Source organism: Algoriphagus oliviformis, from assembly GCF_017254915.1.
GTDB lineage: Bacteria > Bacteroidota > Bacteroidia > Cytophagales > Cyclobacteriaceae > Algoriphagus > Algoriphagus oliviformis.
Map to the genome: position 1 here is coordinate 230,686 of NZ_JAFKCT010000002.1, position 57,671 is coordinate 288,356.

General features: G+C 54.0%; 39 protein-coding genes (2 of these 39 only partly in view). 20 read left to right on the forward strand and 19 right to left on the reverse strand.

The genetic code is table 11. The features are described from left to right. From J0A68_RS06630 to J0A68_RS06655, 6 genes are all read right to left on the reverse strand, one after another. On the reverse strand, positions 1-431 hold the 5' end (the start) of the coding sequence (locus J0A68_RS06630; protein ID WP_206577402.1) for a ChbG/HpnK family deacetylase. 766 nt of this gene lie to the left of the window's left edge; the window shows 431 of its 1,197 coding nt (coding positions 1-431); its start codon is at positions 429-431; the stop codon falls past the left edge of the window. Then, positions 431-1,591, reverse strand: coding sequence for a hypothetical protein (locus J0A68_RS06635; protein WP_206577403.1), 1,161 nt, complete (start codon positions 1,589-1,591; stop codon positions 431-433). Before J0A68_RS06635 ends, J0A68_RS06630 begins: the two co-directional genes overlap by 1 nt. A gap of 209 nt (positions 1,592-1,800) precedes the next feature. Further along, a complete protein-coding gene (locus J0A68_RS06640; protein WP_206577404.1) occupies positions 1,801-3,969 on the reverse strand; it encodes a hypothetical protein in 2,169 nt (722 codons plus the stop codon). Between the two features lie 10 nt (positions 3,970-3,979). After that, positions 3,980-5,374, reverse strand: a complete 1,395-nt coding sequence (locus tag J0A68_RS06645; RefSeq protein WP_206577405.1) for an MBL fold metallo-hydrolase RNA specificity domain-containing protein — start codon at positions 5,372-5,374, stop codon at positions 3,980-3,982. After that, complete coding sequence (locus J0A68_RS06650; RefSeq protein WP_206577406.1) at positions 5,371-6,207, reverse strand: LOG family protein; 837 nt, start codon at positions 6,205-6,207, stop codon at positions 5,371-5,373. The genes J0A68_RS06645 and J0A68_RS06650 overlap by 4 nt, the downstream gene beginning before the upstream one ends. Positions 6,208-6,408: 201 nt before the next feature. Continuing rightward, a complete protein-coding gene (locus J0A68_RS06655) occupies positions 6,409-6,600 on the reverse strand; it encodes a hypothetical protein (protein ID WP_206577407.1) in 192 nt (63 codons plus the stop codon). A 219-nt stretch (positions 6,601-6,819) separates the two neighbouring features. On the opposite strand from J0A68_RS06655, the gene J0A68_RS06660 reads away from it, so the two are divergent. Beyond that, positions 6,820-9,597, forward strand: coding sequence for a carboxypeptidase-like regulatory domain-containing protein (locus J0A68_RS06660; RefSeq protein WP_206577408.1), 2,778 nt, complete (start codon positions 6,820-6,822; stop codon positions 9,595-9,597). Between the two features lie 484 nt (positions 9,598-10,081). Here the strand turns inward: J0A68_RS06660 and J0A68_RS06665 are convergent, their stop codons facing one another. From J0A68_RS06665 to J0A68_RS06680, 4 genes are all read right to left on the reverse strand, one after another. Next, positions 10,082-12,181, reverse strand: a complete 2,100-nt coding sequence (locus J0A68_RS06665; protein WP_206577409.1) for a M28 family peptidase — start codon at positions 12,179-12,181, stop codon at positions 10,082-10,084. A gap of 139 nt (positions 12,182-12,320) precedes the next feature. Then, positions 12,321-13,622 carry an amidohydrolase family protein gene (locus J0A68_RS06670; protein ID WP_206577410.1) on the reverse strand — a complete coding sequence of 434 codons (1,302 nt, stop codon included), beginning with the start codon at positions 13,620-13,622 and terminating at the stop codon, positions 12,321-12,323. 24 nt (positions 13,623-13,646) lie between these two features. Continuing rightward, positions 13,647-15,038, reverse strand: coding sequence for an amidohydrolase family protein (locus tag J0A68_RS06675; RefSeq protein WP_206577411.1), 1,392 nt, complete (start codon positions 15,036-15,038; stop codon positions 13,647-13,649). A 4-nt stretch (positions 15,039-15,042) separates the two neighbouring features. Next, positions 15,043-16,737: an amidohydrolase family protein gene (locus tag J0A68_RS06680; protein WP_236021380.1), complete on the reverse strand. Its 1,695-nt coding sequence runs from the start codon at positions 16,735-16,737 to the stop codon at positions 15,043-15,045. Positions 16,738-16,968: 231 nt separating this feature from the next. Here J0A68_RS06680 and J0A68_RS06685 point away from each other — a divergent pair, with 231 nt between their 5' ends. From J0A68_RS06685 to galE, 6 genes are all read left to right on the forward strand, one after another. Beyond that, positions 16,969-17,328: a response regulator transcription factor gene (locus J0A68_RS06685; RefSeq protein ID WP_206577412.1), complete on the forward strand. Its 360-nt coding sequence runs from the start codon at positions 16,969-16,971 to the stop codon at positions 17,326-17,328. A 5-nt stretch (positions 17,329-17,333) separates the two neighbouring features. Further along, on the forward strand, positions 17,334-18,911 hold the full coding sequence (locus J0A68_RS06690; protein WP_206577413.1) for a hypothetical protein: 1,578 nt from the start codon (positions 17,334-17,336) through the stop codon (positions 18,909-18,911). Next, on the forward strand, positions 18,904-20,364 hold the full coding sequence (locus J0A68_RS06695) for a glycosyltransferase family 2 protein (protein WP_206577414.1): 1,461 nt from the start codon (positions 18,904-18,906) through the stop codon (positions 20,362-20,364). The genes J0A68_RS06690 and J0A68_RS06695 overlap by 8 nt, the downstream gene beginning before the upstream one ends. Further along, positions 20,361-21,590 carry a YaiO family outer membrane beta-barrel protein gene (locus J0A68_RS06700; protein WP_206577415.1) on the forward strand — a complete coding sequence of 410 codons (1,230 nt, stop codon included), beginning with the start codon at positions 20,361-20,363 and terminating at the stop codon, positions 21,588-21,590. Before J0A68_RS06695 ends, J0A68_RS06700 begins: the two co-directional genes overlap by 4 nt. An 11-nt stretch (positions 21,591-21,601) precedes the next feature. After that, a complete protein-coding gene (locus J0A68_RS06705) occupies positions 21,602-22,777 on the forward strand; it encodes a hypothetical protein (RefSeq protein ID WP_206577416.1) in 1,176 nt (391 codons plus the stop codon). A gap of 136 nt (positions 22,778-22,913) precedes the next feature. Beyond that, the gene (gene galE / locus J0A68_RS06710; protein WP_206577417.1) at positions 22,914-23,924 is read left to right on the forward strand and encodes a UDP-glucose 4-epimerase GalE; all 1,011 of its coding nucleotides are present in this window, start codon (positions 22,914-22,916) and stop codon (positions 23,922-23,924) included. Between the two features lie 288 nt (positions 23,925-24,212). Here galE and J0A68_RS06715 read toward each other — a convergent pair whose 3' ends face one another. The 3 genes from J0A68_RS06715 to J0A68_RS06725 all read right to left on the reverse strand — a co-directional run bounded on the left by J0A68_RS06715 (position 24,213) and on the right by J0A68_RS06725 (position 25,588). Continuing rightward, positions 24,213-24,611, reverse strand: coding sequence for a type II toxin-antitoxin system VapC family toxin (locus J0A68_RS06715; protein ID WP_206577708.1), 399 nt, complete (start codon positions 24,609-24,611; stop codon positions 24,213-24,215). Next, on the reverse strand, positions 24,608-24,850 hold the full coding sequence (locus tag J0A68_RS06720; protein WP_206577418.1) for a hypothetical protein: 243 nt from the start codon (positions 24,848-24,850) through the stop codon (positions 24,608-24,610). Before J0A68_RS06720 ends, J0A68_RS06715 begins: the two co-directional genes overlap by 4 nt. 78 nt (positions 24,851-24,928) lie before the next feature. Then, the gene (locus tag J0A68_RS06725) at positions 24,929-25,588 is read right to left on the reverse strand and encodes a metal-dependent transcriptional regulator (RefSeq protein ID WP_206577419.1); all 660 of its coding nucleotides are present in this window, start codon (positions 25,586-25,588) and stop codon (positions 24,929-24,931) included. A 195-nt stretch (positions 25,589-25,783) separates the two neighbouring features. Here J0A68_RS06725 and J0A68_RS06730 point away from each other — a divergent pair, with 195 nt between their 5' ends. Both J0A68_RS06730 and J0A68_RS06735 read left to right on the forward strand, forming a co-directional pair. Next, entirely contained in the window at positions 25,784-28,063 is a 2,280-nt protein-coding gene (locus J0A68_RS06730; RefSeq protein ID WP_206577420.1) for a TonB-dependent receptor, read from the forward strand. 94 nt (positions 28,064-28,157) lie between these two features. Next, positions 28,158-29,552 (forward strand): purple acid phosphatase family protein, encoded by a 1,395-nt coding sequence (locus J0A68_RS06735; RefSeq protein WP_206577421.1) that lies wholly within the window; start codon positions 28,158-28,160, stop codon positions 29,550-29,552. Positions 29,553-29,763: 211 nt separating this feature from the next. Here J0A68_RS06735 and J0A68_RS06740 read toward each other — a convergent pair whose 3' ends face one another. The 3 genes from J0A68_RS06740 to sdaAB are packed head-to-tail and all read right to left on the reverse strand — an operon-like array spanning position 29,764 to position 33,139. Continuing rightward, positions 29,764-31,083: an efflux RND transporter periplasmic adaptor subunit gene (locus J0A68_RS06740; RefSeq protein ID WP_206577422.1), complete on the reverse strand. Its 1,320-nt coding sequence runs from the start codon at positions 31,081-31,083 to the stop codon at positions 29,764-29,766. Positions 31,084-31,086: 3 nt separating this feature from the next. Next, positions 31,087-32,430: a TolC family protein gene (locus tag J0A68_RS06745; RefSeq protein ID WP_206577423.1), complete on the reverse strand. Its 1,344-nt coding sequence runs from the start codon at positions 32,428-32,430 to the stop codon at positions 31,087-31,089. A gap of 31 nt (positions 32,431-32,461) precedes the next feature. After that, positions 32,462-33,139: an L-serine ammonia-lyase, iron-sulfur-dependent subunit beta gene (gene sdaAB / locus J0A68_RS06750; RefSeq protein ID WP_206577424.1), complete on the reverse strand. Its 678-nt coding sequence runs from the start codon at positions 33,137-33,139 to the stop codon at positions 32,462-32,464. A gap of 165 nt (positions 33,140-33,304) precedes the next feature. On the opposite strand from sdaAB, the gene J0A68_RS06755 reads away from it, so the two are divergent. The 4 genes from J0A68_RS06755 (at position 33,305) to xylA (ending at position 38,787) form a co-directional block, all read left to right on the forward strand. Next, complete coding sequence (locus J0A68_RS06755; RefSeq protein WP_206577425.1) at positions 33,305-34,108, forward strand: aminotransferase class IV; 804 nt, start codon at positions 33,305-33,307, stop codon at positions 34,106-34,108. A gap of 125 nt (positions 34,109-34,233) precedes the next feature. Then, positions 34,234-35,877, forward strand: a complete 1,644-nt coding sequence (locus J0A68_RS06760) for a sodium/sugar symporter (protein WP_206577426.1) — start codon at positions 34,234-34,236, stop codon at positions 35,875-35,877. Between the two features lie 9 nt (positions 35,878-35,886). Then, on the forward strand, positions 35,887-37,395 hold the full coding sequence (locus J0A68_RS06765; protein WP_206577427.1) for a xylulokinase: 1,509 nt from the start codon (positions 35,887-35,889) through the stop codon (positions 37,393-37,395). A 78-nt stretch (positions 37,396-37,473) separates the two neighbouring features. Then, complete coding sequence (gene xylA / locus J0A68_RS06770) at positions 37,474-38,787, forward strand: xylose isomerase (RefSeq protein ID WP_206577428.1); 1,314 nt, start codon at positions 37,474-37,476, stop codon at positions 38,785-38,787. Positions 38,788-38,991: 204 nt separating this feature from the next. Here the strand turns inward: xylA and J0A68_RS06775 are convergent, their stop codons facing one another. From J0A68_RS06775 to J0A68_RS06785, 3 genes are all read right to left on the reverse strand, one after another. Further along, positions 38,992-41,676: an ABC transporter permease gene (locus J0A68_RS06775; protein WP_262897996.1), complete on the reverse strand. Its 2,685-nt coding sequence runs from the start codon at positions 41,674-41,676 to the stop codon at positions 38,992-38,994. 4 nt (positions 41,677-41,680) lie between these two features. After that, a complete protein-coding gene (locus J0A68_RS06780) occupies positions 41,681-42,022 on the reverse strand; it encodes a PadR family transcriptional regulator (protein WP_206577430.1) in 342 nt (113 codons plus the stop codon). 203 nt (positions 42,023-42,225) lie between these two features. Then, positions 42,226-43,266 (reverse strand): zinc-binding metallopeptidase family protein, encoded by a 1,041-nt coding sequence (locus J0A68_RS06785; RefSeq protein ID WP_206577431.1) that lies wholly within the window; start codon positions 43,264-43,266, stop codon positions 42,226-42,228. A 310-nt stretch (positions 43,267-43,576) separates the two neighbouring features. On the opposite strand from J0A68_RS06785, the gene J0A68_RS06790 reads away from it, so the two are divergent. From J0A68_RS06790 to J0A68_RS06820, 7 genes are all read left to right on the forward strand, one after another. Continuing rightward, a complete protein-coding gene (locus J0A68_RS06790; protein ID WP_206577432.1) occupies positions 43,577-47,674 on the forward strand; it encodes a hybrid sensor histidine kinase/response regulator transcription factor in 4,098 nt (1,365 codons plus the stop codon). Positions 47,675-47,829: 155 nt separating this feature from the next. Continuing rightward, positions 47,830-48,813 carry a glycoside hydrolase family 5 protein gene (locus J0A68_RS06795; RefSeq protein ID WP_236021381.1) on the forward strand — a complete coding sequence of 328 codons (984 nt, stop codon included), beginning with the start codon at positions 47,830-47,832 and terminating at the stop codon, positions 48,811-48,813. A gap of 492 nt (positions 48,814-49,305) precedes the next feature. Beyond that, positions 49,306-52,461, forward strand: coding sequence for a SusC/RagA family TonB-linked outer membrane protein (locus tag J0A68_RS06800; RefSeq protein ID WP_206577433.1), 3,156 nt, complete (start codon positions 49,306-49,308; stop codon positions 52,459-52,461). A 14-nt stretch (positions 52,462-52,475) separates the two neighbouring features. Further along, positions 52,476-54,140: a RagB/SusD family nutrient uptake outer membrane protein gene (locus tag J0A68_RS06805; RefSeq protein WP_206577434.1), complete on the forward strand. Its 1,665-nt coding sequence runs from the start codon at positions 52,476-52,478 to the stop codon at positions 54,138-54,140. Positions 54,141-54,170: 30 nt separating this feature from the next. After that, positions 54,171-55,448, forward strand: a complete 1,278-nt coding sequence (locus tag J0A68_RS06810; RefSeq protein ID WP_236021382.1) for a glycan-binding surface protein — start codon at positions 54,171-54,173, stop codon at positions 55,446-55,448. Positions 55,449-55,681: 233 nt separating this feature from the next. After that, positions 55,682-56,299 carry a hypothetical protein gene (locus J0A68_RS06815; RefSeq protein ID WP_206568504.1) on the forward strand — a complete coding sequence of 206 codons (618 nt, stop codon included), beginning with the start codon at positions 55,682-55,684 and terminating at the stop codon, positions 56,297-56,299. A 99-nt stretch (positions 56,300-56,398) separates the two neighbouring features. Further along, a protein-coding gene (locus J0A68_RS06820; protein WP_206577435.1) for a VCBS repeat-containing protein crosses the window boundary here: on the forward strand, positions 56,399-57,671 show its 5' portion. The gene runs 1,934 nt beyond the window's last position; 1,273 of the gene's 3,207 nt are visible here — the first part of the coding sequence; its start codon is at positions 56,399-56,401; its stop codon lies off the right edge, out of view.

Consider the following 57,671-nt stretch of genomic DNA (forward strand, 5'->3'; position numbering starts at 1 on the left):
GTGTCGTAGAGGCTTTGGCTGGGATTGACGGAGTAGTCTTTGAGTTTTTGGCAAAAAGACTTAAGGTATCCTGACTCCGGGTCATCGGGTCGGTTGACCAAGACGGCGATGGAATTGATCCATCCTTCCCGCAGGGCAATGAGTGCCCCGATGTCTATCTCATCCACGATGCCGATGTCATCGGCGGTGACCAGCACCTTTTTCTCTATCAGCGGGACCTCAGAACTGGTAAAAACTGCCTTGCTCCAGACAAAAGTTTGGTTGCTCAGGACGTACCAGATATTGCTGTCCAAGTAGGACTCACCGACGATCGCATGGGAGATTTCCACCTGGGAGTTGGGTGGGAGGGTTCTAAAGACGGGGGAGTTGACCTCGGGTCGATCTCTCCGCAGGTTGACGTACAGAGTCGTGATGCCTGGATAGGTAGCCATTAGCCTACTGCTTTGATGGTGAGATTTTCGGGGGAGTCGCCATCCCCGGCGTTTGCGCCTTTGGCCGGAATTTTCACCGAATTGCGTACCTGCATGAGCTTGTTTAGCAGGTCAAACCAAAACGGAGCTCCGAGGGAGATTGCATAGGCTGTGATCAGCCATCCCAAGACAGTCCAGGGGGTGTAAGGTTTTTTTTTGTCAGCCCCTAGCACGTAGTTGTATTTGGCCATTCGAGCGCTTAGCGTGTCCAGATAGATCTGCTGCTCCTGTAGTGTGGTGGAGTTTGGGATCTCCGGATGCTCTGCGAGATAGGCCGATGCACTCTCGACCAGCATCGTGCGCATCTCGTCGTTGGAAACCAACTCTGTGGTGAGGCTGATGGTGTCCACATTGAAGAACCCGGCGATCACAAAACCAACGATGAACGTAAGAAGGGTCACTTTGCGCTTGTACCAGCCGGCGATGCGGTCCATCTGTTCCTCGTACCAGTTTTCGATCAGTGCCTTGAATTTCTCCTTGTCGTTTGCGGCTTGCTGCCATAGGTTTTTGAGCTGGTATTTGGTCTCCGAGCCTATGGATAGCCCCTCGATCTCCCAGGGGTTGGTTTTGCCCTTTCTCTGAAAATGCTCCCGGCGGAGATGGTCCAGCTGTTCCTGGGCGGCTTCGATTTCGGCTTTATCCTCGGTGTCGGCTTCGGAGACTTCCTTGAGGCGGATTTCCGCATCGCGGATTTTGGAAGCCAAAAGGCTGGGGTCGTACTCGGGGATGATATCGAGTGTGGCGGAGATATTGGATACGTCGTCGAGGTAGGCACCTTTTCTCAAAAGGTCGATCAGCGTACTTCCAAACCTGTCCTTGCCGATGTAGGAGGGCTTGGAGTTGAGCCCCTTGTGTCCCAAGTATTTGATGGCTGGATGGGCGTAGAAGGCCTTGGTGAGTGGGTTGGTGGTTTTGACCCAAAAAAGGTTGGCAACAGTATGGTTAAACCAATTGGAAAGCTGGTCGTCAGCCAGCAAGCGGTCGATGCCTGTAATGAGGTTTTTGGATCGGGAACTGAAGGCGCTCGTGATCGACTCGATCACGGTCATCGCCAGCAGGCTATAGAGCAGGTAGATGAATACTAGGCTGATAAAAACGTCGAGTACAGCTAGGCCGGTCATAGGAGCTTGGTTTAAAAATCAGGGAAAACCACAAAAACAATCGAATATCAAATTAATCAATTTTCAGGGCAAACCAAAGGAAGGAGGTTCTGGATGGCCTTGTAAGCGTTTGGACATGAGTTGGATATACTGCAAGAGGCGTTCAAATAGAAAATCCCGGAACAGGCTCCCGGGATTTTCTTGACCAAAAGTCAGCAACAAGGAAATGGCTACCTCCTCCTTCCCCCACCCATACGGGCACCGCCGCCCCGGTAGGAGCCGCCGAGGTTGCCCGCCCTGTTGGACTGCTGGAAGCCCCGGTTTTGGGTGGTGCTGCGCTGTCGATTTTGGTAGTGCTGGTCCATCTGCGAAGGCTGGTTGGTGCGCTGCCAAGAGTTGCCTTGGCGCTGGCTCCAGTTTCCGTTGGCGTCGCGGTTGTACACGTTTCCATTTCGATCCGAATACACGTCCCTGGTACCGGCACCGGCCATAGCTCCGCGATTGGCCGGTTGCTGTCCGGTGGATGGGCGAGCGCTTGAAGTGCGGTTTCGGTCGTTGGTCGAGATACCCGGCTGGGTGCTGGGTCTTTGGCCTGCGCTGGCTCTTTGACCGCGGTCGCCCCGCTGGACGTCTCGGGTGGAGACGTCGTTGCGCTTGTTGTAGATGTTGTTGGACCGGTCGATGTTGATGTCCCCGTTGTTGATAAAGACGCGGTTTCCTCCTCCATAGTAGGGCGGTCTGTAGGCTCCCGGTCCCCAGTATCCCCCGCCTCCGTAGAAGCCGAAGTTGAAGAAGCCATAGCTCATGTGGAAGCCCATGCTCCATCCGGTCCAGGGATTGTAGTGCATGCTAAAGCCAAAGGTCACGGGACGGGGATAGTAGTAAGGGCCGTACCAGGGATTGTAGTAGTAGCCGGTGCCATACACTACTGTGGGGCCGTAGACGTAGCTACCCATGTAGCCGGGGGTGTATCCCACATAGACGACTTCGGGCGTGCTTTCGTAGATATAGACATATTTCACATTGTATGCCGGAGAGCTTGCCGGGATGTCTTCGACGTCTTTGGGCCGCTCGTCGCTCACCTTCCATGGTCCGGTGGCCTCGTCGGCGACAAACCAAACCCCATTGTCCACGGCGTAGTATTTTTTGCCAGATCGGAGGACGGTAGTTTTGGTGTTCATCGCCAGATCCAGCTTTGTCCCCTCTATAGCTTCAAACTTCGGCTCGCCGTCGTAGGTGACTTCGAGTGTCGCCTTCGTCCGATCTACTTTGGCTGTCTGCGGCACTTGGGCGTCGTGGATGGCGTCCATGCTCGCCTGCGTGCCAGGGACGCTTGCCAAAACCCCTCCTTTGGGAGAGGTCTCGGGGATTTTGGCAAATTCCGCCGGGAGGTTTTCAGCCGGAAGGTACTCCCAGGGCCCTTCCAGCTTGGCGGAGTTGTACCATCTGCCCGAGAGGAGGAGGTAGTACTTTTGGTCGTCTAGGTATCGGAAGATGTTGTCGTCCGAATTGGACATGTACAGCAGACCTGTGCCTTCGATGTTGGCAAAATCGGCCTTGCCCTCAGACTGGATGATCTCGGCGGGAGTGGTGCTGGAAATGACTTTTTTAGGGGCTTTGGCCTTGGAGTTTGGCTTCTCGATTTGCTGCTCCTTGATCTGCTTGTCCACCTCGCTGATGGCTTTCGGCAATTTTGAAGTCAGGACATACCCCTCTTTTACTTGGGGAGACACGTACCAGCCTTGTCCGGCAAAGAGGTAGTATTTGTTGTCATCAGCCTGCACGATGAGGTAGGGGGTGTTGATCACCCGGTTCATCTTGAGATCCTTGTCCTGCTCCAGCTTGGGTTCCCCGTCAAAAAGCAGCAGCAGGGTGGGTTCTTCGGAGTAGAATATCTCGGGCGCTTCGTTTTTCAGCCCCTCGCTTACGTTGATTTGCTCGGTCTCGATGGTGGCCGTGACTTCGTCGATGGTGGATTCCAAACCCCAGAGCGGAATCTCACTTTCCAGTAGCGATTTTAGTTTGGATATTTTCTCCGCTTCATCGATCCCGGGCAGTTTCACGTCGGTGATTTTCACGCTTTCCAGGGTCATGAGCCGGGTGTCGCGGTCAGTATTCATGATGGCCGAGTACCAAAACACGCCAAATACCAGCTCGCTACCGGGTGTCTCTTCTACCGAAAAAGCCGAACGCCCCGAGATCTCGTTGCCCGTCAGCGACTCCGGCTGGGGTTGGTACACCGTGATTTTCGCGCCATTTTTGGCAAACATGTCCTTTGGCCAGCTGTTTTGTCCAAAGACTGGGAATAGGACTGCCAGCAAGGCGAAGGAAAAAAAGCCCGTACGAAGCAGCAGGTTGAGGCTGGCAAAGCGATGGGCGATGGTGGGGGAATGGTCCATTTTTTGGAAGTTAGATTTCAATTTCGTCTCCTATTTCGGGCAGCTCGGGCCGTATGCCAAATTTCTCCTCGATCAGTCCGGCAAGGGCACTTCTGGCCCGGTCTTCCCCGTGCACCAGCGCGAGCCGGGGCTTGCTGGGTGCCAGGTAGGAAAACCACTGCAGCAGCTCCGATTGCCCGGCGTGGGCGCTGAAGCCGTTGAGCGTATGTACTTTGGCCCTCACGGGGATCTCTTCTCCGAATATCCGCACGACAGGGTGCTTTTCCACCAGCTTTCGACCCAAAGAGCCATGTGCCTGGAATCCGACGATGACCACATGGGTGTTGGGATCGCGGAGATTGTGCCGGAGGTGGTGGAGGATGCGCCCGCCGTTGCACATGCCGGCACCGGCCAAGATCATGCAGGGGCCAGGCACCTCGTTGAGGCTTTTGGACTGCTCGGAGCTGGGGCTGGGGATGAAATACCGCTCGTCCACGGGGAAAGCGCCTTTCTTTTTCAAAAGCTGAAACTCCTCATCCAAGAGGTCCTGGTGGTTTCGATAGATCTCCGTAGCCCGGATCGCCATGGGACTGTCCAGGTAGACGGGGAAAGGGGCTATCGTCTTGGTATTGTACAGCTCGGCCATGTGGTAGAGCAGCTGCTGGGCGCGGCCGATGGCAAACGTGGGAATGAGGATCTTGCCGCCGACTTTGCTCACTTCCTTCACGATGGTGAAAAAGTCCTCGACCGTCTCCTCATAGGACTTGTGGTCGCGATCCCCGTAGGTAGACTCCATGAAGACCATATCGGCCGACTGGAAATGCTCAAAAGGCCGCAGCAGGGGGAGCGAGAGCGGCCCCAAGTCCCCGGAGAATGCGACAACTTTCTTTTTCCCATCCTCCGTCACGGTCAGCTCGATGCAGCCAGAGCCCAGCATGTGTCCTGCGATGACCCAGCGTGCCGTGATGTCTTCGGTGATCGCCACCGGCTGGTCAAAGTCAATGGGCCGGTTGAGCGCCTTCATGGCCTCTACGTGCTCTGGCTCGTACAGGGGTTCTGCCAGGGGCTCTCCGGGCTTCCAGTATTTTCGGTTTTGGCGCTCGGCATCGGCATCCTGCAGGCGGGCGGAATCCTCCAAGATGATCTGGCTCAGCTCCAGGGTTGGTCCGGTGCTGTAGATGGGCCCGGCGAAGCCATGCTTGATGAGGAGGGGGATGCGCCCGCTGTGGTCTAGGTGACCATGGGTCAAAAGCACCGCCTGTACCTCCCCAGGCCTGGCTCCCGGAGGCAAAAGGTTTTTGGACTCGGAATCCCTGCCTCCCTGAAACATGCCGCAGTCTACCAGAATTGCGGATTTTTGGGTTTTGACCAGGTAGCAGGAGCCGGTGACTTCTCCACTGGCTGCGCCAAAAAGTTTGATTTTCATTGCGTCGAGGGTCTAGGTTTCAAAAGGGATTTTTCGTGGTCAAGGATCAGCCGCATGTCTTTGGGGAGACTTTTGACCACCAGCTCCACGGCTTCTTCGGGCGTGTCGACGATCTTGGAAAAGCCGATCTCCTCTGGGGTAAATACCCCCTTGTCCGCCAAGTAGCTGATGTAGTCCCGCAGGCCTTTCCAAAACTCCCTCCCGACCAGGATCAGGGGGAAGGGGCCGATCTTTTTGCACTGGATGAGCGTGGCGGCCTCAAAGAGCTCGTCGAGCGTGCCCAGTCCGCCTGGCATGACGATGTAGGCGCAGCTATACTTCACCAGCATGGTTTTTCTCACAAAAAAGTAGTCGAAATTGATCGTGTCGTCCACGTAGGGATTGGGGGCTTGCTCATGGGGCAGGATGATGTTGAGTCCGTAGGATTTGCCGCCTGCCTCGAAAGCGCCCCGGTTGGCAGCTTCCATGGCGCCCGGCCCGCCGCCCGTGAGCACCGAGAATCCGGCCTTGGCAAAAGCGCCTCCCGTTTCCCGGGACAACTCATAGAAGGGCTCGCCGGGCTTAAACCTCGCCGAGCCGAAGATGGTGACGGCAGGGCCGATGTGCTGCATCTTTTTGATCGCGGAGGCAAACTCCACCTGGACCTTTTCCAGCCTTTCCATTTCCTTTTCGTATGATCGGGAGTGCTGTAGAAAGTCTCGCTCTTCGGGCACTACCGCTTCGACTTCGGTAGGCAATTCATAGTTCATTTGGGCTTTTTCCCAGTGCGCCTGCCAGGCATTTTCCCAGTCTTCGGGACTGATGGCGCCAGTGTCTTTGGGTGTGGATGTCATGGTGTACCGTTGAAAAATCAAAATTGGTTCACCGCAATCTATCCAAACTAGCGAGGAGATTTCATGACTTTTATCAGCCAAGGATTCCTCAGCGCAGGGCCAAAAAGGGTCTGGGATGGCCCTTCCTGGAGGTTTTGGGACTGGCGGACAGTCTTTTTATTCGCGGGGAAAGCTGACTCCGCTCGTCAGTCCAAGGCGCGCTTATCTCGCTCCCAAAATCCGGAAGGGCAGCATGAAGATGTTCCTGACCAGGTCAAAGCTTAGCTCTACGGCAAAGCCCAAGAGCCGGAAAGGCAGCAGAAGCAGCCATACGATGGGATAGAGGAAAAGGGCGATGATGGCAATGGGCCAGCAAAGGACGAAAAGGATGCACCAGAGGATGAAGGTCAGCATGTCGTAGTGGTTTTCCCTGCAAAACTCAAAAGCCGTTCCAAGCGGGTAAATCCGGCCTGGCGACTCCAAAGGGCCGGGTCTGCTATCGTACCTGTATCGATAGCGTACACCAAGGCAGGCAGAGTGAACGGCAAAAGGACCCAAGCCGCCTTGCCGTGAGAAGTTGAAAAAAATCGTTAGTTTCCTGCTGATTAGCATGTCAAACCCAATCCAAGCCCTATGCGCAAGCTCCTCTTTGCGTTTACTTTTCTGATTGCCCAGCTGGCATATAGCCAAACAATCACCGGGGTGGTGAAGGAAAAGGGCTCCGGACTGCCCCTGCCTTTTGCCAACGTTTTTGTCAACAACTCTACCCTGGGCGCGGCTACCGATGCGGAGGGAAACTTTGTGATCCGGGGCCAGATTCCGGAGGAGTTTGAGCTGGTGGCTTCCTTCGTAGGCTACAAGACCGTCTCCCAGACCATCGTGCGCAAGGGACGCCAGGCGGTTTTTCAGCACTTCGAGTTGGAGCTTTTGGAAGGCAACCTTTCCGAGGTAGAGCTGAAATCCCGCAGGGACAAAAACTGGGAACGAAACTACAAGCGCTTTAGGGAGGTGTTTTTGGCCGTGCCGGATGATCCCTACGGCAGGGACATCACGATAGAGAACCCCTGGGTGCTGGACTTCGAAAACGTCAAAAGCGAGAAGGGGTTTAACTATACCAAGGCCAGCGCGGATCTTCCCCTTAGGGTGGTCAACCAGGCACTGGGCTACGAAATCGACTATTACCTGCAGGACTTTCGAATGCTCAGAAATGCCTCGCGATTTTACGGGCAGGCATTTTATAGGGAGCTGCAAGCGGAAGACTCATTGAATCAAAAAGATTGGAAGGACAACCGGGAGTTGAACTACAGGAATTCAATCAGGCACCTGGCCTTGTCCCTGCTGCTGAGGAATTCGGGCGTACAGGGATTTGATCTGTACCACAACCAGCCGGAATCGGCTCTGAGAAACCGGACCAACGACCTGACGGAGGAGATGAACAAATCCATCGTCCCCCTTTCTATCAATGCCCTCTACAACAAGCCACTCGGCAACGGGACTTATAGGATTTTCCTGCCCGGCAGGATAGAGATACACCACCGCACCAAGCCTTGGCCCAACGACTACTACACCAACTATTACCATGCGATCTCTTGGATGGATGCGCCTTCCGGCTATTTCGACGTGGACCGCAACGGTACGCTGATCAACCCGACCCAGCTCGTGCTGTCCGGCTATATCGGACGCCAGCGACTGGCCCGTTCCCTGCCCTTGGACTTTGTGCCCAATGAGAACTTTTCGGGCCTGGCCGAGGAGCTGGAGGTTTTCCAATCCCGCTACATCGAGCTCAATGCCCTGCGGGAAAAGGCATGGCTGACCACCAACAAACCGTATTTCTACCCGGGCGAGACGCTGTGGCTGGGAGGAAGGATGCTCTATCAAAATCCCATCAAAGCTGACAGCCTGAGCCGCGTACTGTACGTGGACTTGGTCAACTCCAAATTTGAAAAAGTGCGGGAGGAGACCTTTCCCATCGAGGGTGGGAGGGTCTCGGGAGGTATGGTCTTGGACGGGGACATTCCTCCGGGAGACTATCTTTTGCGCGCTTACACGCGCTGGAACATGAATTTCCCCGACCGGGATATTTTCCAGCTGCCCATTCCGGTTTTGGAGGTGGGTACTTTTCCCGTACAGAGGGAAAGTGAGACGGATACGTATTTTGGGGAAGTCGACGTCCGCCACGAGGCGAGGTGGGCCGATTCGGTCTACTACCGCGTGGTGGAGTTGGAGCTTTCCTTTTGGGATGCATACCAAAATCCCCTGGACGCAGAGTTTGTCCTGACCGCCGTGGAGGGAAAGGTGCCGCTGGAGCTTTCGGATTCTTTTGGCTTGGAAAAGGAATTCGCTTGGGTGGACTACAGCCTCCCGGAGACCTTTGACAGCGAAATGTCCCATCCTATCGAGTATGGGATCTCTGTCGAGGGGCGGTTTGTGCCGGACAGGAAGCGTGCCTCCGCCGCCAATCGGATCACCCTGGTCAAGGGCGATATGGAGGACTATGGGACGGTCTTTTCGGATTCCTCGGGGCTATTTTGGGCGACAGGCCTGCAGTATCGGGATACAGCCCAGATCGCTGTGGCGGCGCTGGACGAGAAACTGAGGCCCTTTGGAAGCGTGGAGCTGCACAGGTTTCAGCGGCCGGGGTTTCGGGGTTCCTTTCCCAAGCTCGACTACCAGATCAGCCACTTTTCTGCTGAAGATGAATTCGCTATGGACGTCGCCGACGACTACGTCCTTTTGGAGGAGTTTGTCAAGGAGGATCTTACCGTGGCGGAAAGTACTGCGGAGCGAAACTATGGCTATGGAGAGCCCAATCAGGAAGTCGGGCCAAACGAGCTGGAGAAAATGACGATGGCGGAGATCTTGGGCTTGCTGCGGTTCAATATCAACACGCTGAAATTCAGGAACTATACCTATGGGGAGGAGACGGGGTCGCCACAGCTCATCATCGACGGGGTGGCCAGGCCCTATCTCGAAAAGGACGAATTTCGCGAAATCCTTTTGGGTTTCGAGCCCTCCCAGCTGAAGTCCATCAAGGTGTACAACGACAACATCAGCAATGTGGTCTTTGGGATGGCGGGCTTTGCCGGGGTGATGATGATCGAGACGAAAAACGGATCAAGGACCGGTGCAGCCGAAGCCAGAAAATTCAATTCCGACGGCTTTCAGATCTTCCCTATCCGGGGATTTACCCCATTCCCTGATTTTCCCAACCACCCTCCGGCAGATGAATTTTTAAGGAAAAAGTCCACGCTCTATTGGGACCCTCTGGCAAGGACACAGGAGGGAGTATTCAAGGCGCGGATTAAAGTGCCTTTCGGAGTCAATGAGGTGGAGCTTCGGATTGAGGGATTGAGCATCGACGGAGAAGCGATCTACAAGGTGATTCGGATCGAATCGGGCACTGGGAATTAAGGTTGGTTCTATTTTTTTTTCATGAGAGATCAACCAGCGGGAAATATGACCCAGAATGGGTCAAAGATTTATTGCACGTGGAGAAAGGCGAATGATACGAGCCGGTTGGGTCGCGGCTTGTTGGCTTTTTGTGTTTCTTTAGGCATGTGATCCCTTTGGGATCCGCAGGGTAGCGAAGTTCCAAACTTTGATTTCCTAAGCGGGAATCCGGCCCAGCCAAAGTCCGAAGTTTTATGCGGAGGAGGGCAATTCATTCGTCGGAAAGGGGAAAAAAATAGCCCACGATGTGAAACGTGGGCTATAGAAATGCATGCTATGATCAGAACAGGGTTATCCGCATCTTGCCAGTAAGCAGCAGTGACAGTCCGAAAGAACGCTTAAATTGGGGCTTTGCCCTACTTCGGTCTTCGGTCATCGGTCTTCCAGCCCGATTGAAGAAGCAAATTCGCTCACTGGCAACATTCCGGATAATCAGAAATCAGAATTACCCCTTCAAAATCTTGGTCAGCTTCTCGATCTTTTTGCTAAGATCCTGGATAGCTTTTGCGTAGCGAGTGTCCCATTCCTCCAGGCGGGAGGTGTTGCGGATGGCGACTTCATACTGTATGCCCGGAAGAATCCAGGAAGCATAGCCAGAGAAAGGATCATTGCAGACATAGAGGGACTTGTACCATTCTCCGTAGTACATGCCCTTGGGATCTATCCAGCTTTTCTCCAGCCCGATCAGCCCGGCGTTGATTTTCTCCAAGGTTTTGGTGTCAAGCGTCTCTTCCGCCAATGCTTCTTCCAAAGCCGTCTTGTAGCGGTCGGAGATGATTTCCAGTTCCAGGAGCGCTTCATGGGCCTGATCAAAGCCCTGGAAGTTGGGGTCTATGGTTTTCACATTTTTCACCGCCTGCTCAAAATGCCCGGTAAGGTCGTAGGCATAGCGGGAGACGTCGTAGGGAATCACGGCCGCGTTGGCCTGGCGGATGGCCACCAAGCCAAACAACTGCGCCACAGCCCCGCCCATCTTGAAGCTCGGGTCGGAAAACTTGGAGTAGAAATGGAAGTTGTCGTAGTTGGAGTGGTAGGCGCTGGTGCCGCCGGAGCCGCCGCTCAGTGAGGGAATGCCCACGTGCATGTAGAAGGCGATATGGTCTGATCCTCCACCCAGGTTTCCGATTCTTGGCTCTGGGTTTTGCCCTGCCCAAACGTCAAATACCGTCTTGGCAGAGTCTGGATAGGTCACTTCCTTGGATGCGTCGATGATGAGTTTCTTCAGGGTAGGGGCGGCGGATGCGCCAAAATTCCTGCCTGATACGCCTCCGTCAAAGTTCATGTAAGAGATGGCTTTGGCACCCAGTTCTTTCTTCAGATGCTCCACCCACTCGGTAGAGCCGATCACGCCTTGCTCCTCGGCATCCCAGTGGCCGATGAGGATGGATCGGGCAGGCTTTTGGCCGTTTTTGTAGAGCTCGCCGAGTGCCTCAGCAAAGGTCAGCAGCATGGCTGTCCCCGAGTTGGGGTCGGTCGCGCCAAAGCTCCAGGCGTCGTAGTGGCTGCCCATGATGATCCATTCGTCGGGCGATTCGCTGCCCTCGAAGGTTCCCACCACGTTGTTTGCCCGGATGAAGTCAGGCTTCTGATCCACCATCACGCGCACTTTCAACTCCGCTCCGCCGGTAATCCGGTAGGTGAAAGGCAGACCGCCCTGCCAAGCCTCCGGTACCTCCGAGCCGTTCATGCGGCTGAGGATTTCCTTGGCCGCACCATAGCCAATCGGGGTGACGGGAATGGTGTGGAAAGGCACCTCGGCCGGGTCTAGGCGCTTCACCTTCTTGCTGCCGTCCAATGGAAGTGCCGGTACGTTAGGCGTCAATGGGTCGCCGGTGTAGTCCAGCGTGAGCATGGATCCGCGCTGGATGGTGGTTTCGTTGAAGAAAGGGCCTTTGGGATATACCTCTCCGCGGGTGAAGCCGGAGTCCTTGGGATCGGTATAGACCACGAGGCCGACCATGCCGTATTGCTCGGCGTATTTGGCCTTGTAGCCCCGGAAGTTGCCGCCATACCGTGCGACGGCGATTTTGCCTTTAAGCTCCACGCCCATTTCGGCGAGCTTTTCGAAGTCCTCCCGGGTGCCGTAGTTCACATAGACCACGTCGGCGGTCACGTCACCGCTGCCGGAGAAAGCATTGAAGCCGAGGTGGAGTCGGGGATCGTTGGAAAAGGGATCTTCGGCGATTTCGCCTTCCTTCTGCGAAAGGGTCATCGCCACCGGGGAGATGAGCTGCAGCTCGGATTTGCCGGGGTTGTTTGGCAGATAGACGTCGTAGGGCCAGACTTTCACGTTCATTCCCGCGTCGGACATGATCTTGACCATGTAGTCTTTGACCAGCTCGTTTTCCGGTGTGCCGGCGATGTGGGGATCTTTGGTGAGCTCCTGCAGGTGGACTTTGAAGCGGCTGTAGTCCACGGCTTTGAGAAAATCCGCCTCGAACTTTTTTTGCCCAGGCAACTGGGAAGGCAAAAAGCCGTCCTGCTGTGCCAAAGCCCCCAGGGAAAGGAGGGAAGCGGTGGTAAGGGTGAGTAGGTGTTTTTTCATGGAATGTTGTAAAGTGGGAAGGTTAGAAAGTGGAAAAGTGCGCCGCATTTCCAGGTGAACATCGAATATCGAATTTCAAATTTCAAATTTCGAATACCAAATAAAACGGCCACAGAATCGCTTCCATGGCCGTTTTGGCTTAGTTGACTTTCAAGCCAGGGGATCTCTCGAGAAATTCCTGGTAGAGTCGGATATGTCTGTTGGACATGGGGATGCGATAGCCGTCGATGAAGACGTGCATGATCTGCGACTTGGTCTCCAGGGGATCTCCGGTGGAGATGACCAGGTTGGCGCGCTTGCCGGCTTCCACGGAGCCATATTGATCGGCGATGCCAAAGATCTCGGCAGGGTGGATGGTGATGGCTTTGAGCGCTTCCTCCTTGCCCAGTCCGTAGGCCGCTGCGAAAGCGGCATGGAAAGGCAGGTTGCGGACGTTTTCCTCCTCGTCGGTGCGGAGGGCCACTTTCACGCCGGCTTTGGCCATTTTGCCAGCGTTGGCATAGGCGGCGTCGTAGCGGTCTGACTGGCGGGTAGGCAGCTCCTGCACCGGGCCGGTGATGACCGGAATGCCCGCTTTGGCGATTTCGTCAGCCACTCTCCAGCCTTCGGCGACTCCCGAGAAGATGACCTTGGCATCTTTGCCTTCGACCCACTTGATGGCACTCTGGATGTCGGACGCGGCATCCACCACGATGAGCAGGGGAAGTTCGCCGGAAACAGCCTTGGACAGCTGGTCCATCTCTGGATAGTACTGGAGCTCGGCTCCTGCGTTTTTCAGCTTCAGGTAGTTCTTGGCGTTGTCCCAGATGTCGTTGGCCTCTTTGAGGGCTTTTTCGGAGTCTTTCTTGATATCCTCGTCAGACCTGCGGTCAAATCTGCCTCTACGTCCAGAGCTCGGGAAGTTCATCACGATCGCCTTGAATCCTCCATACATCTGGTCTGGCGTGTAGCCGTTGAGGTTGATGAGGGCGGCGGTGCCTGGGAAAAGCCCTCCCGTAGGCACGGTGAGCACCGTAGTCACGCCCGATACGCGGGTGACTCCGATTGCTTCGGCGTTGGGGTTGACCGTGGTGAGGGCCTGCATGTTTGGGGTCACGTTGCCGATCTCGGCATAGTCCACCGTCTCTGCCACGGAGCTCACCTCCACCAAACCCAAACGGGTACCGCCATCGATCATGCCGGGATAGATATAGAGGCCGGAGCAGTCTATGACTTCGGCATCGCCGGCGCTGATGCCGGTGCCCACTTGGGCGATCTTGCCATTTTCCACCAACACGGAGGTATTGCTAAGCGTGCCTTTGGTGACGGTCACCACGGTGGCATTTTGCAGGAGAAACTTGCCTGTGCGAGGTTTTACAAACTCCCCGTCGATCTGTGCCATGGCAGCCAAGGGAAGCAGGGCTAGCAGGGAGGCGCAAAAGGTTTTTAAAATTCTGTTCATGATAAGCTTGAATTTTCGGGGTGATTAGTGTGTATGATCCTGCATGAATGTACCCATGAACGCGTGGAAGTACTCTTCCACGCCTTGGAGACACTGATGGTCTTCCTCAGCGTGCAGGTAGACGGGCTCGACCATCTCAGTGGCACTTACGAGCTGGCGCTGGTCATCGGAGTCGCTTTTGATGTCGAAATACTTCACTCCGTCCACGAAGGTCATTTGCGGCACGGCGTAGGAGGAGAGCGGATGGCCTTCGAAAATGACCAAATCTGCCTGCTTGCCGACCTCGATCGATCCCACTTTGTCCGCGATGCCCAATTGCTTGGCTGGGTTGATGGTGATCATGGCCAGGGCCTCGTCGTCGCTCAGTCCGCCGTAGCGCTGGGTCTTCGCCGCCTCATGATACAGGTGACGGATCAGCTCCGCAGAGTCGGAGTTGATAGACGTGATCACGCCGTTTCGCTGGAGGATAGCCGCGTTGAAAGCCGTGGAGTAGTACACTTCCATTTTGTATGCCCACCAGTCCGCAAAGACGGAAGCACCCATGGTGTATTCGGCGATCTCGGGAGCTACTTTGAAGCCCTCGTTGGTATGCTGAAAGACCAGTTTGGTGATGCCAAAATCCTTGGCGACGTTGATCAGCATGTAGATCTCGTCGGCACGGTAGGAGTGGCAGTGGATGATGATCTTGCCATCCAGGATATCGGCCAAAGTCTGGAGACGGTCATTGAATACCGGTGGCGCCAAGGTGTTGCCTTTTTGGCCTTTGGCGGCGTTGTAGGTTTCCCAGCCTTTCTTATACTGCAGGGCTTCGTTGAATCCGTTTCGCAGGATAGCTTCCACGCCCATACGGGTGCGGGGCTGGATGTTGTTGCCGCGGCCGTGTACACGGGTGGGGTTTTCTCCCAAAGCAAACTTGATCGTGCGGGGAGCGTCCTGCATGATGATGTCCGCCGGGTCGTCAGATCCCCAGCGATGCTTGAGGGTGGCATTTTGGCCGCCCACCACGTTGGCGGAGCCGTGCATGGCGTGGGAGATGGTCACCCCGCCGGCAAGGGCGCGATAGAGGCCGATCTCGTAGGGATTGACCATGTCTTTCATCCGTACCTCGGCCACGATGGGGGCAGAGGCCTCGTTGACCACGTCAAGGGCGACGTGGGAGTGGGCATCGATGATGCCCGGCATGAGGTATTTGCCGCTGGCATCGACGGTCTCTACACCGGATGGAGCCGAGAGGTTTTTTCCCACCTGCTTGATCAGGCCGTCCTGCACGAGGACATCGGTGTTTTCCAGGTTGCCTTTGGTCACCGTCAATACGGTGGCGTTTTTTATCAGAAGGTTGCCCTTGGGCGTTTGTGCTTGGGAATAATTCAATCCCATTCCCAACAAAGCAGCAAGTATAAAATTGAGCTTTTTCATGTTTTTAGTGGGTTTGGCTAGGAGTGACGAGAGTGGCCTTCACTGGGAAAGAGCCGAACTGGGCGACGGACATCGTGCCTTCCATGCTGTTGCCGGAGATCTCTCCGGAGATGCTGACGACGAGCGTGTTGCCTCCCGCATTGACGTCAAATTCGAAGGTGACGGTTTTCCCATCGAGCGACACATTGCGGATCGGGGTGTTGATCTTGCCACTGCCGGATGGATCGTCGAGGGTGATGGTGCCGGAGTAGTCGGCCCCTTCCTTGGTGAAGGTGATTTCACCGCCATTGCTTCCTGCGGGAGTCTCGGCGGTGTATTCCCAGACGCCTTCTATTTTGACGGCTCCGTTTTCGGATTTGCCGTTTTCCTTGGCCGCCTTTTTCTTCACTTCATAGTCAAAGACGTAGCCGTCAGCCACCACATGCTTGATCTGCGCGGACTCTTTGAAGATGGAGTCGTTGCTGATGACCAGGTTGGCCATTTTGCCTTTTTCGATGGTCCCTGCCACCCGGCTGATCCCGAGGATTTGTGCGGGGTTGGTAGTCAGGGCTGCCAATGCGGCTTTCTCACTGAGGCCATTTTTGACCATGGATTGTACCGCCTTCAGTGCGTCGGATGGCTTGGTGTCCATGGTGGAGAAGGCAAAGGGGATTCCTGCCTTTTCCAACTGTGCGGCCTGCTTGAGCGCCTTGTCATAGGCTTCTTTTACCCGCTCGTATTGGGCCTTGGTAGCCTCTGTGGCATTTTCCGCCTTGTTGGCTTTGATGGCTTTGTCGTCTGGGATCTCCAGCTTGACGAGTACTGGGGTGCCGGAGCTTTTGATGAGGTCGATCACCGGCTCGTAGTATTCCAGTCCGGTGAGGATCAGCTTGAAGCCCAGTTCCTTTTGTAGGGAAATGGCTCTGCGGATCTCCAGATCTGAGGCAGCCGTGAAGATGACGGGAATTTGCTTTTGTACCACGGCAGCCATGGCCGCTTGGGTAGGGGTGACCTCAGGTCTGCTCACGCCCCCGTTGGAAGCATAGAGTTTGGAATGGTTCAGGGCCAGCGTGGTATTTTGGTACACGTCGCGAAACTTGGCCATGACGCCTACGGCGGTCGCAGGATACATGCCTCTGGAACCGCGGAAATTGGCGGCCAGGGCGCTGTTTTCCACCAGCACATTGACTGCGCCGGAGCTTCCCAAGACCATGATGGACGCCTTGCCGGGGATCATGCCCCCGTCGGGAAGAACCTGCGCCATGGTAAAGCCGGCCTTTCTCAGGTCTTCCACTTGGCTGGCAGAAAGGGAAAACTGGTCGGAAACGGATCTCCAAGGGGTGATCCCGGCGATCTCGTCCGGGGGAGCTGAGGAAACAAAGTCCTTGGGCCTTTCCGGATCTTTGGGTTTGGTGACTCCGGCCATTCCGGCGCCGTCGATGAAGCCTGGGTAGATAAAGAGCGAATCGCCTGGAATCACCTGCGCTTCCTTGGGAAGGGAAAGGTTGGCACCTATGCCCAGGATCACGCCATCCCTAAAGAGCACGCTGCCTTTGGTAGCCTGCTGGCCGGGAGACGCAAAAATGGTGGCATTGGTGATTGCGAAGGTCTCCGTCACCCTCCGCTTGCCGGTCGGGTCACTCTGTGCCCATCCCGCATGCGAGAGAATTCCAGTCAACAGCAAACCGGCCACTCCTGCTTTCAGAATTTGTTTTTTCATTCTATTGGTGGTTGTTCTTCATGAAGCAAGCTACTAAAACGCCGTCCATCGAGGCGAGGGATTTATTTTTCCGAAACTATTTTTTTGACCAGTGGTAGGTGGCGGATATCCAAATGCTTTTTAGTGCATTTGATTTACAAGTGTAGGCGAAAGGGGCTATTATGAACGGTGGCGTGCGTTTACATTTTGCACTTTGATGCTATCTTTAAGTCCGCATCACCCGCGCCGATTATGAAAAAAATTCTGATTATCGAAGACGATAAGCTAATTTCCAGTTTGGTACAGTTCAGATTGAAGAAGGATGGGTATGAAACACACTTGGTCGCGGACGGCAACGAGGGCATACTGGCCATCGATGCGCTAATACCAGATTTGATCATTACCGACGTGATGATGCCCTTTCGCAGCGGCATCGAAATCATACACCACGCCAAACAATCCCAACCCGACACGCCGATCATCGTGCTGAGTTCGCTCGGCGAGGAGGAGCAGGTCGTGCTGGAGGCGTTCAATCTGGGCGTGGCCGACTTTGTGCCCAAGCCATTCAATCCCAACGAACTGGCGATCAGAGTGAAAAGGATCCTCAAATAACGCGTATGGCGAAATCTCTATGCCGGATAGTCATCAGTTTGCTGTTTTTCCTGCCGGGCTTTGCATCGGCGCTACAGGACACCATCCCTGAGGATTCGGCGGGATTTAGGGATTTCCTTGTTCTTCAAAAAGAAGTGCCCGGCCTTGGTGCCAGGTTTTTCGTGGCAGGCACCCGTACCCTTGACCTGAACACGCCGGACTCTGCCTATGGATTTGCGCAGGTGGATTCGGGCTATCTTTCTCCTATATATATCGACTTTCTACAGGCAGCGGAGCTGGAAGGCTTGCTCCTGTCGGATAGTGTCCCCTACCGACTGGACTACATGGTGCTGTCCGAGCCTGCCTCGGCGGCGGCGGCCAGGGAGTTTGTGGCGGGCCGGATCCGAAGCGGGGACTACCTGGTCAAGACCGGCCCGGAGGACGAGGTAGAGGACCTGGTGGCTTTGGCTTCCAACACGCGCTACGCTCCGGTGGAGAAGTTCAGGCTGAAATTCGTCTCCGACTATCGCTTGTTTGGCGTGACGCTGACGATTGTGTTCTTCTTTTTGGTGGCGATCATCATGATCACGAGCATGCTCATCATGAAGGCCGGGAAAAACAAACGGGAGAATCTCCAAAAGGAATACAGCAGGCTGATCGTCGATCCGCTGACTACTTTGCTTTTTGAAAAGGATCTCGGGGAAATCCAGGCCATGGACCAGTCTGAGCTGGATTCCTTTTTCCCAAAAAACCTGATGGCCAAGCCGCTGTACCAGCACGAGCTGATCGACAGCATCATCGGGCTAAACAAAAAGATGAAGGGGGACTTCAAGGAAAAGCTCAAGGCGCTGTACAAGAAGCTCGGCCTTGACAAGCTTTCCGTCAAAATGCTCCACCACAAAAACTGGGATATGGCGACGATGGCTCTGGTGCAGATCAACGAAATGGATCTGGTGGAAGCGCTTCCTGAGGTGAAGAAGTTTACCAATTCCAAGAATTTCCATGTCCGCTCGATGGCGGTTTCCACTTTGCTCAACCTGTCGGAAAAGGTGGATTTGGTCTTCCTCAGAGACCAGACCTATCCGCTGTCGCATTGGCAGCAGATGAACTACCTGAGGATTATCCGCTTTGTGAGCCCGCAAAAAGACCTTAAGCTGGGGATTCTGTTTGACTCAAAAAACAGGAGCATTCGTCTGTTTGGCATCAAGCTCGTCCGGATTCTCGGCAGGGTGGATATGATCGAGAAGCTGTCGGCACTGGCCGGCGGGGTGTCTGATGAGGAGAAAATCGAAATCCTTGAGACCTATGCCGCGCTGGGGGCCTACATGGAGTCGGCCTTTGTCAATGAGTGCCTGCGCTCCGAAAATCCCAGCCTGTCCCTGGCAGCGGCGAAGGCCGCTGCCGTGGTCGGTGACGCAGAATCTGCCGAGATCCTGCTCGAGCTGGTACAGTCAGAGACTGTTTTCCGGAACAAGCTTGCCTACCTCAAAGGCCTCTACGGGCTGGATGCGGCGAGATTTGCCGAGTTTACTTCCAGCGACAGCCATCCTGAGCTACAGGATATCCGCGACCACATTCTAGACCCGATGCTGCAAAATGTATAGTTTCCTTTTTTTCTTGATTTTGGAGATTTTCGGGTTGCTCTTTTTGGTGCTGAGCTTTTCGGTGATCGTTTTTTACTTCATCTTGATGGCACTGAGTGGCTTGGAGATGAGGGATTTTCTGCGCAAAAACCGCTTCGCCGACTATGGGGACATCATCACGTCGCCGATCGCGCCGGGCGTCTCGATCTTGGCTCCCGCATTCAACGAGGGCCAAAGCATCGTCCAAAACGCCCAAAGTTTGCTCTCCCTTCACTACGGCAAGTTTGAGGTGATCCTGATCAACGACGGATCCAAAGACGACACGCTGGAAAAGCTGATCCGCTCCTTTGAGCTCGAAAAGACCAACTACGTCTACCATCCGGAGATCGAGACCAAGCCTGTGCGGGGTATCTATCGGTCCAAAAACATGTCCTACCGACGCCTGACGGTGATCGACAAGGAAAACGGGGGCAAAGCCGACGCGCTCAATACCGGTATCAACATCGCCAGTCTGGAGCTTTTGGCCTGCATAGACGTGGACTGCATCCTGTCCAGCGAGTCGATCTCTCGCATGGTGCGCCCCTTCATGGAGGAGACCAACAAAAAGGTCATTGCCGTGGGTGGGGTGATCGGCATCGCAAACAACTGCGACGTGCAGGACGGCACCGTGACCAAGTACAGGATTCCCGAGACCACCTTGGGGAGATTCCAGGTCATCGAGTATTTCCGCGCTTTCCTGATGGGAAGGATGGCTTGGGCGAGGATCAACGGCCTGATGCTGATTTCGGGGGCCTTTGGATTTTTCAGAAAAGACCTCGTCAGAGCCGTGGGCGGGTATTTCCCAAAGACGGTTGGGGAGGACATGGAGCTGGTCGTCCGCATGCGACGCTACATGGACGAGCAGAAGATCCCCCACAAGGTTGGTTTTGTGCCGGATCCGCTCTGCTGGACGGAAGTGCCTGAAAGCGAAAAGGTACTCTCCCGCCAACGCAACCGATGGATGAGGGGTACAATCGAGACTTTGCAGCTCCATCAGGTGCTACGTCTCAATCCCAAATTCGGGATTTTGGGAATGGTGTCGTATCCGTTTTGGTCGATTTTCGAAAAGGCCGCGCCCATCATCGAGACCGCTGGGATACTGTACACCACCATCCTGCTGATAGTGGGTGATTTCAGTACGATCTACTTTGTAGCCCTGCTGCTGATGATGTATCTCCTGTCCCTGCTGGTTTCATCCTTCAGCGTGCTGTACGAGCAGATCGCCTTTAACCATTACAAAGACAAGAAGGATTTGCGAAAGCTGATCTGGATGATCATCACGGAGCCCTTCATCGTCCATCCCAAAGTGGTCTATTGGGGACTGCTGGGCCATATCGACTTTGTCAAAGGGAAAGGCGGATGGGGATCCATGATACGAACCGGTTTCAAAAAAGCCGAAGACAAGAAAAACCTCCAAGAACAAACCACCACATGATCAGAAAGATAGTACTAAGCGGAATCCTCCTCGCGCTTGCGTCGTTTGCCGCAAGGGCTCAGGAGTCATTTGATCCGGATGAGCTGTTGGTGCAGGCCAGGACACTCATCTTTGACGACAAGTATCAGGAGGGCAGAAAAATTGCTTTCCGAGCGCTGGAGCGCTATCCCAACTATGCCGATATCCTGATCTTGGTGGGGCGCAGCTACGCTTGGGAGGGGAAAAACGACTCCGCCAGCATCTACCTGGAGCGTGCTATCGTCGCATCGCCTGACTATACCGATGGCTACGTAGCCTATGTGGACAATCTGTTTTGGGCGGACGACTTCGTGAAGGCAGGAGAAATATTGGATCGGGCCAAGTCCAACTTGGGTTCGCCCACACCGGATGAGATCGTCTATCGCCAGTCCCGGCTGCTCTACTATCGTGAGGAGTACAACGAGGCCTATGCCATGGTGCAGCCGCTTTTTGACAAAGGCTTCAAGCAGGAAGGCATGCTCAGCTACATGAGGAACCTGGAGCGGCTCAAGATGGTCAATGCCGTGGGAGCCACCTATGACTATGATACCTTTGAGGGTCAGATCGCCCCTTGGCATACTTGGTCACTGTATGGCCGCACCCGCACCAAGCTGACCGGGGCCTTGATCGCCCGCGTGACCCAGTCCGTGCGCTATGAGGATTTTGGCACACTGGTCGAGCTGGATGCCTACCCGTCTATCGGCAAAAATGGCTACGCCTACATCAACCTCGGCGGCTCCGGAGCGGGGTTCTTTCCAAAATTCCGCTTTGGCGCGTCCTACTACCACAACCTCGAGAATGCCTGGGAAGTGGAAGGGGGCTACCGCTACCTCGGTTTTTCCACAGCTACCCATATCATCACCGGGTCTGTTGGCAAATACGTGGGCAACTGGTGGCTTAACCTCCGGCTCAACGTGATTCCCGACGATGCGGGAACTAGCACATCCACCCAGTTTACCGCCAGATATTATTTCAAGACCGCCGAGGACTTCTTCAGCCTCCAGCTGGGTACGGGGGTTTCTCCGGATGAGGAAACCCGCGACCAGTCCCAGCTCCTCAATTCCTACCGGGCAAGACTGGGCTACCAGCAGTTGATTTCACCAAAATTCATGATATACGGCTTCACCGGCTACAGCCGGGATGAGCTGAGCACAGACAACATCAGAAACAACATCAACCTGTCGCTGGGCGTCGAGTACCGATTCTAGCGGATCATCCCATGAAAGAGGAATTAAAAATATATCTCTACCGGCTCTGGCCAGTTCTGTTGCTCGTGGTGGGAGTTCCGTTACTGAGTTTCTTGATCTGGCTCCTGATTCCCTCCAAGCAGTTGGAAGTGTTGGTCGTGGACAAGACCGTGCGGGACGAGAGCTATCGAGAGCATGCTGGCCTGTTTTGGACGCTGCAACATCAGAAGTACAAGAAAAAAACGGGAGAGACCTATGTCACCGGTCGCGACTATTTTGGTTTTTTTCCCAATGGAAAAGCCGACTATGGGGTGACCAAAGACCTGAATGGTCGATCTCAGGATGAGCTCAGAAAGCTCGTGTCGGACAGTGATTTGGTCTACTTTGCAGATACCTATGGCGTCTATGAGGCGGACTTTGACGACTCCACCCGCGATGAGCGAAGCAAAAAAATCTATGGCGGCATGGACAAGGCTGACTTGGAGCTCGTTCGTCTGGCCGAGGAGGAGGGAAAGGTGCTGGTAGCGGAGTTCAATTCCATCGCGTCCCCGACGCCTACGGCGATTCGCAACGAGTTTGAAAACCTGATGGGGCTGAAGTGGACTGGATGGATAGGACGATACTTTGACGAGCTGGACACCTTGGTCAATACCGACATACCCTCTTGGATGATCCGCCAGTATCAGCGACAGCATGAGCGCTGGAACCTGCGCGGGCCCGGGCTGATCTTTATCCGGGACTCCGGCCAGATCGAGGCTTTTCTCTATCAGGAAGACTACGGCAACCAAGTGCCGCTGATTCGTACCCAGAAGGTTAACAAGCACGGATTCAAGCTTCCGGAGGTGGTTCCGTATCCGGACTGGTTTGATGTGGTGATGATAGAGCGGGACTATGAGGTGATCTCCTACTACGACATCAATCCTACCAACAAGGGACTGCAGCGGCTTCGGGCTATGGGTTTGCCCAGGTTTTTCCCGGCGGCGGTCGTTCGGCACTTGGACGGGGGCAGCCAATACTACTTTTCAGGGGACTTTTCGGATCTGCAAGGCCCCTTTGGTGCGACGCATTTCTTTGGTCTGCCAGTGCTCTGGAAGGGACTCTATGTGGCGACGGACTATACCGACCGTCAGAGTTTTTATTGGAATTACTACTATCCTCTCATCCGGCAGGTGCTGAAGAAGACCGCCCAGGAAAAGAAGGCGGGATGATCTGCCATCAGCTTCCGGCGAATTCAATACAGTCTTTCCGCGAGGAGGGGCCTTTTCAGGCAAAAACCGAAGACAGAAACTACGTCTAAATTGGCAGAATTGAATAGTTTTACCCCTCAATGATTTTTGACTCTCTATGAAAAAGATTTTGATTACCGGCGGGGCCGGATACATCGGTTCGCATACGGCCGTAGAACTGTTGAAAGCTGGAATGGAGCCGATCATCTTGGATGACCTTTCCAATTCGGACGAGAAGGTCCTCGACCGCCTGGAGGAAATCACCGGGAAGCGTCTCATTTTTTACAAAGGCGACTGCAATGACAAATCCATGCTGGAGTCTATTGCAAAAGAGCACAAGCTGGAAGGGGTGATCCACTTCGCTGCCTTCAAGGCCGTGGGTGAAAGCACCGAGCAGCCACTGAAATATTACAGAAACAACGTGGGATCGCTGATCGTCTTGCTGGACTTCATGCGGGAGCAAGGGATCAAAGACTTGGTTTTCTCCTCCTCCTGTACTGTGTATGGCCAGCCGGAAGTACTGCCCGTGACTGAGTCCACGCCGCGACAGGATGCGGAAAGCCCCTACGGCAACACCAAAAAAATCTGCGAAGATATCCTCGTGGATTTCGTGAAAAGCAAGCCCGGCATCCGTGTGGTGGCCCTGCGCTATTTCAACCCGGTCGGCGCACATCCAAGCGCGAAGATCGGAGAGCTCCCGCTGGGCGTTCCAGCCAATCTGGTGCCTTTTATCACCCAAACAGCCGCTGGAATCCGTGAAAAACTCACCGTGTTTGGTGACGACTACGACACGGCCGACGGCAGCTGTGTGCGTGACTACATCCATGTCGTCGACCTGGCCGACGCACACGTGAAGACGCTAAGCTTCCTTCAAGGGCAGGAAATGGATTTTTACGACGTGTTCAACGTGGGAACGGGCAACGGAAACACCGTCCTCGAAGTCATCCATGCCTTCGAAAAAGTAAATGGCGTGAAGCTCAACTATGTGATCGGACCGAGAAGGGCTGGGGACGTGGTGAAGACTTGGGCGGACACCACCAAAATCAATGAAGTGCTGGGATGGAAACCCAATTATTCTCTGGAGGACTCCATGCGTGACAGCTGGAATTGGCAGAAAGGACTCGCCTAAAACACCGAAACCGGGACATCGTTCCCGGTTTTTTTATGTGACTCTACGAAATCCTCCAAGTGCCCAAAAGGAGCCCGGCAAATATACCGATTTCACAGGCCGTGGACTGTCGTCTGTCGACGGTGGACGAGTATCCGCGAAAGATGCCGGCTTGGAAAGCACCCTGTGCAGAGTTGCGGATACCCATGTTTTTTTATTCCAAAACCCTTACCAGCAATCGCTCCGAGACTTTTTCGCTCAGACGTCGTTTTTGAATGCGCCTCCTGAAGCAAAGAGCCTTGGTTTGGTTTAGCGGATCACCCAATTTTTGATCTGGATATCGCTGATTCTTTCAAACTCGCCAAGATTTTCAGTAATCATGGTGAGATTCTTTTCTACCGCTGTACAGGCTATCAGGAGATCGAAATCACTGATCATCTTTCCGATCGATCGGAGTCTTGCCTTTTCTTTGCCGTACAGTCGAATGGCATCGAAAATGGGGATAATAAATACACTGCTTGACAGTGCCTCTATCAGTTGCATGTTTTTCCCGGGGTTTGAGCTGGTCTCTGCACCGTAGATCAATTCTGCAAGAGTAATCTCGGAGATAGCGCAATTTTGAATGCCCACCTCCGCAAATTTTTCCTGAAGACGATATTTACCCCTTAAAAAATGGACACAGATGTTTGTATCGAGGAGGTATTTTATTCAAAGCCAGATTGGTCTTTTTTGTCAATTCTCGATTCCCTGATGGCCTTGATGATGTCGTCAGAGTCCCTGTCGTCCTCCCATTTTCCGAAGAGGGAGTCGATGCCTTGCACTTCATTTTTGTGTTCAAGCGACTCGGTCAACCTTGTGATAAGTTTCTTTTTGGATCGCTTATCTAGATTTTTCAAGATGTCAAAATACTTCTCCAAGGCTTCGTTGTTCAGGGTGAGATTTGCCATACTTTTTTTCTGAATTTACGGATTTCTTGGGTTGTTATCCAAAACTGAAAAAGGTCTGGTCAAGTTTCAAAGGGGCAACTATTCCAAAATCCTCACCAGCAATCGCTCCGAGACTTTTTCGCTCAGGGTCTCCTGAGCATGTGAATCGTAGCTGACCACCACACTCAGGTCGTAAGCTTCGCGGGAGAGAATCCTGAGCTCTGTCCCCAAGGCCAGCTTTCGGCTGTTCAAAAACTCCAAAAACTCGGTTGAGGAGTTGGTCAGGGCGGTGAGCTGTACGGACTGCCCGGGCTTGCAGGTGGAGAGTGGCACGTAGGAAAACTCCTGCATTCGGCCTTGATTGTCCGGAATGGGCGAGCCATGGGGATCGATGGTCGGGTGGCCCAGCATCTCATCCATCCGCTCAAAAAACTTCGGGGCATGGATGTGCTCGATCTGCTCCGCCACCTCGTGCACCTCTTCCCAGCCGAAACCCATCTTTTTGACCAAAAACATTTCCGTCAGCCGATGCTTTCTCACGACTAGCGCAGCCTCTTTTTTGCCTTTGGGGGTGAGCGTCACCGGCTTATACTTTTCATACAGCACCAGGTCGCTTTTTTGCAAGCCCTTGACCATGCTGTTGGCGGTGGGCATGCTGACGTTCAGGCTGTTGGCAAGATCCGAGATGCTGACCTCGCCTTGGGGATTTGCGAGGTTGTAGAGTGCCTTGAGGTAGTTTTCTTCGGTGTAGGAAGCCATGGTTGATTTTGATTTCCAAAAATAAGGCAAGGAATATAAGAATAACAAATTTGTTAGAATGATCTAACATATTACTTTTGTGTATCTAACGGATGAGCTATGATAGGTCTTAGTGCCCTTGCTGGATTTCTAGCCATAAAAAATAAAATCGGGTTTTGGTGGATATTTTCCTTCAAATGCAATAAAGTTGCATTTATGAAATACATTGGAACTCGGGTAGTTGGCCTCCTTCTTTTTTTGCTGTGTGTCCACACTGGCTATGGGCAGCAGGTCCTGCGTGGGCGCGTACGCTCCTCGGGAGAGGCGCTGGAGTTTGCCAATGTGCTCATCAAAGACAAGGGGCTGGGCGCCACCACAGACAGCCTTGGGATATTTGAGATCAGGAATGTCCCTGCTGGTGACTATGTGGTGCAAGCTTCAATGCTGGGTTTTGCTCCCCAGTCCAAGCGGGTTTCCTTGCCAAATGGGGATCAGGAGCTGATTTTTGAGCTGGTTCCCTTGGATGCTTCCCTGGATGAGGTGGTCGTGAGTGGCACCATGCAGGAAGTGTCCAGGCTGGATAGCCCCGTGCCAGTGGAGGTCTATCGCGCTTCTTTTTTCCGGGCAAACCCTACGCCCTCGCTTTTTGAATCCCTGCAAAATGTCAATGGCGTTCGTCCGCAGATCAACTGCAACGTCTGCAATACCGGCGACATCCACATCAACGGATTGGAGGGCCCCTATACGATGATCCTGATAGACGGTATGCCCATCGTCAGTGGCCTGGCCACGGTGTATGGACTTACGGGAATTCCGCAATCCCTGATCGACCGGATAGAGGTGGTAAAGGGCCCTGCCTCGACGCTTTACGGTTCTGAGGCAGTGGGTGGCCTGATCAACGTAATCACCAAGCGCACTGAGGTGGCTCCCGTCGTGGCTGCGGATGCCTTCGTGTCTGGCTGGGGAGAAGTGAATGCCGACTTGGGCCTGAAAAGCTACTTTGGCAAGTCCTTGCAGTCGCTGACTGGTGTAAACCTCTTTTGGTATGACCATCCCATAGACAACAATGGAGACGGATTTACCGACCTGACTTTGCAAAAGCGTCTGTCGGTTTTTCAAAAATTCCAGGCACAGCGCAAAGGTGGAAGGACTTTCTCCCTTGCCGGAAGGTACGTGGCCGAAGATCGCTGGGGAGGACAGGTGGACTGGACCGAAGCGGACAGGGGAGGGGATGAAGTGTATGGAGAGAGCATCCGAACCAGGCGATGGGAGGCATTTGGGGTCTATCAGCTCCCCGTGCCTGGCACGGTCAACTTCCAATATTCCCTCAACGGCCACAAGCAAGACTCCTACTACGGCACCACGGCCTACCTCGCGGATCAGCGGATTGCCTTTGGCCAGCTGACTTGGGTAAAAGAAAGCGGCAAAAACAATCTCCTGCTCGGAGCAGCCTACCGCTACACGTTTTATGACGACAACACGCCGGCGACTGAGCAAAACGGCAGTGAAAACTCGCCTTCCCAGATCCATTTGCCGGGTGTGTTTGTACAAAACGAGTTTAAAATCAAGCCAAACCAGAGCCTGTTGGCTGGACTGCGCTATGACCACAACAGCCTGCACGGAAGCATCCTTTCCCCAAGGCTCAATTACAAGCTCAGCTCTCTGGACAAAAGCACCGTGTTGCGGCTTTCCGTCGGCAACGGTTTTCGCGTAGCGAACGTCTTCACCGAAGACCATGCCGCGCTCACGGGCGCGCGTGAGGTGGTTTTTGCCGAGGAGCTCGCTCCGGAGCGCAGCTGGAATGCCAACCTAAACCTGGTGAAAAAGATCTACTCCGACGGGGGCAATTTCTTTGGCATCGACGGCTCGGTGTTTTACACCTATTTCACCAACCGGATCGTGCCGGACTACGAGACCAATCCCAACCAGATCATCTACGCCAACCTGGACGGAAGCGCGGTATCCAAAGGAATCTCGCTCAATCTGGACGCGGCCTGGCAGTCTGGCCTGAAAGTGATGGCTGGTGCCACGCTGATGGACGTGAGTCTGGAGGAGAATGGCGAAAAGATCCGGCAGCTGCTCACGGAGCGCTTTTCGGGAGTGTGGAGCATCGGCTACGAGATCCATCCGCTCCGGCTGACCGTGGACTACACCGGCAATGTGTATAGCCCCATGCGCCTGCCGCTGCTGGGCGAGCTGGACGACCGGGCCGAGTATTCGCCCTGGTGGAGCATCCAAAACATCCAACTGACCAAGGCCCTAGGCGAAAGATGGGAAGTATACGGCGGCGTAAAAAACCTGCTGAACTTCACCCCTCCAGCCAACAGCATCGCGCGGGCCTTTGATCCCTTCGACAAAAATGTGGTCTTTGACGACAGCGGCCAGGTGGTGCCGACTCCTGATAATCCCCAAGCGCTGACTTTTGACCCGACCTACGTCTATGCGCCAAATCAAGGCATCAGGGGATTTCTGGGGCTTAGGTTTACGGTTTACTAGAGCTGGAAGGACTTTGTTTACGAAAAGGTAATTCAGCGCGGGATGAAGTGGTGGCGATTTTTGACTAGCTTACCGAACTAACTTATTTCAACTTATGTCCCGTTTAGTTTTCCGTCATTTTCTCTTTGTTCTCTTTCTGAGCCAGGCGTTTACCGCTGTTTCCCAAACCAAAATCGAATACCAGGAGCCCAAGTTTCGGCAAAGCTGGTCCAAGCCTTCCGAGCATCCGGATCGGATCGTCCTGAATTTCGGGCAGAATCCGGGTAAGGAAGTCAATGTGACCTGGAGAACCGACAGCACCGTGACCCAGGCGAAGGCCCAAATCGCCATCGCGACGGCGGCTCCGCGATTTTGGAAAAACGGACAGGAGCTTCCCGCCAAAACGGAAGTCCTCGATGCCAGACAGGTGAAAGACGCCGAAGTTTTGGCCCACTATCACTCGGTGGAGTTTCGGGATCTTTTGCCGGATACGGTCTATGCCTACCGGGTAGGGGACGGGGAGCACTGGAGCGAATGGTTTCAGTTTACCACTGCCTCCGAGACCGCGGGCGATAGGTTTTCCTTCCTGTATGTGGGGGATGCACAAAACTACGTCTTGGAGCTTTGGTCAAGGCTGATCCGGGAAGGGTTTAGGACGGCGCCGGATGCCAAGTTTTTTATCCATGCAGGAGACCTGATCAACATTGCCCACCGGGAGCAGGAGTGGCACGAGTGGTTCACCGCCGGTGGGTTTATCCATAGCATGATCCCATCTTTTCCCACTCCGGGAAACCATGAATACCGGGCTAAAAACCAAGAGGAAAGCGACAAAAAGGAACGGAGCCTCGCCGTACAGTGGAGGCCGCAGTTTACACTTCCCATGAACGGTCCCGAGGGGCTGGAGGAGACGGTTTATTACATGGACTACCAGGACGTGCGGGTGATTTCGCTCAATTCCAACAAAGATCACGAGGTCCAGGCGGTATGGCTGGAAGAGGTTTTGAAAAACAATCCCCAAAAATGGGTCATCCTGACTTACCATCATCCGATGTTTTCCGCCTCCAATGGACGGGACAACGAGGAGTTACGGGCGCTGTGGAAGCCGATCTTTGACAAATACCGGGTAGATCTGGCGCTGCAGGGACATGACCACGCCTATGCCCGAGGTCGTGTGTCTCCCGGCGAGAACGTCATGGACGGGGTCAATCTGAAGGACCAGACCGGGACTGTTTACGTGGTCAGCGTCAGTGGGGGCAAGATGTACGACATCGGCGACGACTGGACCGCCAAGGGTGGACAGCGTGACCGGATTGCCGAAAATACCCAGCTCTTCCAAGTCATCACGGTGGAAGGCGACCGTCTGAAATACGAATCCTACACCGCGGTCGGAGAGCTGTATGATGCTTTTGACCTAGTGAAGGGCGAGGACGGGACTAACCAGTTTGTCGAACTTCGGGTCAATGCAGTTCCGGAGAAAACCCACCAAAACACGGTTCCCTACAAGGATTGACAGGGGAAAACGGGAGCTTCGACTGCGTTCGGAATCGGAGACCTGAGTACGGCAAAACGTGGACTTTCAGATAGCCACAGCTGGCTGCTGGAATGGAGGCGGATATTGATGCTGTGAAAAATAAAGTGGGGTTCTTTTCCCTCGGTTACCAGCAAAAAGCCCGTGTCGACTCTCGACACGGGCTTTTGCTTTATTCGGTAAGGGACTTGGATCAATTCGAACCTGGGCCGCCTGTTTTCGAGGCGTTCTCCATCTTTTTGACCATGTCACCTTCTTTCAGTTCTTTGCTGACCACGAAATAAGGCCCGGAGATCACCTCGTCGCCTTCTTTCAGACCTTCCAAAACTTCGATGTTTTCATAGTCGGAGATGCCGGTTTTCACAGTACGGATCTTGGCGATCCCATTTTCGCTGACGAAGACCAGTTCCTTGTTTTTGGTGGTGCCGCCTGCGAGGGTATCCACTTGGGTTTCACGAGTAGTCACGGCTGCGAGAGGAATGGCAAGTGCGTCGTTTTTGGAAGTGGTGAGGATCTCCACTGAGGCAGTCATGCCCGGGCGGAAAGGGTAGCGGTTGCCTTCCTTCACCAGATCTTCATAGGAGCTGTTGAGGATTCTGATTTTCACCTTAAACTCTGTGACGGCATCCGCAGAGGTCTTGGTGTTGGCGGTGTTGGCGATGCTGGTGACAATTCCCTTGAATTTTTTGCCCAAAGCCGAGTAGGAATCCACGTCGATGAGCGTGGTGTCACCCAGGCTGAGGCGTACGATGTCGTTTTCGTTGACATCCACACGCACTTCCATTTTGGAAAGGTCGGCGATGGTCATCATCTCGGTACCGGCCATCTGCTGGGTACCTACCACACGTTCGCCCTTCTCCACCAAAAGACTGGAGACGATGCCCGAGACGGGAGAGTTCACGTTGGTGAGGCGGAGGTTTTCGGAGGCTTCGTTGACCGATGCCTGGGAGCTTTTGACGATGAACTCGGAAGCGATCACGTTTTGCTTGGCGGCCTCCAGGTCCTTGTCAGCGGAAATATAGTTGGCGCGGGCGGTCTCAAAGTCTGCGTCGGAGATGGCCTTTTCCTCGTACAGTTTTTTCTGGCGGTTGAAGTTGAGTTCAGCTTGAGTAAACTGTGCCTCGGAGCGCTGCAGGGCAGCTTTGGCCTGGGACAGGTTTGCCATCTGCTGGTTGAGGTTTGCGCGGGAGCGCTCCAAAGCCGAAATGAAGTTGTCGGGACGGATTTTGACCAGGAGCTTGCCCAGCTCCACGGAGTCACCCTCGACCACGTTGAGCTCGATGATCTCACCGGCCACGTCAGGGGAGAGCTTGACTTCCACCTCGGGCTGGATCTCGCCGGAGGCGCTCACCTTTTCGATGATGCTGGTCTTTTTGACCGTGGCAAATTCCACTTCTGTTTCTTTGGCACCGCCTATCCATCCGGCAGATCTGCCGATGATGGCGATGACGATGATGAGGCCTACTGCACCCAGCAGGTAGTAAAGGAGTTTGTTGGACTTTTTAGCAGCCATGGTTTAGTTGAGGTTGATGGGGTTACCGAGATAAAAATCTAAGACTTTCACTCTGAAAATGTAGGTGTATTTCGCGTTCAGCAGATCTGCTTGGGCATTGAAGAGGTTGTTTTGCGCTACCTGGAAGTCCACGGAGTTGATCGCTCCCAGGTCAAATCGTTGCTGGGCGATACGGAAGGTTTCCTGTAGGCTTTTTACCCGAGTGACTGAGGCCTTGTAAGACAGGTCGGCGGCAATAGCGCTGTTGTAGGCCGTTTCGATGTCCTGCCGTAGTTGGTTTTTCGCTTCCATGGCCGCTACCTCTTGGATGGCGGTCTGGGCGCGGGCCCTTTGCAGGCTGGATTTGTTGTTGAAATTCGTGAAAATTGGAATGCTCAGGTTAAAGCTTAAAGCCTGGGAGAGGTTGTCTTTGAACTGTTGGGAAAACTCCGGTCTATCCATGCCAAATACTTGATCCACATAGTTGGTGAAGACATTGGCTCCGACTCCCAAAGTAGGGTAGAAGGCACCTTTGGCAATTTTCTCTTGATATTCCGCACTCAGTACGTTGGCATTGGCAGCTTTGATTTCCGGCATGATGGTTACCGCCGTTTCGTAGATTTCCTCACTGGTCTCGGTGGCCATCAGGCCTTCTTGCATTTCAAACTCAGGCTCAATGACCATGAAGTCATCGGTGAAAGGAATCTGCATGGCTTGGGCCAGGTTGAGCTTGGCGGAGCGGTAGCTGTTTTGCGCATTGATGACCTCGAGCTGGTTGGTCGCGTTTTGCGATTGGAGATCCAGGTAGTCCGACATAGGCAGGGAGCCAGCATCCACGAGTTTTTTGGTGCGGGTCATCTGCTCCGTGGTGGTGGAAAGCTGGTTTTCGGCGATCTTCACCTGCTCCCGATTGAAGACCACGTTGATGAAAAGGTTGATGACGTTGAGCGTAATGTCGTTTTTGGTCGCTTCCAAACTATACAGTCCGGCTTCGAGATCGGTTTTTGCCTGAGCGATGGAGTTGTTGATTCTCAGCCCTTGGAACAATGGCATGTTGGAGCTTGCCTGGAAGTTCACGTTGCCGATCCGGTTGGTTTCAAAGAGGTTGGTGACCGGGTTGATGGATCGGCCCCAACGCACCCCGTAGCTGGAGCCAGTGGAGAGCGAAGGATAGCGCTGCCCCTTGTTTTGAAGTAGGGTCGCTTCAGTGATCTCCTGGTTGAGTTCGGTGCGCTTCAAGGTCAGGTTGTTTTCCAGCGCGATGTCTATTGCCGTCTGTAGGTCATAGGGGCCGGGAGGCACCTCCTGTGCCCAGGCTCCGAGGGACACACTGAATAGAATGCATGCTAGCGTAAAAATCTTTCTCATAGGAATCAGTTGGTTTTGTCTGGGTTTGGGATTAGAGGTCGATGTCGGGAATGTAGATCAGCTGGGAAATCCACGGCAGGGACTTGAGGTATTGGGTAGTGATCTCGCGGATCCCCGAGTCCATCTCGATCACATGACAGGCGACGTCATGCTTGCCCTTTCTCGACACGGACATGGTGGCGATGTTGGTTTTTTCCTGGGCGATCACGCTGGAAATAAAGGCGATCGCTCCCGAGATATCCTCGGCTTTGATGATCAGGGTGTGGTTTTGGGCAGAAAAATTGGCCACAAAGCCATCCACCTCCGCAATGTTGATCACACCACCGCCCAGGCTTTCGCCCACGACCTCGATCTGCCGCTCACCTTTTCGGAGATTCAGCTTGATCGTGTTGGGATGATGGATAGAGGAGTTGCCTATGGATTTGAACTTGTAGCTTAATCCTCTTTCGGCAGCGAGTTCGAGGGCGTTTTTGATCCTGGGATCGTCGGTCTTGAAGTCCATCAGCCCACCCAGTATGGCCCGGTCGCTGCCATGGCCTTCGTAGGTTCTCGCAAAGGAGTTGTAAAACGTGATGGAGGCCTCGTCGGGGATGCCGCCGAGTACCCGTATTGCCGCCCGCGCGATCCGTACCACCCCCGCTGTATGAGATGATGAGGGGCCGATCATCACCGGTCCTATCATATCAAATACGCTGCTTTTGTTTGCCATGGCGACTTCTTGTCCAATTTTGGTGCTAACACTTTTCCTGTCTCAAGAATAAGGTATTTTTTGTATTGTTTCGGCATTTTTGGGGCGCTAAGGTGGTTTTGTTTGCTACTTTTAACAGCCCTTTTTCTGAACAAAGTCTATATCTGATCGAATCTGAACACTTTTATGAGCGAAACTGATACAGTTTACGTCCTGCAGGCTCCGACCGAAGCCTGGGTAGCAGCTTCCGAGGTTCAGATCCCCAACCGGGCAATGAATTTTGGAGACGGACTGTTCGAAACGATGGTTTTTGACGGGGCGTCTATCCGTTTTTTCGACTTCCACCTTGAGCGGCTTCGGCAGGGTATGGAGCTGCTCCAGATCGAGGGCTTCGATTCCCGGTTTTACGATTTGGAGACATGGATCAGGGAGCGCTTCAGCGGGCGGCAGTTGAGAGTCCGCTGGAACGTCTATCGCGCTGGCGCCGGAAAGTACACCCCCGAGGTCGAGGGCGCTTGCCAGACCTTGCACCTTCAGCCTTTTGCTCCTGCGCCCGCCGTGAAGGGCAAGACCTCCTTTGCCGAGGAGGTGTCCCTTTTTCCCTTCCCATGGAGTGCATGCAAGACGCTCAGCGCCTTGCCTTATGTGATGGCGGCGCAGGAGCGCAGGAAGCGTGGCTTGGATGAACTCATACTGGCGGACTACCGGGGAAAAATCTCCGAGGCCAGCTCCTCCAATATCTTTTGGAGAAGGGGGAAGAAGGTCTATACCCCGGCGCTTGGCTGCGGCTGCATCGCGGGAGTGGGGCGGAGGGCTATTTTGGAAAAAATCCCTCGGCTCGTCACCGAGGGCGCCTTTGGAGCCAATGAGCTTTTGGGAGCGGAGCAGGTATGGACGTCCAATGTGACGGGTGTTAGTTATTTGGAAAAAATCGATTCGGTGGAATTTTCTACCGAGCCTTGGGAGCCTCTGCTCGAAATTTTTGAATAAATCCACGCTCTCCGATTTTTTTGCTGAGACCTTTCTGCCAAACCCTTATATTTAGCGACCTTAAAATGTAAAATTTAAACTAAAAGACTCTAACATTACCCAAAACCACCAACCAAAGCTCTAACATGCTGCTAGAACCCATTGACCTCATTGTCTTTTTTGGCTACTGTTTCCTGATCATAGGAATGGGCATCTTCGTCTCCCGGGAGAAAGAGGGCCACGTCAAAAACTCCTCCGATTACTTTCTGGCTTCAAAAGCCCTCCCTTGGTGGGCGGTAGGAGCTTCCCTGATCGCTTCCAACATCTCCGCCGAGCAGTTTATCGGCATGTCCGGCTCCGGCTTTGCGCTCGGCCTGGCGATCTCCACCTACGAGTGGATGGCTGCGGCGACCCTGCTGGTAGTGGCGATCTTTTTCCTGCCAGTATATATCAAGAAGGGCATCTACACCATGCCGGGCTTCCTGCTGGATCGCTACGACACCCGCGTGCGTACCACGATGGCGGTCTTCTGGCTACTGCTCTACGTATTTGTCAACCTGACCTCCGTGCTCTATCTGGGCGCGCTCAGCTTGAACACCATTCTCAACGTCCCCATGACCTACGGGATCATCGGCTTGGCGCTGTTTGCCATGATCTATTCCATCTATGGTGGCCTGAAGGCAGTAGCCTGGACGGATGTGATCCAGGTCGTGTTCCTCATCGCCGGAGGCTTGGCCACCACTTACATTGCCTTGCAGATGGTCGGTGGGGGAGATGCCTGGGAGGGTCTGGGAGTGCTTCGCAAAGAAGTCCCCGGTCACTTCTCGATGATCCTCAGCAAGGGGGAAATGATGATCCCCGACGGCAAGGGCGGCGAGCGCGATGCCTATTTGGATCTTCCCGGCCTGTCCGTGCTGATTGGCGGGATGTGGATCACCAACCTGAGCTATTGGGGATTTAACCAATACATCACCCAGCGGGCCCTGGCTGCAAAGAGCCTCGACGAAGCCCAGAAGGGGATGATTTTCGCCGGATTCCTGAAGCTCCTCATGCCACTGATCGTGGTAGTCCCTGGCATCGCTGCCCTGGTCATCGTCAACAACGGCATCGACGGCGCCTTCATCGAATCCATGAAAGATCCGGTGACCGGCATCATCAAGTCCGATCGCGCTTACCCTACCTTGCTTCAGATTTTGCCCGTAGGATTGAAGGGATTGGCCTTCGCGGCACTGACCGCGGCGATTGTCTCCTCACTGGCTTCCATGGCCAACAGTACCTCGACCATTTTCACGATGGACATCTACAGCAAGTACTTTGGCAAGGAGTCTTCCGAAGCCAACCACGTGAGAGTAGGGCGAATCACCGCCATCGTGGCTTTCGTCATTGCGGCGATCGTTGCTCCAGCGCTCGGACAGTTGGACCAAGCCTTCCAGTTTATCCAAGAGTACACCGGCTTCATCAGCCCAGGGGTATTTGCGATTTTCTTTTTCGGGGTATTTTGGAAGAAAACCACTTCCAACGCAGCCCTGGTGGGCGCAGGCTTGAGTATTCCGCTTTCCGTGGTGCTGAAGCTCGTTTTCCCTGCATTGCCGTTCATCGACCGCATGGGCGTGGTGTTCTTGATCTTGGCGGCGCTGATGATCGCCATTTCCCTGGTGGAAGGCAAAGGCAAAGACTATCCCAACAGCATTGACGTCAACGCGGAGCTGTTCCGCACCAGCACTGGATTCAAGATCGGCGCTATCCTGATCTCGGGTATCATTGCGGCACTTTACACTATTTTCTGGTAACCAAAAAGAATGAGAAGACTACTATTGGGCCTTGACATTGGAAGCTCCTCTGTCAAGGCTTCACTACTTGATGCAGATACGGGAAAGTCCATTGCCTCCAAGGCTTTTCCCGAAGAGGAAATGGGAATCGAAGCCCCCGAGACAGGATGGGCAGAGCAGGATCCCGAGATGTGGTGGCGCTATGTCAAAGAGACCATCGCCTATGTCAAGCAAAATGCCTCGGTAAAGGCCGGTGAACTCAAAGGAATAGGCATCGCCTATCAGATGCATGGGCTAGTGTGTGTGGACAAAGACCAAAACGTCCTGCGTCCCTCCATCATCTGGTGTGACAGCCGTGCGGTTGCGATTGGGGAAAAAGCGTTCCGGGGGCTTGGCGAAGACTATTGCCTCCCTCATTTGCTGAATTCCCCGGGAAATTTCACCGCCTCCAAGTTGCGGTGGGTGATCGAAAACCAGCCCGAAATCGCCGCCAAAATCCACAAAATCATGCTTCCGGGTGACTTCATCGCCATGAAGCTGAGCGGAGAGATACTGACTTCCGAAACGGGCCTTTCCGAAGGGATATTTTGGGATTTCCAGGAAAACGGCCTGAGCGAGAAGCTGCTGAAGCAGATGGAAATCCCCAAAGAATGGATCCCAAAAGCCGTTCCTTCCTTTTCTCTCCAGGGAAAAGTCACCGAAGCTGCTGCCAAGGAGACGGGCTTGGAAGCTGGTGTGCCGATCTCCTATCGCGCCGGAGACCAACCCAACAATGCCTTTTCCCTACAAGTACTCAAGCCAGGCGAGCTCGCCACGACTGCGGGTACCTCGGGGACGGTTTACGGAGTCTGCGACACGCCGCTCTATGATCCGCACTCCCGAGTCAACACCTTTGTCCATGTAAACCATGCCGAGAAAAAGCCTTCCTACGGCGTATTGCTCTGCGTAAATGGCACCGGCATCCTCAATTCCTGGCTGAAAAAGGTCATGGGAGGCAAGTGGATTTCCTACGAAGAAATGAACGCCATAGGCAACGGCGCCCCGATAGGCTCAGAGGGTTTGGCCTTCATTCCTTTTGGAAACGGCGTGGAGCGCATCATGCAAAACAAGCCGGTAGGCGCGCATCTGCTCGGTCTTGACCTCTTGAAGCATGACCGCAAGCATGTCGTCCGTGCCGCCCAGGAGGGGATCGTGGCTTCCCTCACCTTTGGATTCCGGATCATGAAGGATATGGGGATGAACCTCAAGACGGTGAAGGCTGGCCGCGCAAATATGTTCCTGAGTCCCTTGTTCAGAAAGACGTTTGTTCAGATGAATGAGGTAAATTTGGAACTGTACGACACCGACGGAGCCCAGGGTGCGGCCCGTGGCGCCGGGATAGGAGCGGGAGTTTTTGCCGGTGAAGCGGAGGCTTTTGAAGGCCTGGAGCTGCTGGAGACGCTGGAACCCAATCCGATCTTTAGCCAACCCTATATGGACGCTTACTTCCACTGGGAAAACAGACTGAACGAAATCCTCAAATCCGGAATCGCCGGGTAGGGGGAGTTGAGAGGTAATTTTACATCGAAACAATACACCAATACAGAAACCTATTTTACCTAAATAACCAATTAAACTATGTCCAAGACCTATTTTCCAAACATCGGCAAGATCAAATTTGAAGGCCGGGAAAGCGAAAACCCATTAGCATTCCGCTATTACGATGAAAACCGTGTCGTAGCAGGAAAGACCATGAAGGAGCACTTCAAGTTTGCCATTGCCTACTGGCACTCCTTCTGTGCCACCGGTGCCGATCCTTTCGGTCCAGGCACGATCCAGCATGCCTGGGATGCCAGCCCGGATGCCGTGCAGCGCGCCAAAGACAAGATGGACGCGGCTTTTGAATTTTTCACCAAGATCGGCGTGGAGTACTACTGCTTCCATGACGTGGACTTGGTAGACGAGGGAGCGACCCTGGAGGAATACGAGGAGCGCATGCGCATCATCACCGACTACGCGCTGGAAAAGCAGAAAGCCACCGGCGTGAAGCTGCTGTGGGGTACTGCCAACGTATTCAGCAACCCGCGCTACATGAACGGCGCTTCCACCAACCCGAACTTTGACGTGCTAGCCTATGCCGCGACGCAGGTGAAAAACTCCATCGACGCGACCATCAAGCTGGGTGGAGAAAACTACGTCTTCTGGGGCGGTCGCGAAGGCTACATGTCTTTGCTCAACACCGACATGAAGCGTGAGAAAGACCATTTGGCGCAATTCCTTACCATGGCCCGTGACTACGCCCGTAAGAATGGCTTCAAAGGAACCTTCTTCATCGAGCCAAAGCCAATGGAGCCTACCAAGCACCAGTATGACTACGACTCCGAGACCGTAATCGGCTTCCTGCGCCACTATGGATTGGACAAAGATTTCAAACTCAACATTGAGGTAAACCATGCCACGCTGGCTGGGCACACCTTCCAGCACGAGCTGCAGGCTGCGGCCGACGCCGGCATGCTGGGAAGCATCGATGCCAACCGCGGTGACTACCAGAACGGTTGGGATACCGACCAGTTTGCGCTGAACCTACAGGAACTGGCCGAGTCCCAACTGGTGATCCTCGCTGCAGGAGGCCTCCAAGGCGGTGGTGTGAACTTTGACGCGAAGATCCGCAGAAACTCCACCGATCCTGAGGATCTGTTCCTGGCGCACATCGGCTCCATGGATGCCTTTGCCAGAGGCCTCTTGATCGCTGCCGACATCATGGAAAAATCCGACTACCTGGAGCGCAGAAAGAACCGCTATGCGAGCTACGACGCAGGAAAAGGCAAGGAGTTCGAAGAAGGAAAGCTGACGCTGGAGGATCTGAGAAGCCATGCCTTTGCTTCCGGAGAACCGACCCAGATCAGCGGCAAGCAGGAATACTTCGAAAACCTGATCAACCGGTTTATCTAAGAATTGAGGTATTTAAAACAAAGAATCCCGAGGCGAAAGCTTCGGGATTTTTTTGTAAAAGACCTTATTGACGTTAGCCCTCCAAGGGTTTCAAACCCTTGGAGGGCTTTGGAGGAATGCGGATTCAAACCCTCGGAGGGCTTTGGAGGGATGCGGATTCAAACCCTTGGAGGACTGCATCCCCATGAATCATGCATCTTGATTCTACTCGACCTTCAGGGTGTCCGCTACTTTGGATCTGGCCACGCGGATGGTCTGCGAGGAGATCGTGAGGACTCCCAATGCCAGCAGGACCAGCGATCCCAGTAGGACGGTCCCCAAGCCAAAATCCACTCGGTTGGGCAGGTTTTCCAACCAAAGCTTGTTGACAAAGTAGCTGAGGGGAGCACCCAAGGCTATGGACAGGGCCAGCATTTGCAAAAAGCCCTTGCTCAGCAGTAGGGTGATGCTGAAGTTGTCCGCACCGAGGAATTTTCGGATGCCTACCTCTTTGGTTTTCCGCTCAGCGGCATAGGTGGTCATCCCCAGCAGTCCAAGACAGGCGATGAAGATGGCCAGGAAAGACACGAAGCCAAGTATGGAGACCACATCAAAGAGTCCGCGGTGGGTTGCCTCGATCTCCTCGTCTAGAAACTGGTAGCTGAAGGAATGCACCGGATCGAGTTTTTTCCAATGGCCTTCCAGCTCGGCCAGGGTCTGCATCAGGTCTGGAGATGCGATTTTTACATTGACGTATTGAAACTGTTTGGGATCATAGCGCAGCATCAGCGGCGCGATGGCGTGCTCGTTGAGCAGGAGCTTGTATCGGAAGTCCTTCACTACCCCCGCCACGGTCAGCAGCGGTCCTCCCCACTTGGATTCAAACTGCAAGCCCACCATGGCATCCGCCGAGGGATAGCCCAGCTCTTTGGCCATGGCCTCGTTGACGAGGATCTGGGACTCGGCAAGTTGCTCGTTGGCGGAAAATGCAGAGCCAGCCAACATCTCTATTCCCAGGTTTTCAGGGAAATTCCGGTCGATGTGGAGTATGCCCACTGACCGATAGTCCGACTGCTCGCCTAGGACGCGGATTTGGCTGTTGTTGTTGGTGCCGGTGGCAGGGATGATGTCACAGGCCGAGATAGTCGATACGCCGGGAATGCGTTCGAATTCTCCGCGCAGTTTTTCGTAGTCCAGGCCTTGGAGTTGGATGTTGACGATGTTTTCCGACTGAAAGCCATAGTCAAAGGCCATGTAGTGCTTGAACTGGTTATAAATCAAGATCGACGTGGTGATGAAAAACAGGGAAACCACAAATTGCGACACGCCTAACAGCTTGCGCAGCCGCAACTTGCCTGCGCCGCCCGTTTCGGAAAGGCTCTTCAGTGCCTTGATGGGCTGGTAGCCGGAGAGGAAAAGGGCAGGATAGATGCCGGCGATGAGACCCACGACCACAGCCAGCAGGATGAAGCCGAGGAAAAGTGAAGGGAAGAAGGGCAGCTGAAGGTTCAAAAACTGGTTGACCCAAAGCCCCTTAAAGAAGGGAATCAACGCCAATAGTAGCAGGCTGGCGATGGCTAGTGCTAGCAAGGCGGTGAGCACCGATTCGCTGAGAAACTGTGCGACCAGATTTTTGCGAAAGGCGCCTGTGACCTTGCGAATGCCGATTTCCTTGGCCCTGGTCAGCGCCCTGGCAATGGACAAGTTGGTGTAGTTGAGACAGGCTGAGGCCAGGATAGCCAGTGCCAGGCCGATCAGGAAGTAGTAGGCAAACATCGGCAGCCTGAAACTGGTGTCGTTGTTGACAATGCCGAGGGCCACGTCCGGCAGTGGCTGGGAAGCCATCTTGAAGCCTTTGGTGTGGTCTGCTTTGATCTCTTCGGCCCGACGCTGCACGATGTCGTTGAGGTTGGCATTCAGCTCCTCGGGGGAGCCGCCCTCTTGCAGCAGGGCGAAGGTGTAGGTGCGGAAAAAGTACGTCCAATCCTCGCGCCGGTCTTCGAGCTTTCCCGCGGTGATGAGCGAAGGCATGCTGCTATCCGACACCAGGATGTCAAACGTGAGGTGGGAAGGGTAGCGCTCCCGATCGATCACGCCCGTGACGGTAAAGTTTCCCCAATCCAGAGCAACCGTTTGCGTGGAGTCTTTGGCATCGGTGATTCTGGTCCGCTGATCCTGTAGCTGAATGGTCTTTCCGAGTGGACTTTCATCCCTGAAAAGGAGGGTTGCCAGCTCTTTGGTGATGATCGCCGAATAAGGGGCCGTGAGCGCGCTTGCTGGATCTCCATATTCCAGAGGAAAGCTGAATAGGCGGAAAAAACCGGGGTCGGCGAAGAGGCCATTGATGCCCTTGGTTTTGTCCTCGAAGATGGCATCTCCGCCGATGCCGGGGATCAGACGGGTGGTCGCCTCGACCGAGGGATAGCTTGCAAGCTCTGCCGCAAGGGGCTGGGGAGAGGTGGCGTATTGATTTCTGGATCCTTCGTGGTCAGAGAGAATCCGATAGATCCTGTCCTTCTTTTCATGAAACTGATCTGAGCTGGTCTGCTCGGCCAGCATCATCAGGATCAGCATACTGACGGACATGGCCAGCGCCAAGCCAAAGATGTTGATGAAGGAAAAGGTCTTGTACTTGAGCAGGTTTCGAAAGCCGATTTTGAAGTAGTTGCGGTACATGGCGCTGTGGTTTAGGTGTGGTGTAAAGCCAAGGGGTCTGATGATGCCGGGTCGGAAGAGGAGGAGCACATCCCAGGCAAAGCGGAGGTCAGCCTTTCTTTTTCCCAAAGTCTCGACCCGCTCTTGGTGGAGTTCGATCAGGTCGCCTTCTATGTAGATTCGCAAATTCGGGTCACAGAATGCCCGGAAGAGCCGAAGTGGAAGGCGGGGTGGTAATGGACTTGCTTCTTTCATGGGATCATTGGGCGGTCTTGAGGTTCCATACAGCAGCGGGAATGGCCTGCCAAAGCGATTCCCGAGTCTCGCGGGAATGCGCGAGTGCGTTCCTTCCGGCTGCGGTGAGTTGGTAGAAGCGCTTGGGTCGGCCGGCCCGCTCTTGGGTTCCGGCTCCTTCCTGTGATTTCAGATAGCCTTTTTTCTCCAATCGCTGTAGGGCGGTCTGCAAGGCTCCGACGCTCACCCCCCGATCAAGGCGTTGTTCCATCTCGTTTTTGATCGCCACGCCATAGGCCTCGTCGTAGAGAATGCCTACGGTGAGCAAGACCAGTTCTTCAAATTCTCCCAATTGATATTGTCCCATTTCGCATGAATTGATTCCTAATTGTAGTATTCAAGCGCGTGCCAAATGGGAAAAAGTGGTCTTTGGAAGCCAGCGAGGGCATTGCCGCCCTTTTAGCTGTTCAAAAGTGTACAGGACTTTGTCTGTTTGCGACCAAAAAAATGATCTCAGGAAGGTGTCTAAAGGGCTGCAATTATGGGGTTTGTTGGGCTTTCATTTTGGCATCAGTCCTTTACCAGTCGGTGGATGGCCGCCATTTTTTCCAATACCGTCAGACTCACGACGAAGGGATAGGCGTCCGGCACTCCCATGGATCGGTTGAGGCTGTTGATGGTGAAAGACACCGGCATCCAGGCTTGGAAGATCCGGTCAAATTTCGCCTGGGTGTAGGGATCGAGGTCGATGGTCCCTCGTAGGCTTTTGGAGCGCAGTTTTGGCTTTACGCTGAGTCCGAAATAGTAGGCTGTCTCGGCCATGTCAAGGATATGGAGGTAGTGGGCCCAGGTCTCGGCCCAGTCTTCCCAGGGGTGCGCACTCGCATAGGAACTGATGTGGCGATCTTGCCAGTCTGCGGGGGCGCCCTGCTCGTAGTGGAGACTCAAGGCTTGCCCATAGTCAGTCCGCTCGTCCCCGAAAACAGTCCTGAATTTCTGTACCGCTTGCTCCCGGCCAGCGACCAATCGATCCCAATAATAGTGGCCCACCTCGTGGCGGAAATGACCAATCAGCGTGCGGTAAGCTTCGGAGAGCTGCGTTCGGATCTGTTCGCGGTGTACCGAGTCGGCCTCGGAAAGGAGGATGGTCACGACACCGTCCGCATGGCCCGTCATGATGTCGGAGTCCTCGGTCTTCGAGATGAAGTCGAAGCAAAGCCCGGTATTCGCATCGAGCATCTTGCTGGTGAGCGGGAGCCCGAGCCGAACCAGTTGATAGACCAAGCGATGTTTGGCTACTTCGAGCTTTTGCCATTTGGACATGTTCTCTTGGTCCGAAAGGTCGGGGATAGTCCGGTTCAGCGCGCAGGCGACGCAGAATTCGGCTTCGCTCTCTGCGGGAATCAGCCAGTTGCAAACGCCAAACTCCAGGTTTTTGCAATACTTGTAGGCCTTGCGATCCTTGTCCGACACCATGGGTACGGCATCGGGGCGGAAGGTGAGCATTTCCAGTTTTGTGACTGAGAATCCACAGTGGTGTCCGCATTTTTCACAATGTGTATTTTCAAAATACAGCGGGTTTGAGCAATTGGCACAATCAAACAGTTTCATAGGTTTTGGATTTGGCGTTTTATGGAGCTTTTGCCGGTCGTTTTTCTCCTTTGATAGGCGGAGTGGTGTGTCCGACGAGAGCCCCAGTCTGCTTAGTGACAAATGATGCGCCATGCGTTGGGAAAAAGGCCGGGATACATTCCGCGTCAGACTGTTCCGCTTTTGGTCGTTTGACGGGTGAGAAAAGCTAAAATGGGGTCGGCCTTTCTTTGCCAAAAGTTTTTTGTTTCTTTTGGAATGAGTTGCCTGTGGTGGCAATGCGGCGTCTATGCCCGAAATAAGAGAGATTTGCCAGGCGAATCGGAGAGCTATGAGCAGTAAAGGAAGGAATTTGTTGATGGGGATTTTCTTGGCGTGGAGCCTGTGCTTCCAGTCCTTGAAGGCCCAGTCCCACCTGGATGAGTTGGTTTTTCGCAGCTTGGACGAGGATTTGGGCCTGTCCAGCTCCAATGTGCTCGCCATCCTTCGCGATCCCAATGGGATGATGTGGTATGGCACGGCTTTCGGCCTCTATCGCTACGACGGCACCCGCGTCAAGGCTTTTTTCAACTCCGCAGATACCAGCTCTCTTTCACACAATTCCATTTCAAAACTGGCCATGGGCCCCGAAGGCAAGCTTTGGGTAAAAAATGTCAACGGAAGGTTTGATGTCTACGACCCAAAGACCGGGAAATTCGCCCGAGGCACGCTCGGTTTTACCAAGCAATACAGCCTGGCCTCGGACTCCATCGGGATGGTCATGAAGGACCGGCAGGGGAGGTTTTGGTTTACCCATTCGGAAAAGGGCATCAGCATCTTTGACCCCGTCAAAAAGCAGACGGACTATCTCCGGGCCGGTGGCGGCAGTGGAAGCCTTTCTTCCAACAAAGTAGCGGCTGTGGCCGAGGCACCCGACGGGATGGTCTGGGCGGTGAACCAATCTGGATTCATCGAACTGATCGATCCCAATCGGCTGATTGTGACGAAAACCCTGAGGCTTCCGACTGGGAAAATCCCCGAGTTGGCCAGCTATGAGCTGGTGCTCGACTCAGAGGGAGACGCTTGGATCTTTGACCCCGAGCGGGACTTGGGCGTGTTTTGGGTGGACGGCTTAAGTCATGAAGTCGCTGTGTGCCGGGAAAACGAGGGCTTGCTCCGATTGAACAACAACATGGTCAAGGCCGTGGTGGAGGCCCAAAAGGGCCAAATCTGGCTCGGCACCGACCACGGAGGGATCAATTCGATTGACAAGGAAAAACGAATCGTCCGCTTTTTTGACAAAGAAGGGAGCCCTGAGTCGGCCATGCCGCATAGTGTGGTCTATGCGCTGTACAAAGACCCAGAGGATATCATCTGGGTGGGGACGCATAAGAAGGGCGTGTCCTATTACCACAAAGGCCTGCTGCGCTTTTCCCATGTGCGGAAGAATTTCTCCGAAGCCAATTCCCTTCCTTTCAGCGATATCAACGCTTTTGCCGAGGACAGCCTGGGCAACCTTTACATCGGTACCAACGGAGGCGGGCTGATCTACCACAACAGAAAGAACAACACCTATCGCCAGTACCGCCACGAGCCCAGCGATCCCAAAAGCCTCACTGGCGACGTGATCGTGGATCTGATGATCGACCACGCGGGGATTCTTTGGATTGGGACTTATCTGAACGGCCTGGGCAAGTTTGATGGCAAGAGCTTTACCAATTTTGCACTGTCCGAGGAAGCTATAGGCGGGATCGCCGGCCCCAACATCTGGAAGCTTTTTGAGGACAGCAAGCACCGCATCTGGATCGGAACGCTGAGGTCGGGCATGTCGATGCTCGAGCCGGATCGGAAGACTTTCCACAACTATCCCGCAGGAAGCGAGCCTTTTCTCCCCCACAATCAATACATCACTGGCTTTGCAGAGGACCGGGCGGGCAATATCTGGGTGGCGGGCGGCACTGGGCTGAACGTGATCAACTTCGACAAAAAGACCAGCGCGTACTATTCAGAGGCCCAAGACAAGGGACTCAAGGAGTCCAGCACCACCGAACTCTTTGCCGACGCAGAAGGAGTGGTCTGGCTGAACACCCAAAACGGTCTCCACTATTTCGATGCGCAGGACAGTGTGTTTGTACACTATGGACAGGAGGAGGGGCTGCCTACCGGCTACCTCGTGGACGTGCTGGACGACGAGCAGGGCAATCTGTGGATCAGCACGCAGGCGGGACTTTCCTACGCCCAAGTCAACCGCCGGACTAGGCCTTTTGAGATCGTGTTCCAAAACTTTGACCAAAAGGACGGCCTGCAGGCTGCGCTTTTTAACAAGAACTCTGCGATCAAAACTCAAAATGGCGAGTTCCTCTTCGGTGGACCCAATGGCTATAACATATTCCGCTCGGAGAATTTTGCCTTTGAGCAAAACAACCCTCCGGTGGTCTTCACCGAATTGCAGCTTTTCAACAATACGGTGGAGGTAGGGGATGAGCTCGGGAACCGGGTGTTGCTCAGCCAAACCCTCGAAAACACCGACAAGCTGGTGCTGAAGCATGACGAGAACATGTTCAGCATCGGTTTTAGCGCACTCAATTTTCTTTATCCTGAAAAAAACAAATACCGCTACAAGCTGCTTGGCTTCAATGAGGACTGGATCTACCTAAACGACGACCTGGCCAAGGTCTCCTTTACCAACCTGGATCCCGGCAACTATACGCTGGTGGTGCAGCCCGGCACCGTGCTGGAGGGCTGGAGCAAGGAGGAGTACAAGCTCGACATCGTGATCGAGGCTCCCTTTTGGAAGACTCCTTTGGCTTATTTTATTTACCTCCTGCTGATAGCGGCAGTGGTGTACTTCTTCCGAAATCAACTCCTCAATCGGCAAAAGGAGAAGTTTGAGCGGGAAAATGCCCTGCGGGAGGCCAAGCGGGTGCAGGAGCTGGACAGGTTGAAGACCAAGTTTTTCACCAATCTGAGCCATGAGTTTCGTACGCCGCTCTCCCTGATCCTGACGCCGACGGAACATCTAATCTCCAGCTCCGGAGACTCTGTGCTGACGGGCCAATACAAGATCATCCAACGCAACGCCCGCCGGCTCCTCAAGCTGATCAACCAGCTTCTCGACGTAAAAAACGTGGACAAAGGTGCCTTGGCCTTCCACCCGGCGGAGGGTGATATCGTGCAGTTCGTGAGGGAATGCATCGCGGATTTCAAGGAGCTGTCCGAAAACCAGCACATCCATCTCCACTTCGAGACCCGAATGGAGTCCTTGCAGGCGATTTTTGACGCGGACAAGCTGGAGAAGATCATTTTCAATCTCCTCTCCAACGCCTTTAAGTTTACCCCTGAGGATGGAAGCATCCAGGTCACCTTGGAGATGCTGTCCGAGCATGAAGACAAAGGCGTGCTTTCTCTGGCCGTGTCGGATACTGGAGTCGGGATTTCCCCTGAGGACAAAGAGCGGGTTTTCGACCGCTTCTTCACCACCGAGGGGCATGGCCAGCAGCTGAATCAGGGAAGTGGAATCGGCCTCGCGCTCGCCCAGGATTTTGCCAAGATCATGGGTGGGCAGATCGACTTGGAAAGCAAGCTGGGAAAGGGCTCGGTCTTTACGCTCACCCTGCCGGTTGGCCTGATACTGCCCGAGGAAGGGGAGGAGGGCTCCGCTATGGAAGGGGACTTCTCCAAGACCGAGAAAGACAGCATCCTGATCGTGGAAGACCATCGTGAGTTTAGAAACTACCTCAAAGACTGCCTCTCCGACTCCTACCACGTGCTGACCGCCGCCAATGGAGCCCAGGCCTGGGAGATTGCGCAGGAGCAGATTCCGGATCTGGTGATCTCCGACTGGATGATGCCGGTGATGGATGGAAAGGAGCTTTGCCAAAAAATCAAGGGCGACATCCGTACCTCCCATATTCCGGTCATCCTCCTCACAGCCAAGAAGTCCGAGGAAAACCTACTCCGTGGATTGGACAGTGGCTGCAACCTCTACCTAACCAAGCCATTCAACCTCGAAGTGCTGCAGCTGAGCGTGAAAAATCTCCTGCGGGAAAGAAGCCTAGTGCAAGAGCAAAACCGCCAGAAAATCCAGATCAACGCCTCTGAGGTCGAGGTGGTGTCTATGGACGATCAGTTGATCCAGAAGGCCGTGGCGCTGGTGGAGCGACACATCAAGGATGAGCAGCTCTCGGTGGAGTTTTTGAGCTCTGAGCTGGCCATGAGCAGGGTGCAGCTTTACAAAAAGCTACAGTCACTGACGGGCAAGAGCCCGATCGAATTTATACGTCTCATCCGTCTGCAGCGCGCTTCGCAATTGCTGCTGAAAAGCCAGCTGAACATCAGCGAAGTGGCTTTCCAGGTGGGGTATAACAACGCCAAATATTTTTCAAGGCATTTCAAAGCCGAGTTTGGCTGCCTGCCCTCGGAGTATGCGGCCAAGTCGGTGGTGCAGTAGCCTTGCCTTTTTTCATGTGCTAGACGGCAGGATGTCTGGGTGTAACTGAGCGTCTGCCTCCCGTTTTACTTTCAATACCCCAATCCGAAACAATCGATACCCTCCTCGGGCTAGGGAATGGGCTATACTTGCCCGTCAATTAACCTAACCCAATCATGAAACCTATTTTGATCGCTTTGATCGGTCTGCTGATGGCCTGTACCGAAGCCTCTGAGCCTGCTGCCGCCACCCCGACCCCCGAGCCAGAGACATCCACCCAGCAATTCTTTGGCCCCCTAAGTGTCCGCGCCGGACAGCTGAGCGACCGGGATGGGAAACCCGTCATGCTCAGAGGAGTCAGCTTTGGCTGGCACAATTGGTGGCCGAGGTTTTACAACCGGTCGGCTGTCGCTTGGCTCAAGAAGGACTGGAACGTCAACATCGTCCGTGCGTCCATGGGCATTGATCCGGATGGAGCTTACTTGGACAAGCCTGAGCTGGCTTTGGAAAAAATCAAAGCCGTCGTGGACGCCGCCATCGCAGAGGATGTCTATGTGATCATCGACTGGCACAGCCACGACATCTACCTGGAAGAAGCCAAAGCCTTTTTTGCGGATATAGCACAAACCTACGGGGATCATCCCCATGTGATCTATGAGCTTTTCAACGAGCCAGACCAGGAGTCTTGGGAAGAGGTGAAAGCCTACAGCGAAGCGCTGATCGCCGAAATCCGAAAATATGACGAGGACAACATCATCCTGGTAGGTTCGCCCACGTGGAGTCAGGACTTGCATCTCGTCGCGCAAAATCCCATTCGAAACCAGCAAAACCTGATGTATGTGCTGCACTTCTATGCCGCCACGCACAAGGACTACCTGCGGACGAGAGCCGATGCGGCGATGCGTGCGGGCATCCCGGTTTTTGTGTCTGAGTGCGCGGGCATGGAGGCCAGCGGTGACGGCCCCATAGACCAAGCCTCATGGAAGGCTTGGCTAAACTGGATGGAGGCCAAAAAAATCAGCTGGATCGCCTGGTCGGTTGCCGACAAGGACGAGACCTGCTCCATGCTGCTCCCGGACGCGGCGTCCACAGGGAACTGGACGGAGCAGCAGCTGAAGCCTTGGGGCCAACTCGTACGGACTACCTTGAGGAGTAAATAGGCGGCGTCTGGGCCAAAACGTCAGCGACTTGTGTGCTTGGCATCGGGATTTCCCTTTTGCGAGAGCTTCGAAAGCCGGGGTGCTTTGCAAAGAAGTCGGGTTTTTCTGAAAAAAGATTCGCGAAAGCACTCTCCAAAAACCTCGAAATCCTTTCAAATAGGCGGTTTTCTCGCTGGTTAACATTTGATACCCCAATTGAAAACATTTGTACACCCTTATAAAATAAGCCTTCAACTACATTTATTCGGATCAAAGCAATAAACCCAATTACCTCGATCCCTCCTTTGATTTTGTCTGCTCTTGCTGTGCAGACCGGACTCGCCCGACGTCCGTGACAAGGAGGAAAACCCGATGGAATCTTGGGTTTGGCGCTGCGATTTTTTCTAACCAAAACCAACGCAGTGAAAAAACAACAGACACACTCTCGCTTAAGGAAGCTTCCTTTTCCTTCTCTTGCCTATTATCCAATTTCCAACAATTAAACCCTTAATGATGAAAAAACTATTACCGCTATGGCTGATGCTTTTGGTAGGTGTGGTTCAAGCCCAGGTGACCGTGCGAGGCACGATCAAGTCAGCGGGCGACGGACTGGGCCTGCCGGGAGTTACGGTTTTGGTCAAAGGAACCACTACCGGTATAGCCTCCAACGGAGATGGCACCTATTCCATCTCAGTGCCCAATTCCAATGCTGTGCTGGTGTACAGCTTTATTGGATTTAAGTCCCAGGAGATTTTGGTCGGCAACCAGTCGGTCATCGACGTCAACCTGGAGGAAGACATGTCCTCGCTGGATGAAGTGGTGGTCGTGGGATACGGTACCATGAAAAAGCGCGACATGTCCAGTGCCCAGGTATCCGTGAGTTCCGAGGATATCGAGCGGACCGTCAATACCACCGTAGAGCAAGCCCTCCAAGGTCGTGCTGCAGGTGTCTATGTGACGCAAAACACCGGAGCTCCAGGAGGTGGTATCTCGGTCAACATCCGCGGGGTGAACTCCATCGGTGGCACCAACGAACCGCTGTATGTCATCGACGGGGTACAAATCCAACCCCAGACCGTCTCCTACGGCAACACCTCCAGCACCAATCCGCTGGCAGGGCTCAACCCGAGCGACATCGAGTCAATGGAAGTACTCCAAGGCCCATCCGCGACGGCGATCTATGGCTCCAGAGGAACCAACGGAGTCATCATGATCACCACCAAGCGTGGCAAGGCCGGGATGACCAAGATCAGCTACAACTACCTCTACAGCTTGCAGGACAAGCCGGACAACCTGGACGTGATGTCGCTGAACCAATACGCCACCATGGTCAATGAGATCAACGAAATCACTGGCGGTACTCCTCCGGCGGCATTCCTTGATCCAAGCCTGCTGGGTGAGGGAACCAACTGGCAGGACGCGCTCTTCAAGACTGCCGGGCTGAACAAGCACACCCTGACGCTCTCGGGAGGCAATGAAGCAACCCAGTTTTACATCGCTGGTGAATACTTCAATCAGGAAGGCGTGGCGATAGGTTCGTCTTTTGACCGCTACTCGCTCCGTACCAACATCGACAACCAGACCAGAAAGTGGCTGAAAATCGGCCTGAACATGCAGCTCTTCCATACCGACGAGCAGCTGGCTACCGGTAGTTCGGATGTGATCAACAACGCGATCCAGATGGCGCCAAACATCCCCGTGACCAATCCTGACGGTTCTTGGGGCGGTGCCGACCCGATCAACGGTTCGAGCTTGCAGTTCACTCCGCCCAACCCAATTGCCTTGGCAAACCTCCTTGACAGAAACTACATCAGAAGGGGAGCCATGGGTGGCTTCAACGTGGAAATCGGCATCATCGAAGGCCTGAAATTCCGCACCATGCTCAACGGAAACGTGAGCTACAACAACGGCCACTTCTTCACGCCTACCTATACTCTCGGGTCTGTGACCAATGACGTGAACAGCCTGAGCAAAAACACCGACAACAGCTTTGGCTGGAACTGGAGCCAGATCCTGACCTACAACAAGGTCTGGGGCAAGCATGCACTCGACGTGATGGCCAGCCATGAGGCTCAAGCCAACAAATACGAGTTTATGAACGCGGGAAGGGTGAACTTCCCTTCCAACGAACTTCCTGAGCTGGGCCTTGGCTCTGCGACCGGAGCGACCAACAGCGGAGGCGCGGGCCACTGGGCGATGGAGTCCTTTTTTGGCCGTGCCAACTATACCTTCAATGAGAAGTACATCATCCTCGGTGCGTTCAGAGCCGATGGTTCAGCCAACTTTGGCCCCGAAAACCGTTGGGGATATTTCCCGTCCATGTCTGCGGCATGGAGGATTTCCGAAGAGACTTTCCTGGAAAACGCCACCTGGATGGACGAGCTGAAGCTGCGCTTTGAGACCGGACTCACCGGTAACCAGGGCAACGCCAACGCAATCTTTGCCCCGCTGAGCTCCCCGAGTATCCCGACTCCATGGGGTGGTGGCTTCCTGGTGTCCCGCTTTGGCAACCCATCATTGAAGTGGGAGGAAACGTCTACGATCAACTTCGGCTTTAACCTGAACATGTTCAACAATAGAGTTCAGGTCGAGGCGGATTACTATGTGAAAAAGACCGACAACCTGCTCCTGCCAAACCCACTGCCTTGGTACATGGGTACGTCTGCGGAAGGTAGCATCGGCACGCCTACAGTAAACATCGGAGCACTGGAAAACCGTGGCTACGGCATAACGATCAATACCGTGAACATCGACAACCGCGCCAGCGGATTCTCTTGGACTTCCAACTTCAACTTCTCCGGCTTCAAAACCGAGGTGACGAAGTTTTTCTCCGAGACCGCCTTCATCGACCGCACCGCTTGGTACATGAACAACTTCACGCAGCGTGCGATCCCTGGGCAAGCTCCTTGGCTATTCTACGGCTATAAGTACGACGGCCTGTATCAGTCCATCGAAGAGGTGGAATCCAGTGCCCGTCCAGTGGACAACACCGGCGCACCGCTTCCGGTAGGTTCTGACGGAGTCTATGTCGGTGACATCAAGTACGTCGATATCAACGAAGATGGGGTGATCGACGAGCGCGACCAGACCTTCATCGGCAACCCTTGGCCTAAGTTTACCTTCGGTACCACCCAGCAGTTTTCCTACAAAAACTTCACGCTGGATGTCCTCCTGACCGGCTCCTTTGGAAACGATATCTACAACTACAACAGATACTATAACACCAACCCGAACAACGTGAACCTAGGCAGAAACATGCTGCTGGAGACTTACGACTACGCCCGCATCGAGATGGATGAGTCCGGCAATCCTTTCCTGGTAAATCCTGAGACGGATATTCCAAGAATCACGGTGACCGACCTGAATGGCAACGGAACCAGACTTTCTGACAAGTTTGTGGAGGATGGCAGCTATGTGCGGGTGAAAAACATCCAGCTGGCCTACGCTTTCCCTGCCGAGCTGATCGGCAAGCAGAAGGCTATCCAAGGAGCCAGACTTTCCTTTGGCGTGCAGAATGCCTTCACTTTCACGAAGTACAAGGGATACGATCCTGAAGTAGGTGCCTATGTGGGCAACAACGTCTCCGCTGCCAACCAGCTGATCGGGGTGGACTACGGCAGATATCCATTGACCAGAATGTACACGTTCAGCCTGGGCATTGACTTCTAATCCGACAGACAACTATGAAAACTAACATGAAAATCCGAAATAGAATCGCAGGGGCATGCCTTCTGCTGGGCGGACTGGTAGGTTGTTCGGAATCATTTCTGGATAGGCCTCCTTTGGACGCCATCGTAGATGCCAATTTCTACAAGACCGACGACCAGATCCTGGCTGCTTCGGCTCCTCTTTACAACATCGTTTGGTTTGCCTACAACGATAAAGCCAGCCACGGTATCGGCGACGCAAGAGGCGGGATCTTGACATCGGGCTCCTATCAGCTCGAAAATGTGCGCTTCAACACCACCGGTGAAACCGCCGAAAACGGGGCTTCCTGGCGTGCCTTTTACAACGTGGTCGCCCAGTCCAACTCGCTGATCAACAACATCAACCAGTTTGTGGGTGAGGACGTGACCGAGCGCATCAAAAACCACGGCTTGGCCGAGGGTAGGTTTATGCGCGGGCTTGCGTACTCTTATCTGGTGCAAAACTGGGGGCCTGTGCCCATCATCACCAACAACACGGCACTGCTGCAGGACACGACTATCGCTCGAAACACCGAGGAGTCCGTCTGGCAGTTTATCATCAAGGATTTCCGCTACGCTGCGGAAAATCTGCCGGAGAATGCCGTGATGAACGGACGCCTGACCAAGTGGAGCGCAGAAGGTATGCTGGCCAAGATGTACCTCACCAAAGCAGGGGTTAGCGGTTCCAGAAATCAGTCCGATCTGGACTCTGCGGCCTATTTTGCGAAGCGCGTCATCGACAACAGTGGCGCGGCGCTCGTGGCAAACTATGAAGACCTCTTCAAGACCCAAAACAACGGCAACGTAGAGACACTTGCGGCGCTTCAGTGGGTGTACAATGCGGGGCAGGCTGGCCAGTGGGGAGCCCAAAACTCCGTGCAGGCGTTTTTGGCCTACGGCTCTGAGATCACCGGCTTTGGTGATGGATGGGGTGGAGACATCGGCGCGTCCAAGTGGATGCTGGACATGTATGATGATTTGGTTTTTGACAAAAGGAGAAAAGCAACCTTCATGTTCCCAGGCGACCACTATCCCTACATCACGCAGGTGCCCCCGGGAGGCTCTGCCCAAGAGCTCCGAGTGCCGGCCAGAAGCTTGGATGGCGCAAGACCCTATAACAGCCGCGCGTGGGTGAAAAAGTATGTGGTCGGCAGACCGGAGGACAACGACGGCAAAGTCGTGCAGCAGGGTACGGAGATCAACACCTACATCCTGAGACTCGCCGACGTGTACCTGACCTATGCAGAAGCGGTATTGGATAAGAATCCAGCCGAAGCCCTGAAATACGTCAACTTGGTGCGCAAGCGTGCCGGTGTCAACGAGCTCAGCGCGGTGACTTGGCAGGATGTGTTTGAGGAGCGTATCAAGGAGTTTGCGATGGAGGGGCAGGCCTGGTATGAGTTTACCAAGCTGGAATACTACGACCCCGCCAAGGCCTACAGCATCTTGGCTGGCCAGGACAGGGGAACCTTCCGTGTGTATGCAGACCAGATTCCCGATCCTACCATTTGGGAGATCGAGATCCCTTCGGACGATACTTCTCCGCGGTATTTCCCAGTGAGTGAGGCCAATTTCAAAATCCCGATTCCTTCTTCGGAATTGGCTCGCGCTCCAAACCTGCGAAAGCCTCCGGTGCCGTATGACTTCACGGCAGGAAACTGATTTATAGGTTTTTAATCCATTGACATTCACATGAAAATCATACAACATATCTACAAATCGAGCCATTCCGTCCTGGTGGCGGCTGCGCTCGTGGGGACGGTTTTCCTGGGTGCCTGCCAGGAAGAGGACGAAATCAGCGTAGGACCACCGGCTATCGAGCGGGTGAGAACGACCGATCCCAGCACCACGGACAGTTCCTTTACCAGCGCCACTTTGGGAAGTACCCTGGCGATCATGGGAGCCAACTTCCTCGGAACGCAGGAAGTGTATCTCAACGACTATCCGCTGGGAGTGAACACCGCCTATGTGACCAACAACAGCGTGATCGTGACCATTGGAGATAGTGTGCCTACGGTGGCTACAGATCCCAATGTGCCAAACAAACTGCGATTGGTGACCAAAAGCGGGGAGTCTGTCATAGACTTCCAAACCCTTCCTCCCGCACCTCTGGTGACCCAGGTGAAAAACCAATACCTGAAGCCGGGCGATGAAATGACGCTCTTTGGTCGCTACTTCTACTTCGTGGACACGGTCTATTTTCCCGGTGAGGACGTCTTCGTCACCTCCGGATTTCAGACCAACGCCGCCGGAACCAGCCTGACGGTCACCGTACCGCAGGGGGTGGATTTCAGCAGCTCCCAATCCATCTCTGTGGTCACCCGAAGCGGTGGCTCGGCTACCAACAGAAACACCCAGATCTACAATGGCAAGGGTATGGTGGCGGACTTTGACACGGACGGCGTACTGAAGTGGCCTTGGGACTGGGGCTGGGGAATCTCCGGCGACATGATCCAGTCCAGCCAGCCGGGTATCGAGAGCCTTGAGGGAGATTTTGCGGGGATGAACCAGTCTTTCCCAGCCAACTGGGGATGGAACAACGACAAAGTCATCAACTTGGCCAATTGGGGCGGAGAGCAGATCTTCCCAACTGCGCCAGCTGAGGAATATAGCCCTTCAGCTCCTGCGGCCAGCTTTGACATCCGATTCGATATAGCGATCAACACCACCGAAAACATCTCTGGGCTGGTGTTGCAAATCTGGTATCCGGACAGCAAGGGCAACGAATTGAGCTACAACATTCCGCTGTCGGACTTTATCAAGTCCACCGATGGCAGCTGGTACACGCTCTCTACGGCGATGAATCGACTGACCAATGGCTCCACGCGTCTCAATACCTATGGAGACTTCCTCAAGGGAGACGGGGGAGGAGTGAAGCAGCTGCGATTGCTGGTCATCAACACCACCTCCAGCGACATCAAGGCCGTGGTCGGGGTTGACAACATCCGAATCGTGAGAGCGGTAAATTGAATTTCATAGACGGTTTGCATATCCAGTCTCCGAGGTGGAAAGTTCTATCTCGGAGATTTTTCACTCCTAAATTCGCCTATTCAAATCTCTTACTCTTATCGAGCGATAATCACTCTGGTTACTCGCCATCTTATCCTGATTGTGGTTTGTCCTTAGTTGCAAAAATGCAGGGGAATTTCTCAGGACATCCACTACATCGATTTCAGTATTTATCGGCTTTAATCCACACCACTTTGTCCAGTTCTACGAAGATTTTTCTTTTGATTTTCACCTTGATCCATCTCTCTACCGGAGCATTTTCTCAGTCTGAGAAAAGTCGAAAATATTTGGATATTAAGGAAGTACAGCTGAATGATTCCGTGTTGGTCGAGGCAATTTCCGCTTTGATCGATACGACCTTTGTGTCTGTTGGAGAAGCACCTTTCGATGCTAATATTTCTCCTTTTGAGCAAGGCAAAGGGTATGTTGAGCTGAAGGTTTGGAATAATCAACCGGGAGATATCCTTACAAAATACCAGGTTACGCCAACTCTTAATACGGTGGAGGCAGATCATTCTGATTCGGTCTATCCCCAATTTTTCGCCTACATTAAAGATCGCATAATACTGATCTATTGCATGACTTGCCTGAATGAAACCCAGATCGGAAACACATTAAGCGAAGAATCAAAAGTTGCTTTTCGGGAGCGATTGGAGCCATTTTTGGTTCCCACTGTGAAGATAAAATCCCCCGGAAAAGATGGCCTACTTTTCGACGAAGATTTCCGGGTTCAATATTATTTTATAAAGCCTGCATTCGAGATTTTGGTGCACAGGTCTGGAGAATACGTGATTAACTTTGAACCTCACTAGATGGACTGGGATCGAGCACATATTTTTTTCCGAAGATATTCGGTGATTTTTGTATGGGTGCTCATTTGCGGTGTTTCGTTTTTTTCTTGTGAAAGCAAAATGCAGGAACAAAGGATGTCGCTTTTTGAGGCTTTGAGTCCGGATTCCACAGGAATCCATTTTACCAACCAAATCCAAGAGACCGCCCAAGCCAATATCCTGACCTACCAATATTTCTACAACGGCGGCGGTGTGGCCGTGGGCGACCTCAACAATGACGGGCTCGAAGACCTGTACTTCACCGCCAACCAAGGCCAAAACAAACTTTTCCTCAACCAAGGCGAGCTCAAGTTCCGCGACATTACCCTGGCCACCGGTACGGGCGGACGCGACCAAGCCTGGTCCACCGGCGCGGTCATCGTGGACATCAACGCCGACGGACTCAAAGACATCTATGTGTGCTACTCCGGTGACCTACCGGAGGAGCTGCGCAGCAACCAACTTTTTGTAAACCAAGGTCTGGATGCCAAGGGCATTCCTTTTTTCAAGGAAATGGCCAAGGACTTTGGGCTGGACGATCCGGCTTTTTCCACCTCGGCCTATTTCTCAGATCTGGATAAAGACGGGGATCTCGACCTGCTTCTGCTCAACCATAATCCGGCGCTTTTCAACAACTTGAACGTAAATGCCTTCAAGACCATGCTGGCCACTCCCGACCCCATGAGTTCCAGCAAGGTGTATCGTAATGAAGGTGGAAAGTTCCGCGACGTTTCCGCGGAGATTGGCATCGCCACCGGCACGCTCAGCTATGGGCTCGGGGCGAGCATCGCCGACTTCAACGGAGACGGATGGCCGGATATCTACATTGGAAACGACTACTCCGCGCCGGACTATTTCTACGTGAATCAAGGCGACGGCACCTTTGTGGATCAGGTGCTGGGAGCCTTTGGGCATACCAGCCTGTACTCCATGGGCGTGGACGCGGCGGACTTCAACCGGGACGGAGCGCTGGATCTGATTACGCTGGATATGCTTCCGGAGGACAGCAAACGCCAAAAACTCCTGCACAGTCCGGAAAACTACGAGCACTACGGGCTCTTTGTCGAGGCAGGTCTCCATCACCAGCTGATGCGCAATATGCTGCAGGTCAACAATGCAAACGGGACGTTCTCCGAAGTCGGCCAAGCCGCAGGCTTGGCGATGACTGACTGGAGCTGGGCACCGCTTTTTGCGGACTTCGACAACGACGGCTGGCCGGATCTCTTTGTGTCCAACGGCTTCCTGAAGGACTTCACCAACCTGGATTTTATCAACTACAGGGAGCAGGTCCTGGCCAACCCAAAGCCCGGCCAGCAGCAGATCCTAGAGCTCATTGCCGCCATGCCCGCCACCA

Bases quoted from the DNA above. Each gene is read 5' to 3' on its own strand.
- J0A68_RS06795 (WP_236021381.1), top strand. From the start codon at position 47,830: ATGAAACCTATTTTGATCGCTTTGATCGGTCTGCTGATGGCCTGTACC.
- J0A68_RS06800 (WP_206577433.1), top strand. From the start codon at position 49,306: ATGAAAAAACTATTACCGCTATGGCTGATGCTTTTGGTAGGTGTGGTT.
- J0A68_RS06700 (WP_206577415.1), top strand. From the start codon at position 20,361: ATGATCAGAAAGATAGTACTAAGCGGAATCCTCCTCGCGCTTGCGTCG.
- J0A68_RS06660 (WP_206577408.1), top strand. From the start codon at position 6,820: ATGCGCAAGCTCCTCTTTGCGTTTACTTTTCTGATTGCCCAGCTGGCA.
- xylA (WP_206577428.1), top strand. From the start codon at position 37,474: ATGTCCAAGACCTATTTTCCAAACATCGGCAAGATCAAATTTGAAGGC.
- J0A68_RS06740 (WP_206577422.1), bottom strand. From the start codon at position 31,083: ATGGCTGCTAAAAAGTCCAACAAACTCCTTTACTACCTGCTGGGTGCA.
- J0A68_RS06635 (WP_206577403.1), bottom strand. From the start codon at position 1,591: ATGACCGGCCTAGCTGTACTCGACGTTTTTATCAGCCTAGTATTCATC.
- J0A68_RS06640 (WP_206577404.1), bottom strand. From the start codon at position 3,969: ATGGACCATTCCCCCACCATCGCCCATCGCTTTGCCAGCCTCAACCTG.
- J0A68_RS06735 (WP_206577421.1), top strand. From the start codon at position 28,158: ATGTCCCGTTTAGTTTTCCGTCATTTTCTCTTTGTTCTCTTTCTGAGC.
- J0A68_RS06755 (WP_206577425.1), top strand. From the start codon at position 33,305: ATGAGCGAAACTGATACAGTTTACGTCCTGCAGGCTCCGACCGAAGCC.
- galE (WP_206577417.1), top strand. From the start codon at position 22,914: ATGAAAAAGATTTTGATTACCGGCGGGGCCGGATACATCGGTTCGCAT.
- J0A68_RS06805 (WP_206577434.1), top strand. From the start codon at position 52,476: ATGAAAACTAACATGAAAATCCGAAATAGAATCGCAGGGGCATGCCTT.
- J0A68_RS06680 (WP_236021380.1), bottom strand. From the start codon at position 16,737: ATGAAAAAACAAATTCTGAAAGCAGGAGTGGCCGGTTTGCTGTTGACT.
- J0A68_RS06705 (WP_206577416.1), top strand. From the start codon at position 21,602: ATGAAAGAGGAATTAAAAATATATCTCTACCGGCTCTGGCCAGTTCTG.
- J0A68_RS06670 (WP_206577410.1), bottom strand. From the start codon at position 13,622: ATGAACAGAATTTTAAAAACCTTTTGCGCCTCCCTGCTAGCCCTGCTT.
- J0A68_RS06650 (WP_206577406.1), bottom strand. From the start codon at position 6,207: ATGACATCCACACCCAAAGACACTGGCGCCATCAGTCCCGAAGACTGG.
- J0A68_RS06765 (WP_206577427.1), top strand. From the start codon at position 35,887: ATGAGAAGACTACTATTGGGCCTTGACATTGGAAGCTCCTCTGTCAAG.
- J0A68_RS06775 (WP_262897996.1), bottom strand. From the start codon at position 41,676: ATGAAAGAAGCAAGTCCATTACCACCCCGCCTTCCACTTCGGCTCTTC.
- J0A68_RS06760 (WP_206577426.1), top strand. From the start codon at position 34,234: ATGCTGCTAGAACCCATTGACCTCATTGTCTTTTTTGGCTACTGTTTC.
- J0A68_RS06780 (WP_206577430.1), bottom strand. From the start codon at position 42,022: ATGGGACAATATCAATTGGGAGAATTTGAAGAACTGGTCTTGCTCACC.
- J0A68_RS06730 (WP_206577420.1), top strand. From the start codon at position 25,784: ATGAAATACATTGGAACTCGGGTAGTTGGCCTCCTTCTTTTTTTGCTG.
- sdaAB (WP_206577424.1), bottom strand. From the start codon at position 33,139: ATGGCAAACAAAAGCAGCGTATTTGATATGATAGGACCGGTGATGATC.
- J0A68_RS06790 (WP_206577432.1), top strand. From the start codon at position 43,577: ATGAGCAGTAAAGGAAGGAATTTGTTGATGGGGATTTTCTTGGCGTGG.
- J0A68_RS06655 (WP_206577407.1), bottom strand. From the start codon at position 6,600: ATGCTGACCTTCATCCTCTGGTGCATCCTTTTCGTCCTTTGCTGGCCC.
- J0A68_RS06785 (WP_206577431.1), bottom strand. From the start codon at position 43,266: ATGAAACTGTTTGATTGTGCCAATTGCTCAAACCCGCTGTATTTTGAA.
- J0A68_RS06810 (WP_236021382.1), top strand. From the start codon at position 54,171: ATGAAAATCATACAACATATCTACAAATCGAGCCATTCCGTCCTGGTG.
- J0A68_RS06675 (WP_206577411.1), bottom strand. From the start codon at position 15,038: ATGAAAAAGCTCAATTTTATACTTGCTGCTTTGTTGGGAATGGGATTG.
- J0A68_RS06665 (WP_206577409.1), bottom strand. From the start codon at position 12,181: ATGAAAAAACACCTACTCACCCTTACCACCGCTTCCCTCCTTTCCCTG.
- J0A68_RS06690 (WP_206577413.1), top strand. From the start codon at position 17,334: ATGGCGAAATCTCTATGCCGGATAGTCATCAGTTTGCTGTTTTTCCTG.
- J0A68_RS06645 (WP_206577405.1), bottom strand. From the start codon at position 5,374: ATGAAAATCAAACTTTTTGGCGCAGCCAGTGGAGAAGTCACCGGCTCC.
- J0A68_RS06745 (WP_206577423.1), bottom strand. From the start codon at position 32,430: ATGAGAAAGATTTTTACGCTAGCATGCATTCTATTCAGTGTGTCCCTC.
- J0A68_RS06720 (WP_206577418.1), bottom strand. From the start codon at position 24,850: ATGGCAAATCTCACCCTGAACAACGAAGCCTTGGAGAAGTATTTTGAC.
- J0A68_RS06685 (WP_206577412.1), top strand. From the start codon at position 16,969: ATGAAAAAAATTCTGATTATCGAAGACGATAAGCTAATTTCCAGTTTG.
- J0A68_RS06695 (WP_206577414.1), top strand. From the start codon at position 18,904: ATGTATAGTTTCCTTTTTTTCTTGATTTTGGAGATTTTCGGGTTGCTC.
- J0A68_RS06725 (WP_206577419.1), bottom strand. From the start codon at position 25,588: ATGGCTTCCTACACCGAAGAAAACTACCTCAAGGCACTCTACAACCTC.